The sequence below is a fragment of the Gammaproteobacteria bacterium genome (assembly GCA_013817245.1).
Classification (GTDB): Bacteria; Pseudomonadota; Gammaproteobacteria; order HTCC5015; family HTCC5015; genus JACDDA01.
In genome coordinates this window covers 230,687-284,475 of sequence record JACDDA010000003.1, presented here as the reverse complement: position 1 = coordinate 284,475, position 53,789 = coordinate 230,687, and the positions used below count along the sequence as shown (strand labels likewise).

General features: G+C 45.2%; 35 protein-coding genes and 2 tRNA genes (1 of these 37 cut by a window edge). 12 read left to right on the top strand and 25 right to left on the bottom strand.

Translation table 11 applies throughout. The features are described 5' to 3' along the window. From H0W44_05790 to H0W44_05780, 3 genes are all read left to right on the top strand, one after another. Positions 1 to 1,298, top strand: a 1,298-nt coding sequence (locus tag H0W44_05790; protein ID MBA3581950.1) for a hypothetical protein, incomplete at its 5' end; no start/stop codon positions are given. A gap of 329 nt (positions 1,299 to 1,627) precedes the next feature. Continuing rightward, positions 1,628 to 14,152 carry a DUF11 domain-containing protein gene (locus tag H0W44_05785; protein MBA3581949.1) on the top strand — a complete coding sequence of 4,175 codons (12,525 nt, stop codon included), beginning with the start codon at positions 1,628 to 1,630 and terminating at the stop codon, positions 14,150 to 14,152. After that, on the top strand, positions 14,152 to 19,374 hold the full coding sequence (locus H0W44_05780) for an OmpA family protein (protein MBA3581948.1): 5,223 nt from the start codon (positions 14,152 to 14,154) through the stop codon (positions 19,372 to 19,374). The genes H0W44_05785 and H0W44_05780 overlap by 1 nt, the downstream gene beginning before the upstream one ends. A 514-nt stretch (positions 19,375 to 19,888) precedes the next feature. Here H0W44_05780 and H0W44_05775 read toward each other — a convergent pair. The 11 genes from H0W44_05775 to gspG form a co-directional block, all read right to left on the bottom strand. Then, positions 19,889 to 20,077 carry a hypothetical protein gene (locus H0W44_05775; protein MBA3581947.1) on the bottom strand — a complete coding sequence of 63 codons (189 nt, stop codon included), beginning with the start codon at positions 20,075 to 20,077 and terminating at the stop codon, positions 19,889 to 19,891. Between the two features lie 140 nt (positions 20,078 to 20,217). Continuing rightward, entirely contained in the window at positions 20,218 to 21,309 is a 1,092-nt protein-coding gene (locus H0W44_05770; protein ID MBA3581946.1) for a 5-(carboxyamino)imidazole ribonucleotide synthase, read from the bottom strand. Between the two features lie 6 nt (positions 21,310 to 21,315). Next, the gene (purE, locus tag H0W44_05765; GenBank protein MBA3581945.1) at positions 21,316 to 21,810 is read right to left on the bottom strand and encodes a 5-(carboxyamino)imidazole ribonucleotide mutase; all 495 of its coding nucleotides are present in this window, start codon (positions 21,808 to 21,810) and stop codon (positions 21,316 to 21,318) included. 170 nt (positions 21,811 to 21,980) lie between these two features. Beyond that, positions 21,981 to 22,796, bottom strand: a complete 816-nt coding sequence (locus H0W44_05760) for a type II secretion system protein N (protein MBA3581944.1) — start codon at positions 22,794 to 22,796, stop codon at positions 21,981 to 21,983. A 12-nt stretch (positions 22,797 to 22,808) separates the two neighbouring features. Then, positions 22,809 to 23,306 carry a type II secretion system protein M gene (locus H0W44_05755; protein ID MBA3581943.1) on the bottom strand — a complete coding sequence of 166 codons (498 nt, stop codon included), beginning with the start codon at positions 23,304 to 23,306 and terminating at the stop codon, positions 22,809 to 22,811. Next, positions 23,303 to 24,595 (bottom strand): type II secretion system protein GspL, encoded by a 1,293-nt coding sequence (gene gspL / locus H0W44_05750; protein ID MBA3581942.1) that lies wholly within the window; start codon positions 24,593 to 24,595, stop codon positions 23,303 to 23,305. The genes H0W44_05755 and gspL overlap by 4 nt, the downstream gene beginning before the upstream one ends. Before the next feature lie 12 nt (positions 24,596 to 24,607). Then, positions 24,608 to 25,555 (bottom strand): type II secretion system minor pseudopilin GspK, encoded by a 948-nt coding sequence (gene gspK, locus H0W44_05745; protein ID MBA3581941.1) that lies wholly within the window; start codon positions 25,553 to 25,555, stop codon positions 24,608 to 24,610. A 2-nt stretch (positions 25,556 to 25,557) separates the two neighbouring features. Beyond that, positions 25,558 to 26,175, bottom strand: coding sequence for a type II secretion system minor pseudopilin GspJ (gene gspJ / locus H0W44_05740; protein MBA3581940.1), 618 nt, complete (start codon positions 26,173 to 26,175; stop codon positions 25,558 to 25,560). Continuing rightward, the gene (gene gspI / locus H0W44_05735; protein ID MBA3581939.1) at positions 26,172 to 26,600 is read right to left on the bottom strand and encodes a type II secretion system minor pseudopilin GspI; all 429 of its coding nucleotides are present in this window, start codon (positions 26,598 to 26,600) and stop codon (positions 26,172 to 26,174) included. Before gspI ends, gspJ begins: the two co-directional genes overlap by 4 nt. Continuing rightward, a complete protein-coding gene (gene gspH / locus H0W44_05730) occupies positions 26,597 to 27,142 on the bottom strand; it encodes a type II secretion system minor pseudopilin GspH (GenBank protein ID MBA3581938.1) in 546 nt (181 codons plus the stop codon). The genes gspI and gspH overlap by 4 nt, the downstream gene beginning before the upstream one ends. A 1-nt stretch (position 27,143) precedes the next feature. Further along, a complete protein-coding gene (gspG, locus tag H0W44_05725) occupies positions 27,144 to 27,536 on the bottom strand; it encodes a type II secretion system major pseudopilin GspG (GenBank protein ID MBA3581937.1) in 393 nt (130 codons plus the stop codon). Positions 27,537 to 27,710: 174 nt separating this feature from the next. On the opposite strand from gspG, the gene rrtA reads away from it, so the two are divergent. After that, positions 27,711 to 28,295, top strand: a complete 585-nt coding sequence (rrtA, locus tag H0W44_05720) for a rhombosortase (protein MBA3581936.1) — start codon at positions 27,711 to 27,713, stop codon at positions 28,293 to 28,295. A 17-nt stretch (positions 28,296 to 28,312) separates the two neighbouring features. Here the strand turns inward: rrtA and gspF are convergent, their stop codons facing one another. The 11 genes from gspF to H0W44_05665 form a co-directional block, all read right to left on the bottom strand. Further along, entirely contained in the window at positions 28,313 to 29,539 is a 1,227-nt protein-coding gene (gspF, locus tag H0W44_05715) for a type II secretion system inner membrane protein GspF (protein MBA3581935.1), read from the bottom strand. 2 nt (positions 29,540 to 29,541) lie between these two features. After that, on the bottom strand, positions 29,542 to 31,092 hold the full coding sequence (gene gspE, locus H0W44_05710) for a type II secretion system ATPase GspE (GenBank protein ID MBA3581934.1): 1,551 nt from the start codon (positions 31,090 to 31,092) through the stop codon (positions 29,542 to 29,544). A 5-nt stretch (positions 31,093 to 31,097) separates the two neighbouring features. Next, positions 31,098 to 33,683 (bottom strand): type II secretion system secretin GspD, encoded by a 2,586-nt coding sequence (gene gspD, locus H0W44_05705; GenBank protein MBA3581933.1) that lies wholly within the window; start codon positions 33,681 to 33,683, stop codon positions 31,098 to 31,100. 92 nt (positions 33,684 to 33,775) lie between these two features. Then, positions 33,776 to 34,675 carry a type II secretion system protein GspC gene (gspC, locus tag H0W44_05700; protein ID MBA3581932.1) on the bottom strand — a complete coding sequence of 300 codons (900 nt, stop codon included), beginning with the start codon at positions 34,673 to 34,675 and terminating at the stop codon, positions 33,776 to 33,778. A gap of 199 nt (positions 34,676 to 34,874) precedes the next feature. Continuing rightward, positions 34,875 to 35,531 (bottom strand): TIGR04282 family arsenosugar biosynthesis glycosyltransferase, encoded by a 657-nt coding sequence (locus H0W44_05695; protein MBA3581931.1) that lies wholly within the window; start codon positions 35,529 to 35,531, stop codon positions 34,875 to 34,877. A gap of 5 nt (positions 35,532 to 35,536) precedes the next feature. Next, the gene (locus H0W44_05690) at positions 35,537 to 36,214 is read right to left on the bottom strand and encodes a TIGR04283 family arsenosugar biosynthesis glycosyltransferase (GenBank protein ID MBA3581930.1); all 678 of its coding nucleotides are present in this window, start codon (positions 36,212 to 36,214) and stop codon (positions 35,537 to 35,539) included. Between the two features lie 4 nt (positions 36,215 to 36,218). Then, positions 36,219 to 37,178, bottom strand: coding sequence for an arsenosugar biosynthesis radical SAM protein ArsS (gene arsS / locus H0W44_05685; GenBank protein ID MBA3581929.1), 960 nt, complete (start codon positions 37,176 to 37,178; stop codon positions 36,219 to 36,221). Positions 37,179 to 37,233: 55 nt separating this feature from the next. Further along, on the bottom strand, positions 37,234 to 38,055 hold the full coding sequence (locus H0W44_05680; GenBank protein ID MBA3581928.1) for a sterol desaturase family protein: 822 nt from the start codon (positions 38,053 to 38,055) through the stop codon (positions 37,234 to 37,236). A gap of 235 nt (positions 38,056 to 38,290) precedes the next feature. Further along, a complete protein-coding gene (locus H0W44_05675) occupies positions 38,291 to 38,902 on the bottom strand; it encodes a hypothetical protein (protein ID MBA3581927.1) in 612 nt (203 codons plus the stop codon). Between the two features lie 12 nt (positions 38,903 to 38,914). Next, positions 38,915 to 43,090: a protein kinase gene (locus tag H0W44_05670; GenBank protein ID MBA3581926.1), complete on the bottom strand. Its 4,176-nt coding sequence runs from the start codon at positions 43,088 to 43,090 to the stop codon at positions 38,915 to 38,917. A 14-nt stretch (positions 43,091 to 43,104) separates the two neighbouring features. Continuing rightward, on the bottom strand, positions 43,105 to 43,857 hold the full coding sequence (locus H0W44_05665) for a serine/threonine-protein phosphatase (GenBank protein MBA3581925.1): 753 nt from the start codon (positions 43,855 to 43,857) through the stop codon (positions 43,105 to 43,107). A gap of 160 nt (positions 43,858 to 44,017) precedes the next feature. Between H0W44_05665 and gltX the strand changes: the two genes are divergently transcribed. From gltX to H0W44_05635, 6 genes are all read left to right on the top strand, one after another. After that, complete coding sequence (gene gltX, locus H0W44_05660) at positions 44,018 to 45,427, top strand: glutamate--tRNA ligase (GenBank protein MBA3581924.1); 1,410 nt, start codon at positions 44,018 to 44,020, stop codon at positions 45,425 to 45,427. Between the two features lie 75 nt (positions 45,428 to 45,502). Next, a tRNA-Ala gene (locus H0W44_05655) sits at positions 45,503 to 45,578 on the top strand. Positions 45,579 to 45,670: 92 nt separating this feature from the next. Beyond that, a tRNA-Glu gene (locus tag H0W44_05650) sits at positions 45,671 to 45,746 on the top strand. 137 nt (positions 45,747 to 45,883) lie between these two features. After that, complete coding sequence (gene crcB, locus H0W44_05645) at positions 45,884 to 46,270, top strand: fluoride efflux transporter CrcB (GenBank protein ID MBA3581923.1); 387 nt, start codon at positions 45,884 to 45,886, stop codon at positions 46,268 to 46,270. A gap of 48 nt (positions 46,271 to 46,318) precedes the next feature. Continuing rightward, positions 46,319 to 47,161, top strand: coding sequence for a M23 family metallopeptidase (locus tag H0W44_05640; protein MBA3581922.1), 843 nt, complete (start codon positions 46,319 to 46,321; stop codon positions 47,159 to 47,161). A gap of 174 nt (positions 47,162 to 47,335) precedes the next feature. After that, positions 47,336 to 47,725: a GFA family protein gene (locus H0W44_05635; protein ID MBA3581921.1), complete on the top strand. Its 390-nt coding sequence runs from the start codon at positions 47,336 to 47,338 to the stop codon at positions 47,723 to 47,725. A 266-nt stretch (positions 47,726 to 47,991) separates the two neighbouring features. Here H0W44_05635 and H0W44_05630 read toward each other — a convergent pair whose 3' ends face one another. After that, positions 47,992 to 49,539 carry a 2-isopropylmalate synthase gene (locus H0W44_05630; GenBank protein MBA3581920.1) on the bottom strand — a complete coding sequence of 516 codons (1,548 nt, stop codon included), beginning with the start codon at positions 49,537 to 49,539 and terminating at the stop codon, positions 47,992 to 47,994. 327 nt (positions 49,540 to 49,866) lie between these two features. Between H0W44_05630 and can the strand changes: the two genes are divergently transcribed. Both can and H0W44_05620 read left to right on the top strand, forming a co-directional pair. Further along, the gene (can, locus tag H0W44_05625) at positions 49,867 to 50,526 is read left to right on the top strand and encodes a carbonate dehydratase (protein ID MBA3581919.1); all 660 of its coding nucleotides are present in this window, start codon (positions 49,867 to 49,869) and stop codon (positions 50,524 to 50,526) included. Positions 50,527 to 50,625: 99 nt separating this feature from the next. Further along, positions 50,626 to 51,015: a hypothetical protein gene (locus H0W44_05620; GenBank protein ID MBA3581918.1), complete on the top strand. Its 390-nt coding sequence runs from the start codon at positions 50,626 to 50,628 to the stop codon at positions 51,013 to 51,015. Between the two features lie 92 nt (positions 51,016 to 51,107). Here the strand turns inward: H0W44_05620 and H0W44_05615 are convergent, their stop codons facing one another. Together H0W44_05615 and H0W44_05610 are read right to left on the bottom strand one after the other, a co-directional pair. Next, complete coding sequence (locus tag H0W44_05615; protein MBA3581917.1) at positions 51,108 to 52,439, bottom strand: amidohydrolase family protein; 1,332 nt, start codon at positions 52,437 to 52,439, stop codon at positions 51,108 to 51,110. A gap of 75 nt (positions 52,440 to 52,514) precedes the next feature. Then, positions 52,515 to 53,789 carry the 3' portion of a GMC family oxidoreductase gene (locus H0W44_05610; GenBank protein ID MBA3581916.1) on the bottom strand. It continues 321 nt past the right edge of the window, so only the last 1,275 of its 1,596 coding nucleotides appear in the window; its start codon lies beyond the right edge, outside the window — the gene reads right to left on this strand; the stop codon is at positions 52,515 to 52,517.

Below are 53,789 nucleotides of genomic sequence, written 5' to 3'. Positions count from 1 at the left end.
ACAGTGGGGCGCATGCATTAGCGATGACCAAAGCGGACAAAGTAGGCCATCCGATCACCAGTGCCGAATGCGATACCTGCCATACACCCGTTAAATACACCGACTGGACCGGTGCAGGTTTTAATCATGCTGGTGTGACCAGTGGTTGTAGTGATAGCGGTTGCCACAATGATGCTGACTCGCATAGTCGTAAGCGTCCGACCGATCATGTAGGGGGTAGCAGTCAAAGCGATATGACGACGGCTAATTGTCAGAACTGTCATGGTTATATGTCAGGCAATTGGATGGGTAATTGCACCGACACTGATAACTACGATTGTATGGATCATACGGATACCACGGTTGCGTCTAAAACGTGTGTGACGTGTCATACCTCAAGCAAGTCACCGACGTATGTACAACGTTATAAAAATCCAACCACAACAATACATCCTAATACCTCAAATAATTGTCAGTATTGCCATAACAAAAACTCCAGTTCAACTGGCGCAGCGGGTTGGAAAAATAACTGTCCGAGTGATTCTGATGGGAATGCTGACTGCATGGATCATGCTCAAGCTAGTACTAATAGTAGTACTCCAGCACTTCCTTTGAATGATGCTTGTGTGGATTGTCACTACAGCGGTCAAACGTGGAGCGCAGATATTATTACAGGTACTTTGTGTAGCGGTGGTTTAGGTGATTGCAGTGATACAGGGACGCATCCAAGAGTTAGCATTGTAAGTGGCAGTGATGCTTGTGGCGATTGTCATACCAGTCGCACGAACTGGGGAAGTTATTACACACCGTTTAAACATGCCAAAGTGATAGGCAGTGGTACAGTCGCGCTATGTCATAACTGTCATTACAACAATAGCCATAGTAATGGTTGGAGTAACCGAAACTGGGATACTCCAGAAGGTCATATTACTGTTAATGACGGCACGCATTGTCATAGTTGTCATAATTCAAGTGATGCAGGTACAGGCGTGGCAACTTGGCGCCAGAATTGCGTAGATGGTGGAACAGTAAATGGTTATGACGCGAAAGATACAGATCGTACTTGCGCCGATCATGCGCAGGTTAATACTGCTGCCAGTGCTTGTCAGAACTGCCATTTGTCACCTACTGACCATCGTTGGGAAACAGTGTTTACGGATTTTGGTACGGATTACCGTTTAACGTCGACTAATTTTACGAATTACAGAGCGAGCCCAGGCCACCCGGGAAGTAAGAGTGGTGGGTGTCCCAATAAATGCGGTACTTGTCATAATATTTCGCAAAATTATTGGAATTTTGCTTCTGGGGATTGTCCGTAATTTCTAGCAATTTATTTGTGAATCAATAGCTTGTTGTACAAATCTTTAAGGTCAGAATGTTTTTAGAGGTTTTTAATCATGGTTAAAGCTTGCCATATCGGCTTAAAGCAACGCAAATATGACAGTTTATCTTTTCGCTGTTTTGTTATCTAAAACAAATAGTTATGGCCTAAATGTAGTTAACTAGTTTAAGATTCACGACCCTCGCTGTGTTTTAGTGCGGAGTAGTACATAGCTCGTCAGTGGGATGATGGGTTCTTTCCTTGGAGATATCGGAGCTAGCTTATTGAATGCTTTCGTTCACGTTAACGAAAGACAGGGATGTTCGATTGAGTAAAGGTTTCACACGTGTTGTTGCGCTGATGGCGCTGACGTGTTGGCCTTTTATTGTCTCGGCTTTACCCGTTATCAATGTGACGACGCAGTTCACATCAGCCGATGCTGCGCGTGCGAATGCTTATATGGATTCGGGTGGTGTGTGGAATGGTAGTGCCGAAGTTAGTAATACAACAGGTGATCGTTTTACGGTTCAAATTCAAAACACTGGCGCTGATGTTAATAACGATCGCGCGTTTGATTTTGGTTTAACGGCAACATTGCCCACCGGTTTTCGTTTATCGTCTAACACGGTTACCGCCACCGATAATAATTTACCGTCTGCTATTGCTTGTGTTGTACCTACGGGCTTCACTGCAACTCAAGTGGGCACTACCGTTACCTTTAATATTCCTGCGAATACAAATTTACCCGCGCAAGGTTGTCGCTTTACGTTTGTGGTGGGTTTAACTACTGCAACGACGGGGCCTTTTGTAAGTTCGGGTAGCTATAATATTGCGTTCAATCATCGTTACAACGAAGTTGATAACGATAACAGCACACAACAAACTGGATCAACGAATCAACCGGTAGAAGTACGCGCCGGTGATATTGTTATTTTAAAAACCGGCATTGCAAATCCACCGGATGGTTATGAGCAAGGCGATATCACGCAATGGGATATTGATATTGCGAACACCGGTACCGGCGGTGCGTTTCAAATTCAAGTAGTTGATTCGCCCAATGCAAATTTAACGAATCCACAAATCGGTCCTATTGGTTTGCAAGTACCGGGTAATAATTACACGATTACTTATTTAACACCGGGCAGTACACAAACTTTGCGTTATAGCGCGCAAGTCAATGTGCCGTTGAATGCAACGCAATGCCCTGAGTTGCGTAACGATGTGAATGCAACGGATCGTTTAGGTAATACGGGCAGCAGTTTTGATCTTTTACAATTCGATTTAGATGATCCTTTTTTAAGTTATACACCACCGAACGTTGCGTTTAATTTTGGTGGTTCTGCGGTGGTTAGTTTTGTAGTTACGAATACGGGTACTGGTCGCGCAAAAGATATTTCATTTACTGCCGCAGGTCTTGCCGGTATTCCTGTCAGCGCAGTATCGGCACAATGGTTATTTAACGGCACTGATACTTTTACTTATCGTGGTGTTGATGGTGTTGCAGGAACTGGTGATGAATTTATTAATGCAGGTAGCACGTCAACATTAACATTCACGATTACGCCCGATAGCATTTGCGGCGCAGCTACGAACGGCACTTTCAATTGGACACCGAGTTACGAAAACACCTGCGGCACGCCGACGTTTGCTACGCCCACACGTTCGTCCACATGGACGGTGAATGCGGCAAGTGTTCCGACATTAGCGATTAACAAAGGTGTTGCGCCCGGTGTTACTAACGTAGGTCAGCCCGGTGTGTATACGATCAACATTACCGGCACTAACATTACAAATTTACCAACCGATGGTAATACCGCTAACAATAATGAATGGACTGTTACTGATACCTTGCCCGCCGGTGTTGTGGGTGGAACGATTCCTACTATTCCTGCTGGCACACAAATTCGTATTAATGGCGGCGCAGTTATTACTGTCGGTCCAATTAATGGATTAGATGCGGGCGATGTTATTGAATGGCGCGGTGACCGCGAAGATTTAACACCTGTTCCAAGCATTACGATTAATTTTGGTACGCAGTGCACTGGTTTAATTCCACCGCAAACAGCACCTGCAACCATTAATAACAATGCGACATTAGTTTACAACAGCGGTACGTGTCCGATTAACGATACGGCAGGCGCGGCTTTAGTGTTAAACGAAAGCCCGGTGAATACTGCGGTGCAAAATTTTGCAATATCAGCAGGGCCATTTGAAACCGGTCGACCTGATACCGATGGCGTTAGCGGCAATGAAACGAACGAAGGCGAACATATAACTTACACAGCAACCTATGATTTTGCTGCACCGTTTGGTGGTGGTTGGAGTGGTACATCATTTGATGCGGAAATGGGTACGGGTGCGGGTGGTTTACCGGGTGCACCGTTAGAGTTAGTAGATCCTGCTGGCGCAACAGTGGGTGTGCGTTTACAAGTGATCAATATCAACACGAATGCTGTGTTAATCAATCGCAATTTAAATGCGGGCGAAGTAGTTGGTGGTAACGGCGCCGGTGCGATGAGTATTGATTTAAGTTTTATCGCTGGCGAAATCGGCGATGCAAATATGCAAGATTATCGTTTAATCATTGCTTACACTGTGACGGCACCTGAAGGTAATTTGACAGCAGCAAGCACGGGTAATCCTACCAATGAAGTTAACATTGGTAATCGCACGGAACGCGTAACTTTAAATGTTGCTGGTGGTCCTGCGAGCTGTAGTGGCGGCAGTGATTTCACGCAAGGTTTAAATTTTGATTTAGAGCGTGCGGACATCACCATTGCTGCCAATATTGTTGATAACGGCGGCGGTTTAGTGGACGTCTGCGGTCCTGCAACTGCAACGGTCGCGTTAACGGGGCCAGCAGCAGGATTAAGTGCTGATAATTTGCGTGTGTTTATTGATAACAATGCAAACTATACATTGCCAAATAGTGCAGCAAGTTTTACTTATGGTGGCACTGGTAATTTAAGCGGCTTAGCTAAAACCTATAATTTTGCTGGTGGTGATGTCGCGATTAATACCACTACCATTACACAAAATATTAATGGCAATAACACCATTAGTTTCCCCGTCACCTTATTAAATTCTGCGTCACGTACATTAACGGGTTATGTGCAGTTCGATAGTAAACACACATCACCGGATATTGGCGCTGCTGAAAATGATCGTGACTATAATGCGGCGACGAACGATGCGCGTTACACATTTACCGTTACACCCGCATCATCAGGTGCAGTATTAGATATCGAATTTTTCCCGCCGAATATGTTGTTAGCCGACACCAGCAATTACACGTGGCGCGTTAAAGTGACTAACACGGGCGCTGGCGCATTAACGAATGCAGTATTTACGAATGATGTTCCCGCACCGTTCTCACCGGTGGGTGCAACCAGTAATCCTGCGATTCCGGGGCCTAGCATTGCAGGCCAAACCTTAACGTGGAATAACCTCAGTATTGCATCAGGTGCATCACAAGAATTCGATATCACTATGTCATTGCCGCAAGGCGGTGGTTGCAATATTGGTAATCCAAACATTGCAACCGTGCGCAACGCTTGTGCAACCGGTGGCGTGTTGGTTGCTCGTAATGGTCCTAACGTAGTATTTCCGCCGGTTAGTTTAGAGTTGTTGCATCGGTCAACGAGTTATTGCGAATTATGCCGCGAAGGTACAGTTGAATTAGTGGTACGCAATGCCGGAGCTATTAATTTATATAACTTAATTATTTCCGAAAGTTTGACGGGTTCCGGTTTGGAATATGTGCCAGGTAGTTCAACTGTGCAAGTAGAAGGCGCGGGTGCGCCAGTTGCAATTAATAATCCGTCAATTGCAGGCTCAGTGTTAACGTGGACATCCGCGCAAGCGGCCGCCGCATTTGGTGCAGCGAATCCATTTACCCGTTTGTTTTCTGATATTACGGGTATCCCTTCTGAATTTGTTTTACGTTTTCGTGTGCGTTCATCAGCAGCCGATCCAATTAATTTATTAACCGCGACGCGTAATATTCAAGCGACTGGCGATTACGAATTATTTTGCGGTGATCCGGATGATCCGAGTACACCCGCGTTAGATGAATCGGAAACCATTAGCAGTATTTTCCAAGTACCGTTGCGTCAACCGTTGCCGACACTCACTAAACAAGGTCGCAACATTTCAGCATTACAAGATGCCACGCAATACACTTCGCCGGTTTACGGCGGTACTGATGACATCGTGGTGTGGCGCGTGAATGTTGCGAATAGCAACAGCATCAGTTCGGCTGATTTAGAAGACATGTTAATTAACGACACCATCACCACCAACGCTACTAATTTTACTTTGCAATGGATGTGTCCAACGGAAGCAGCAGCAACCGCAACGGCGAATTTCTTAGATGGTTTAGGCGGTGCAGTGCATGCAAGTTGTATCGCTTATACCAGTAGTTACAACGTCCAAGATCCGTTTGGTAATCCTGGTAATAGCGATCCGATTGATATTAGTCGCGGTGTAACGGCGAGTATTTTTTATGTAGGTACCATTCAAAATTTATGTACCAATCCAGTCAATAGCAGCGATGTTGAGTGGGGTTGTCAAGGCGGTGCTGCAACACGTGTGTCAGCAGGCAGTGCAGGTGTGCCAGGCACGGTTGATGATAATGATAATGCCACTTTGAGTACCGCAGTTGATCCGACCCAAGTACTAATTACACAAACGACAACCGGTACAAATACCGCTCAGCCGATTGGTACTAAAGGTATTATCACCCTTACTATCGTGAATAACAGTGGCGGCACGATTCGGGATTTAGTGCTGAATGATTTGCTGCCGACTAATTATCAAGTAGATCCTACTTATTTCAGTACGTATCCGAATTGCACTAATCGTATGACGGTAACTGCCGCCTATGGCAATCCAAACTATCGCGGCAAAGTAAATACCTGTGCGATTACGGGTACGGCAACACTACCTATTTTTACATTCACCAGTAGCACTAGCGGAACTGTTAACCAAGTTAATTTATTGCGCCATGGTGATCGTATTGTTTTAACGTTAGGCATTATTCGTGTTGCACCGTTTGATAATGTGGCGAATCCTGAAGTTCGCACAGAAACCCCCGGGACTGCTACCGATCCTAATTACGCCGGTGTTTATACCAGCGATTTATTTTTAGCGTTTGATGATACTTGCCCAATTGCAACGCCAGCGTTTACTAATAATCCTGCTGCACAAGTTGTGACGGTTAATCCGGAAGATATGGATGTGAACATTAATCCGGCTGATCCGAATTTATTTTATATTTTGAGTGATCCTGCTGCGACCTTAACGATGGATGTGCGCATTCAAAATAATGGCGGACACGATGCGGCGAATTTTGATTTGTACATTACCGCGGGTGAAGCTATTACCGTCAATAGTGCAAATACAACAGGTGGTTTTGGTGGAACCTGTACTGCCATTGTAGGTGCCGCGAAAGCAGCGGTGTTTGCAACATTGCCACCGCCGGTTGTGAATGCGAATGCACAACTATGGCGTTGTATAGATCAAAATCCAATGCCGCCTGGTGGCAGTGATACTTTTCGGTATGTTATTCAACGGAATTTAGCAGCTACAACCGGTGATCTAACATTCCGTGCAGATGTGTTAGCAAACACTCAACAATTTAATGGTTTAACCACTACGTTGGGTGCAGCGCAAGCCGGCTTCCCGCGTTATTCCTACGATAATATTCTCGCGCGTATTATCGGTTTTAATTTATGGAAAAGTTTACGCGGCTGTAGTGAAGCCGATTCAGCCGATGGTGCACCGACAGTACCACCCGCATTACCAGGCCCACACAATACCGATGTTTGGATAGGTGAAGATTGTACGCATCGTGTACAAGCGCAGTGGTTTGGTTTTGCCACACCTGGTTTCGGCAATATCGAAATTCGTAATGCGCAAATTTATGAAGGTACATCGGCTGACGTGAGCGTGCCGTTTGATCAAGCGATTGATGGACAAGGTTATATCAGCGCGGATTATTCTAATAGCACTGCTGCGGCTACTATTAATACGCAAGTCCCCGCCGCACCGACGGCGTTGCAAGAAACGGGTTTACGTTGGACGCTGAATAATATTAGTCCCGCTAGTTCTGATAGTGTAGAAAACTTTGTTGCGGATATTCGTTATCGTAATTTAAACGATCCGCTAAATAATTCTGCTGCACCGAATCAACATGCAGCAATAATTACTGATGAAGCCAATGCGCGTTTTGATGTGTTCTTCACGGTAAGCGGGCAAACTATTTCGTTTACTGAAACTTCGGCAGGTTATCCGCCGGATGCATTGCGCCAAAACAATTTAAGGATTCGCGAGCCTAGCGTTACGATTTTGAAAGAAGTGTGTAACGAATCTATTTCGATTGGGAATAACCCCGCGAATTCAGGTGCGAACTGCACACCGTTTGCGTTGACCGCAGAAGGCGATTCGGATGATCGCTTTATATATCGCATTCGTGTGACTAATGCTGCCACTACCGGCGGTGTAGCGAATGCGCCGGCGTACGATGTGACTATTGAAGATGTCTTAGATGCTTTAGATCAAATTGCGCCAGCTAATCCTGTAACCGATGGCTTAGATAATGATGGCGACAGCGTCGTCGATGAAGCTAATGAAATTGTTGTTAATGATTTGATATTAGAAAACGGCACACCTGCCGAAATTGATTTCTTGCCTACTACTAGCACCGCATTGCAGCGAATTAATCCTGGCGTCACGGTGAATTTATATTACCGCGCACAATTAGCAACGTCCGTATTACCGACGCAACAAATGACTAACGTTGCGAGTGGTACTTACGACAGCTTAATAGGCGCCAGTGGTGCGCAGTCTGCACCTCAAGGTGCAAATGGTACGGCAGGTGGCGCTCGTACTTACAATACAAATACCAGTCAAGCCGATATCACGGTTTACAACATTACGGTTAATCCGGGCTCAAAAGAATTTACTGATACTGCGCGTCGTGATGCAGGTTTAGTCGTGGGTGTTTGTGCTTCGCCTTGTGTTGATGACAATGCGGTGATTGGTGAAGAAGTCGAAGTGAAATTAGAGTTTACCGTGCCGTTGTCAACGCTGCGTAATTTTACTGTCGTCGATAATTTACCCGCAGGCATGCAATGTATAGAAGCGCAGCCTATTACGTTGCCAACCTTTCCCGGCACGGATCCTGGTTTTACACCGGGTGGTGTGTTCGCAGCTGTCACGTGTAATGCGACCAGTGTGAGTTGGAATTTTGGTAATCAGGTATTGCAAGGCACTGGCGGCGGACCGCAGGATTATGCTTTCGAAGCACGCTTTATTGCGCGTGTATTAAATACGGTGGGTAATCAGAATGCGGCGATTATTGCGAACGGCGGTGCAGCCACGAATGTATTTGTTACTTACGATGATTTAAGCGGCACGACGGTTAACATTCCGATTGGTGAAGCACGTTTAACTATTCAAGAGCCGCAAGTGAGTGCAACGAAAGTAATGACCTTAGTTGCACCCGCACTCAGCGTAGATGCAACTGATCGCATGAATGTTACGGTGACGGTACAAAACACCGGCACTGCACCTGCTTATGCCTTACGTGTGCAAGATGATTTAACCGCGCTGGGTACGAATTTAAGTTATGTAATAGGCAGCACAGTAGGACCGAATGCACCGAGCAGTGTGGATTTAACCACTGCGAATGCGCCGATTTTTGTATTCAACGCACCGTTGCCCCCCGCAACGACGTTTACGTTTGGCTTCCAAGTAACTGCTGATGCAGTAGTGCAACCATTAGAAGTGTTAGATAACACCGTTGAAGTTGCTTATGCATCATTGCCAAATACCATTCCCACCCTAAATTCAAGCAACACGATTGGTTCAGATGGCGCGAATAATGGTCGTCGTATTGGTGCGATTCCGAATGCGGCAAGCGCATTAAATGATTACGAAGCGCAGGCCAGTGCTTCCCAAACATTGCCATCGTTAACGATTAGCAAAACAGATTTAACACCAGGCCCTACGGTAACGTTGGGTTCGCGTAAACACTTCCAAGTACAAGTTAATTTGCCGGAAGGCGTGACTAACAATTTAGTGGTTAACGATAATTTAAATGCCGGCACTAGCAGTTTTGTTTTAGAAAACAATGCCACCTTTGATGTGGTTTATACCTTCCAAGGTATTACGAGTATTAATGGTGCTGCTGTTGCAGGCTTTGCAACGCCTGCCGATGTTGAAGCTGCGCTTGCCGGTTTTTCTGCAACCGATGGCGCCATTAACATTGTCAGTTGGAATTTTGCACAAGTCGTAACGCAAAGCGAACGTGATCCTACGTTTGGTGCGATTAATCCGCGCATTATTATTGATTACTACGCACGTGTGGATACCGCGCAAGCAGGGCCTGGCGATACATTACAAAACGCGGCTGAAGCACGTTTCCGCAATGGTGAAGATGGCACGACAGTAACCGTTACCGCACCGTTAGTAGGTCCGTTCACTGTTTTAGCGCCTGATATACAAGGTACTAAAATTGGTCCGGTAACCATGAGTCCTGCTACGCCAGAAACCTTTACGATTTATTTAGAAAATATCGGCACTGCACCCGCGTGGGATGTCACGGTGTTAGATATTTTGCCGCAAATTGTTGGCGGTGGTATGTGCGACACCAACCCCATCACCATTTCTGCGCCGATTTTAGATGTTGTTACTGCTAGCACTATCACGCCTGGTCCACCCACCGTGTTACGCACATTAACTCTCGGCGTTGATTACACCCGTAATTGGGATGGCGTTACTTGCCAATTAACGTTTGTATTAATTCCTGATGATGCCGGTAGCACGAATGCGTTGATTGATGTGGGCGAAGCATTGCGCGTGCGTTACGAAGCGATGCTCGATTTAAATACCGGTAACAATATTAATTTAACCAACGTCGCGGGTGCCTCTGCGTGGTTTAGTTTAGATACGGATGGTGGTGTAGTACCGCCGGGTGTTGCGCAATATCCTACTGCGGGTGTTGTCGATGATGGCGGCGATGTGTTTGAAGATGAGCACACGGTTAATACTTTAGCGCCGGTGTTATCGGTTATTGCTTTAGTACAAAACATTACGCAAAACCCGGCGGCGATTCCAGCGGTGAATGTAAATGGTGCGCCAGGTGATCAAATTCGTTACACCATCACGATTGAAAATACCGGTGCAGCAGCTGCAAACGCGGCGCAAGTTATTGATAACTTAGAATTGTTAAACGTACCGCCGGGTTATTTTGTTGCGAATGGTTTGAATAATGTAACAACCACCAGCGGCACTGATAATTCAATTGCGAATGGCGGCGCGAATGCGGCGGGCTTAGTTGATATTAGTGCGATTAATATTCCGGCGGGCGTTACACAAACGATTACGTTTGATACGACGATTCAGCCCGCAATCTTGAATGCTGCGACGGTGCGTACTCAAGCACAACTCGATGCTCCAGGTTTCACCACAATTAATACTAACATTCCGACCATTAACTTAAGTCAGAATGCGGGTTTTGTTGTAATCAAAGTATCCAATGATTTAAGCGGTGATCCGGCGGTATTGGTGTCGGGTGATGTGCTGGAATACGTGATTGTCGCGAATAATATTTCGAATGAAGACGCGGTGAACGTTACGTTCAGCGATCAAATTCCTGCGAATACTACTTACGTTGCGAATAGCACAACATTAAATGGTGTAGCGGTTGCAGATGTTGCTGGCAGCAGTGCGGTCAGCAATGGCATATTGATTCGTCCCGCCAGTGTCGGTGTTGCGGGTTCAATGCCAGCAGATCCTTTAGCGAATCCGATAAATTCAGCGGTGATTCGTTTCCGTGTAACTGTGAATGCAAATTTGGTTAACGGTGCCGTGATTTCGAATCAAGGTGTTGTCACTGGTTTAGGTGCGATTCATGGTTTAGCCATGACACCGGTATTAACAGATGATCCAGCAACACCGGCTAGTTATGATCCTACGCAAGATGTGTTAGGTAGTGCGCCGATTGTTGATGCAGTAAAAACGGTACAGTTGCTAATCGACACTGATAGCGATGGTGAAATTGATCCGAGTGAACGCTTGCGTTACAGCATCGTTGTTTATAACCACGGTAATTTACCGGCTACTGGCGTCGTTGTGTTTGATGCTATTAGCGCAATTGCAAATGTCACGTATGTTGTGAATAGCACCACATTAAATGCTGCGCCCGTTGCAGATGCTGCAGGTTCGCAATTAGAACTGGTGAATGGTGGTGTCGCGGTTGGTGCATTAGCGGCGGGTGCGTCTGCAACTATTACCTTTGATGTCGATGTTAACGGCGCGGCAGCAGTCGGTGCGATTATTAGTAACCAAGGCAGTGTTGCTTCAAATCAATTACCGGATATTGCTACTGATGCGGATGGTAATAGCAGCAATGGTCGTCAAGCGACTGTTGTTGAAGTGGGTGGTAATGCGCGTTTAGCAATTAGCAAAGGCGTGAATATTGTTAATGGCGGCACGGCTACCGCAGGTGGCGAATTGGAATATGTGATTCGCGTAGAAAATACCAGCAGTGTCGATGCGAATAATGTCGTTGTGACGGATACCTTACCAATCAATACCAGTTACGTTGCGGGTTCTGCGCGTTTGAACGGCGCAACCGCCGGTGTCAGTGTAGTTGGCAGCACGGTAACGGCGAATTATTCCAGTGCGTATGGTCGCCTGCCAGCAGGTGAATATTTCTTAGTTAGTTTCCGTGCACAAATTAATGCGACGGCGATTATTGGTGATGCGGTTTCGAATACCGGTACGGTAACGTGGACGGGTACGGGTTCTCCGCAATCGGATAGCGCAGTCGTTGATGTTGGCGGTGCGCCGGGTGTGAGTAATTTATCTGGCCGTGTTTGGCATGACATCGATCATGACAATCGTTTGAATTTGCAAACTGAAAGTGATCGTCGTTTAAGCGGTTGGGAAGTGGCGGTGTACTTTAATGATCCCGCACCCAATCCTACCGGTGGTTCAACACCCATCGCGACGGCGATGACGAATACCTTGGGCGAATACGCATTTAACGGCTTACCACCCGGCGGACCTTACAGCATTACGTTCCGCTATCCGCAAAATCCGGTGGTGTTGGGCGTGGCCGATATTCAGCCGCCTATTCCTTATATAGGCAATCCAACCGAAGTAGCGGGTACGGGTACTTTAGGTCGTATGTTGATTACGAATATTGCACCCACTGCGGGTGGCAATGTGGTGAATGAAAACTTGCCTGTTGATCCTATGGGAGTGGTTTATAACTCTGTCACGCGTGAAGCGGTAGCTGGCGCAACAATCCGTTTAAATCGCGATAACGGCGCGCCATTAACCGGTTGTTTTGATACGCCGGCGCACTTGAGTTCACAACAAGGCCAAGCTACTGGCCCGAATGGTTTTTATAGCATTGAAGTTAATTACGCGAATCCGAACTGTCCTGCAGGCGGCGCGAATTATGTTTTACAAGTAAATCCGCCGTTAGGCCCGGATTGGATTCAACGTACACCATCAGGCGTGATTCCTCCTGAACCCACGACTTTACAAGTGAGTAGCTGTACTGCCGGTGCCAGCAATGTTGATACGCTGCCAGTGCCAGCGGGTTATTGCGATCCACAAGTACAAGCGGATGCGCCAAGTTCGGCGATTCAGCCTGGCATAGGCACACGTTATTTTGATGATATTAATCTGGCTGCTGCTGGTGACGTGTTAACTCATCATCATGTGCCATTAGATCCAGCACGATTGGGCGCAGTGCAAATTACTAAAACCAGTCCGTTAACGAATGTTGTTCGTGGCCAGTTAGTGCCTTACACCATTACAGTTTATAACCCTGCGACTTATGATTTAAGTGGCATGCAAATTCGTGACTATCTGCCGTTAGGCTTTAAGTATGTGGCGGGTTCAGCGCAAGTAGATGGTTTGCCAGTTGAGCCTGTTACTAACAGTGCGGCTGCGTTTGCGAACTTTGATGCAGATAAACGTCGTGATCCAAATCAACGTTTAGAACATTGGGCGCGGCCATTATTAAGTTGGAGCGGCATTACCTTACGCGGCCGTCAAACCATAGAAATTCGTTTCTTATTAGTAGTGGGTGCGGGCGTTAGTGAAGGCGAATACACCAACCGTGCACAAGCTTATATTAATAATTTGATCAATCTTGATACGTATGGTGATGTTGACGTTGCAGTCTCACTCGTTGCTACTGCGACGGTGCGTGTGATTCCTGATCCATTGTTTGATTGCACCGACATCATCGGCAAAGTGTTTGATGATAAAAACTTCAATGGCATTCAAGATGAAGGTGAAGTTGGCTTAGCCGGTGTGCGGGTTACCACGGCACGTGGTTTAGTTATCACTACCGATAAATACGGTCGTTATCATTTAGTGTGCGCCGAAGTGCCTAATCCAGATCGCGGTTCTAACTTTATTTTAAAAGTAGATGAACATAGCTTGCCTGCCGGTTATCGCATGACCACGGATAATCCTTTAGTGGAACGCGTAACACGCGGTAAAGCAGTGAAATTTAATTTCGGTGCCACCGTGCATCGTGTGGTGCGTTTAGATATTAGTGATGCCGCATTTGAAAAAGGCAAAACGGTAATTGACGCGCACTGGCGTTATGTCATGGATGATTTGCTCAAACAATTAAAAACCTCGCCAGCGATTTTACGTTTAAGTTATTTAGGTGATATTGAAAGCGAACGTTTAGCCATGCAACGTTTGCAAGTGATTAAAGAGTTAATCGCGCAACGTTGGAAAGATTTGAATTGCTGTTATCAATTGCAAATCGAAGAAGAAGTGTTCTGGCGACGCGGTAAGGCGGTAAATCCTTAATGCGTGCCTTTAATCACATTCGCACTAGTTTGCTCAGCAGCGTCAGTGTTGTGATGCTGGGTTTTGCCTGTAATGTATTTGCGGATGCATCGTCCGATGTGCCCGGTACGGTACGCGCTCACCCACTAGAGTTAGGCGAAGATTATTCAGCGAATACCGAACAATTATTTCCTATTAATAAACCCACTGCGTGGGAAGTTGATAAAGAACAATTTAAACAAGCGGAAGACGAAAAAGTTAAGTTCGAGAAAAAAACGGTAGAAGAATTTGAAACCGTTAAAACCAAAAATCTTATACAGCCGATTCGTTTTGCTTTAGGTAAAACGGATATTCCGCCCGAGTATCTAGAAGCCATACGGAATGCGCTCGCTAAAATGAGTGAGAAGCGCAATGTGCGTTTGAATTTCGTCGGCCATACCGATAATCAAAAGTTAGCCGGTAAACTTAAAACGGAATATGGCGATAACGCAGGACTATCGCGTGCACGTGCAGCGATGGTAGCGGAATATTTTCAGCGTGAGTTAGGTTTGCCGCCCGAAGCAGTTGCTTACGATGGCCGCGGCGATCTCGAACCGTTGAGTTCTAATGTGACGTCCGCAGGACGTGCGCTTAATCGTCGTGTGGAAGTTGAGTTTTGGCACGACGAAGTTCGTGAACGTGAAGTTGAACAAAAAGTGATTGATACTAAATTGCGCCAAGTGCGCGTCTGCCAAGTGGTGGAGCGTTGTATTTATAAACGCCAAGTCGGCAAATTCGATCGCGTTCAAGTTGAAAATACAGTGCCGCCGATTCGATATACCGGCATTCAACCAGAATTGCCAGAAGGTTTTATAAAACGGTTGCGTGATGTTTTAAAAGAATTAAGCAATATGCCGAACATCTCGATTCGCGTTGTTGGTCATACGGATAATCAACCATTAGATGGTGCGGCCGAGCGTATTTACAATGATAAAACGGGTTTATCAAAAGCGATCGCGCAACATGTAGCGCAACAACTTCGCGATGCTTTAGGTATGGGTTATAACGATGTGCAGTTTGTTGGCAAAGGTGATATTGAACCTGTGTCTGATAACAGCACTAGCGCAGGCCGTGCGTTAAATCGACGTGTTGAAATTGAAATCTGGCATGATGATTTAGATGCTAAAGATATAAGTGAGCCACAAGCATGTCCGGGTGATAGCCAAGCGGAAAATGTCAGTGTGCGGGATGACAACAACAAAATCATCGTGCCATTTGTTAATGGTCAGCCTGCGTATCCCGTGAATTTCACGCGTCAAATTCAGCGCGTGTTAAAAGATTTATCGAAAAAAGCAAATGTGCGCATTCATTTAGTGGGACACACGAGTAATGAGCGCATGTCCCGTCGCGAAGCCATGGTGTATGGCGATCACGTAAAATTATCAGAAACGCGCGCGGTCCGAGTGCGCGAATTTGTACAAAAAGAATTGTCGTTAACGGAAGAACAAGTTTCTACTGAAGGCAAAGGTTTTGTGCAACCGTTAAACGAAGTTGATACCTCACCGTTTGCCCAAAAGAATTTTAGTTTGCTCACCGCTGCAAGTGGTGAGGGTAGTGAAGAAACCGTGGTGCGTCCAGAAGATGCGCGAGTTGAATTAGAGTTTTATTACGACGAAGAAGCCAAAGCAAAAATTGACTCAAGTATTGAAATCATTCGTGTGCAACATGAAGAACCTGCCGTTACACCTTATGCGCTGCATCCCATTCGCGTCACTATCGACGGCAAACCTATCGACGGCAATGGTCGGCATACGGCCGATGTGCAACGTTGTACAGATTTGGCATTAGATCGCGCTCAATTACATTTCCAATATGACGGCATCAAACGTGATCCAAAATTAAATGTACATGCAGAACCTTCGGTAGTGACTTATTGGGATGACCCGGGTACCGAAGCCATGGAAAACAGCGTTAACTTTAATGGCTACACCAATTATTCTGCGTTCATTGATAAATCTGAAGTACGTGTGTTTGGCCCGCAGCAATCTTTATTGGATACGCCGTTAGTAATTGTACCTTTAGATAAAGAAGGTAACGGTCAATGGCTACAAATACCAAAACTTGAACCGCATCAAGGTCCAAAATTAGAATTACGCTATGTGTTACGTGTTTACGATGCACGTGGCCGGTTTGATGAAACACAAGCTAAACCTTTGTGGGTATTACATCGCAAGCACAGCGATATTGATCAAGTTGATACTGAAAAAGAATCATTAGTGGGTTACGGTGAAACCCGCATTGCCGTGCGGCACATCCCGTTAGAAGGCGGCACCGTGATTGTTTACGGTGAAAATATTCCAGCCGCGCACGATGTGTGGGTCATGAATCAAAAAGTCCCAGTGAATGAACAAGGCCAATTTGTTACAGAACGAATTATACCGCCGGGCATGCACACTGCAGAAGTTGCCATCTTTAATGAAAAAGGCGCAGGTAATATTTATTTGCGCGATTTAGAATTTAAAGAAACTGAATATTATTATGTTGGTATCGCAGATGTAACCGTTAGCAAAACCAAAGTAAATGGTCCTGCTGAATTATTGGCGACTGATAGCACATCTTATGATGATGGCACGAACGTTAGTTCCCCAAATGATTTTGATGCGCTGGCAGCAGAAAGTATCGAAGACCGCGACGATATTTATGTTGATGGCCGTTTAGCGTTTTACACCAAAATAAAAACCGCGAGTGATTATATTTACACCGCTAGTTTGGATACCCGCGAAGGTGAGTTTGATACTTTAACTAAGGGTGTGCTCGACAAACAGCCCGATGCTTTATGGCGTCGTATGGATGCAGATAGTTATTATCCAACCTACGGTGATGACAGTACGGTAATTGATGACGCGCCTACTAGCGGCAAGCTTTATATGAAAGTGGCGAAAAATGAATCCTTCGCGATGTTTGGTAATTTTGAAGCAGAAATTAATGACACAGATTTAGCGCGCATTGATCGGTCTTTGTATGGTTTTTATGGTCATTATGAAAGTCCAAAAACTACAAAGTTTGGTGATAATAAAACTGACGTCGATATGTTTTATGCGCAACCTGGCACCGTCGCCGGCCATGAAGAATTCCGTGGCACGGGCGGTTCTTTATATTTCTTACGTTATCAAGATATTAATCCTGGTTCAGAACGATTGCGCGTAGAAGTACGTGACAAAGATTCTGGCATTGTGCGTTCGGTGCGTTATTTAGTTCCGGAACAAGATTACAGCGTTAACTATATTCAAGGCCGCATCATGTTAACGCGGCCATTATCTACATCGGCTGCCGATGACACCTTGGTACAAACCGATTCAAATGGCGGCAATCCTGTATACATGGTAGTGCGTTATGAATATACCCCAGGCTTTGACGATTTAAAGGACACCGATCGTGGTGGTCGTATCGCGCATTGGATAAACGATAATGTGCAAGTAGGTGTATCAACTAATAAACAACAAATGATTGATGATCGTTATGAACTCAGCGGTTATGATTTTACGGTGCGTAAAGCGATAGGCACTTATTTAAAATATGAAAATGCTGATTCGATTGGTGAATCTGCGGGTCGTTATGGTTCTATCGACGGCGGTTTTGGTTTTAATGAATTAGATAATGGCGGCATCGGTGAAATAGGCGCGAACGCTTATCGTCTTGAAGGCGCGGCCAATTTAACTGACTTACGTAAAAAGTGGCGTGGTCGCAGCACGTTTTATATTCAAGAACGTGAAGCAGGTTTCTCATCATTAGGTTTAGGAACTTCAACCGATGTAAGTCAACAAGGCTTTACCGTGTACATGCCATTAACAGCACGTTGGAATATGTACACTAAATACGATAATTTGGAACGTGAAACGGGTTTAAGTTTACAGGCCACTGAAGTTAATCTCGATTATAAATTAACTGACAATTGGAAATTATCAGGCGGCTTACGCTCAGATGAACGCGAAGATACTTCCATCGTTGTTTCTAGTGATCAAGTAGAAGGCAAGCGCACCGATTTACAATTACGCGCTACTTATGATTCCTTGCAAGACTGGACCTTGTATGGCTTTACACAATTCACGATTGAAACCACGGGCAGTCGCCCTGATAACAACCGCAATGGCGTAGGTGGTTCGTATCAAATCACCGATCGTTTAGGTTTAGATGGAGAAGTTTCCGCAGGTGATGGCGGTACCGGTGCACGTGTAGGCTTAGACTATTTAATGACCGATCGCACTAATTTATATCTTGCCTATGGTTTGCAAAATGAACGCAGTGATACAGGCCAGCGTGCAAAAAATGGTAATACCACCGCAGGTTTTAGAACGCGCTACACCGATAACGTTAGCGTATATGGTGAAGAACGTTATGCGTTTGGCGATGTTCCTACCGGCCTAACTCATGCTTACGGTGTTACCTTGGCGCCCGCAGATGATTGGACTATAGGCGGCTCCATTGAATGGGGCTCATTAGAAGATCCTGTTACTTATGAAGTGATTGATCGTAGCGCATATGGCTTTAATGTAGGTTTAGGACGTGAAGAGATTAATTACGCAGGTGCGATTGAATATCGCGAAGATGTCTCTAATTCACAAACGCGTGAAACCATTTTGTATAAAAATAATTTTAACTTGCAGCTAGATCCAAGCTGGCGTTTGTTAATGAAATACAATCGCGCAGATAGTAAAAGTTCTAACGGCACTTTCTACGACGGCAACTTCCAAGAATTTGTTACCGGCTTTGCGCATCGTCCAGTCACCAATGATCGCTGGAATACCTTATTTAAATTTACCTTCTTTGAAAATACACCTTCAATCGAACAAGTGAATCCACAAGGCACGAATATCGATTTTCTACAACGCAGCAACGTGTTATCAGTGGACAGTACCTATGACTTAACCACACGTTGGTCTGTTGGTGGTAAATACGCTTATCGAAATGGTGAAGTAGCGTTGGATCGTGAAAATCCAGTTTTCTTTGAAAGCAACGCATCGCTATATGTTGCGCGAGTTGATTGGCATGTACTGCGCAGCTGGGATTGGTTAATAGAAGCACGCTCATTAGAAGTGGAAGCAGCACAAGACGTACGCAGCGGTTATTTAACCGCCTTATATTGGCACGCCACCGCTAATATGAAACTGGGCGCGGGTTATAACTTTACTGATTTTTCTGATGACCTGACTGACTTGGACTATGACAGTAAAGGGTTCTTTATTAATGCGATTGGTAAGTTCTAGTTTTTATTAATTCTTCAGCTCCGCGTATACGTATTCTTGTTTATTAAAAATCTGCTTATCGTCATAAAATGTATTTTCTATAAAAGCATTTTATTAGCCGGTTGCGCACCGGCGGGCGGTTACTTTCTTGTCGCGACAAGAAAGTAACCAAAGAAACGCTCCCCGATGTCACGTACTTGAATGGGATGTTATTCCATTCAAGTATTTCCTCGTCATCTTTAAAGGCTGACGCGTCGCCAAGACGCGATGTCCTATCGCGGCTCGGCTCACCTGAACATCCCTGTTCAGGTGTCGCTAGCCTTTAAATATTACTCGGCGTGCCATAACGGGTTTTATTCCTTCGATTAAGCGCAAAAAGATTTTTAATTTTTGAAGGTGTTTATTCATTTCGTAAGTTAAAACGAAGAAATATTCCCCTCATGGCTCGCCGAGTATTGTAAGACGTGTCGGGTAAAACAAACAGGAAGTTTGTTTTAGTCCCGCCGCGACAAGGACGTCGCGTCGGGACGACCCGTTACACGGTGAGCAATACGAGGGAACTGCGCGTGGTGTTGACGCGCAGCGAGACATTGGGGAGAGTATTTTTTGGTGACTTTTTGTTACGACAGCAGATTTTTGCTCCTGCAAAATCTGCATTCATGCCATTCATGCCATTCATGCCATTCATGCCATTCATGCCATTCATGCCATCCATGGCAATCAAAAGTTACTCGCTGTAGTCGCGCAGCGACGAGCGAAACGTTTTTGCATTTAAAAAAAGATGCTCTGCTTAAAACGTTTTGTTTTTAAAAAAGGAGCGTAGCCATGAAAACATGCTTACTTTACAACCAATGATAAAAAAACTTAATCCCCTAACTGCACGATTTCTTTAATCGCCGCAATTTTTTCTTGGAGTTTCGCTGGCGTCGATGCACGTAACGTTGCATGCCCTAGTTTGCGACCAGGGCGTGGTGCTTTGCCGTAGTCATGGAAGTGACAGCCGGAAATACGTAATACGTCTTCGGCGTTGGGAAGTGTAGATATAAAATTAATCATCGCGGCGTAGCTGTGTGCTTCGGTATCGCCGAGTGGTAAGCCGGTGATGGCGCGCAGGTGGTTTTCAAATTGGCTGACGCTGGCACCTTCGATGGTCCAATGGCCGGTGTTGTGAACACGCGGCGCCATTTCATTGGCGATGAGTTGTTTGTTGTGTACGAAAAATTCGACGGCGATGACGCCGACGTAATCGAGTTCTTTGACTAAGCGTGCCGCGAAGTTTTCAGCTTGTGTCTGCAATTCAGAATTTTCATAGGGTGCGGTGCTGATGTTGAGAATGCCGTTTTTATGAACGTTTTGTACGAGCGGATAACACGCGTGTTCGCCGTTGCGGCCGCGCACGGCAATCAGAGAAACCTCATTATCGAATGCAACAAAGCCTTCGAGTATGGCGGGTTGTTCGCCAATGTTGTGCCAGGCTTCGCTTGCGTGTTGTGCGTTGCGAATGATTTGTTGGCCTTTGCCGTCGTAACCCATGCGCCGCGTTTTTAAAATTGCAGGCAAACCGAGTTCGTGGATGGCGCGTTCTAAATCGCTTAATGAATCAACGATGCGATAGGGCGCAGTGGCCATGCCTAGCTGAGCAAATAATTGTTTTTCGCTGTTACGATCTTGCGCAATTTCTAGCGCGTGTGCGTTAGGAAAAACCGGTACCCATTTGGCGAGTTCGCGGACGGCATCAGCCGGGACGTTTTCAAAATCGAAAGTAATAACGTCGACGGCATCTGCGAGTTCACGTAGTTTTACCGGGTCGTCATAAGCGCCGATGATTTGTTTCGCGACGCGGCCGGCGGCGGCATCGGGCGATGGATCGAGGATGATGAATTCTTGGCCCATCGGATAACCCGCCAATACCATCATCTTGGCCAGCTGGCCACCACCAATAATCCCAATGATCATGCGAGGTTATTCTGCGGCTTGCGGATCGGGCTGGGCGAGCACGCGATCAGTTTGTGTTTGGCGGAAGGTTTGCCAAGCGTCATGAATTTTTGGATATTTATTGGCCAAAATTGCTGCGGCAAATAAGGCAGCGTTTTTGGCACCGGCTTCGCCAATAGCAAAGGTTGCAACCGGTACACCGGCTGGCATTTGCACGATAGAGAGTAGTGAGTCTAAGCCGTTTAAGCTGCGTGATTTTACGGGTACGCCTAAGACGGGCAATGCGGTTTTAGCGGCGGCCATACCGGGTAAATGCGCTGCGCCGCCCGCGCCAGCAATAATCACTTCTAGGCCGCGACTCGCCGCTTGTTCGGCATAACTAAAGAGTAAATCCGGCGTGCGATGCGCAGACACGACGCGCGTTTCATAGCTAATGCCTAATTCTTCGAGTAACTCAGCGCTGTGTTGCATGGTGTCCCAGTCCGACTGTGAACCCATGATGATGCCTACCAATACTGTCATATAAAACCATGCCCTAGGCTGTGGTGCTAAACGTCATTGTGGCGGGAAGGCGAGGCCTGAGCCTTGGCAAACCTGCCGGGAAAGCCGTCGATAATAGAAGAATGCGCGGTGTTGTTCTAGCGGTATAAGACTTTTTTAATGCTTGATTAGCGAGAGGTTTAGCGGTGGCTTTAGCCACCATTTATTAAATACTGTAAGTCCGCTAAACGACCTTGCCGATGCCACTGACGTTTGCCCTGCGCATTCGCCGGGCCTAGCCAATTTAGCCAGCGCTGCAATGAAACGGGCGTATTGGCGCCCGTTTGAATCGACAGCTGCGCATTGTATTGACCATCGGCGTTCAGTTGTAATTTACCAGCAGCGGGTACGGCGCTGTCTTCTAAGCTATTTAATGCAAACGTGCAGTTATTGGGTTGGGCACTGCTGAAATCAATTTGATAATGCCCAAACATTTGCGGCTCAGGATGGGATAAACCGGCGTGTTGCCAAAAAATTTGGCCTTGGCAATCAAGTTGTGACTCACCTTTGCGAGCGTGTGGCTGCCAATAAATATTTTCAACATGCGCTTCGATATTGCCCGCCAGCGCTAATGGAATTTGCAACGCTAAACTCAGCCAATCGCCATTCGTTTGCAAATGCAAATCCTGAAATTGAATCGCGCCATTCCATAATGAATATTGTAATTGGGTTTTCACATGGAGCGTTTGCGAACTTTTTTCGCCCAACTCAAGGTTCGTCTTAATTTTTCCGCGTAATAAAGACCATGCGGAAGTGCGCCAGCTTAAATAATTAAAATGACCGGCGGGCGTTAAAACAGACGTCGCATAACCTGACCACACGCTCCCCGTCACTTGCTGAATTTTTATATTACTATTTTTGTTCAGTTGGTCGACGACTAATTGTGCGGGAAAGAAAATTAGCAAAGCAGCTAGATAAACTAATAATCCTAAGCCGATAAAAATAATAACGAGATGAATTTTTCGCATCGCGGGTTTTCCTTAGCGAGCAAGATTGATGCGTGCTTCGACGCGGCCTGGTTCAGGCAAGGGTTTGATAAAAGCGCTTTTTACTACAATATGGTCTTGTTGTTTTAAAACACCCAAGGCTCGGACCATTTGATCAAACGGAACATTGTTTAACCAGATGCGCGCGCCATTTTCACCATCTGCTTCAATTTTTTGCAATGCAGGTTTTAGTTGTTGTTGCGTCAGCTGTTGATCCACTGAGCTCATTAAAGAACGATTGCGATATTGCGCTTCGCTGTTTAATTGTTGCACTTGACTGGCGGCGCGTTGCATCCATGCGATGTCTTGTTTTAGTTTAGTGGTTTGCGCACGCAAATCGCTAATGCCCGTGATTAAAGGATCAATGATAATTAAATAAATAAAAATCACCAAGGCAATCGGCACGCCGATAGTGAGCATACGTTGTTCGCGTGCTTCTAGACCATTAAACCAATCTAGAACGTTTTGTTTTAGTTGCGAAAAAATAATCATGAGTGGTGAATCCGTAAAGTGACGGAAATTTTATTGGCGTTGTTACTGACGGTGCCCATGTCCGTTTTTAATGAGTAGCGTTCATTGAGTGTTTGACGTAACTCTTCAACGGCTTGTAAGTCATTAGCGGATACCGATAAATCAAGTTGTTCACCGCTAAATTCAATCGTGTCGATGACTATTTTTTGCCGAATCTGCGGGTTGCTTTGTAAGGCTACACTTAGCGGTTTTAATAAACTTAAAAATACACTGCTCGCTGAACCGCCTAACTCTTTAAGTTTTTGTTCCATTCGAAAGCGGGGATTGATCGGATTGCTGCCGGGGAAAGTAGTAATAAAAATATCGGAGATCTCGGCTTCTAGTTTATCGCGTTCGTGATTTAACAAAGTATATTCAATTACTAAACTGACAAACATCAACGCAATCCAGCTTGCCGCAAGTATCAATGGGAGTTTCCAAGCGCGCGGATTTTTCGAATGATTTTTTTGCGCTGCAAAGTCACCTTGCAATAAATTGAATGCAGTAGGTGTATAGGTGCTCGCCCATAATATCCATGGATCCGTCGGTGTTGCATGTAATTCTAGTGCGGGCAGACCTTCAATGGCTGGCCACGCACTGTTGCTGTTGCCCCAACAGTGAATTGAGGCGGGCGTGCCGTATTGAGTTTGTAATGCGCTAAGGGTTAATGCGAGATTGTCGGGTGTGGTGGCTAAGCCTTCATGTAAACCTGTGCGAATTAATATGCGTTGCTCTTCTTGCCAAACGCTCCATTGATTTTCAGTCCAAGGTAGACATAACACGTCGGGTAGCAATGCTTGTAAATTAATTTTCTGGGTTTGCCAGCTGCTTATTATGTGTTGCAAAGTATCGCGGCGCATAATCGCAACCGGAACAAAAGTGTTAAAGCCGGGGCCGTTTGCTTCGATACGTTCGCGACCTAACGCAAAATGTAATTCCTCGACATCTTCTGCTACTTGATCTTCTAGCGCATACGGAATAGCGAGTCTTAGTTTGCGTTGTTGACGACCAGGCAGCATCGCTGTTTGTAGCAGTAATTGTTCGCAAGGCACAATACCAATCATGCGATGTTGTTTGGCTAGATTCGCTAATGTATCTATGGACGCTGCTTGATGAGGTAGTGGTGTTGCACTAACCATGATCCATTTATACGTACTCTGCGCAGGCTCGGTTAACAGCACATCCGTCGGTGCCGATGCCGGTGCCGATGCCGGTGTCGATGCCGGTGTCGATGCGGGTACCGGTGTTACTTGGAATAAAATATTTTCCATTATTTTTCGCCGTTAGTCAGGGCTCAGATTGCGTGAAATCACGCGCAACTGGCCATTATTGTTGCGGTGTAATACCGATTTTAACAGGGCTTTGCCACCGGCAAAACGCGTTTGCGCCGTTAATAAAAAATATTCTGAATTAACCGATAAACCTTGCTCGCTACTGATGGTGCGCGCTTCGGTCAAGAATTCACTGACGCTTTTAAAATGTTCACGTGATTCGGCGCTGATTTGTTCAGGATTTTTTGGTAACTGACGGGTGAGTGATTGGCTATCCGCCGCGCTGGCACCTAACGCTTCTATGACACTGGCAGAGGCGGTATTGATATTAATGCTAGTAGCGGTGGGTAAGGCGCTTAAGTGTTCGGCTAATAATTTAAAATTAGCAACATTAAAACCTTTGACTAAACGTAATTCGCTGACGTCACTGAAAAAACGATTAGCGCTTAAGTAACTCGTTTCTAAGCCTAAGTAGAAATCATCTTCTGCGCCGTAAGGACCGTTTTGAATCCCATCAGTATCCAGCCAATCAACCACAGCAAAAACATTATTAGGGTCCATATCGAACTGTTCGAGCAATGCTTGGAAACGCAATAAAGCAATGGGATCTGCTTGGTTGCTAACGAGCAGTGTATTGAGATTAAAGCGACCTTGTAGATCTTCTAACTTACCAGTGACTTCACCATTTTCAATCGGCATGACGGGTGACAACGTCGCCCAATCTTCTTCCAAATGATCTACTTCATTATTTTTGCGATCATCATTTAATACGCTAATAGCAAATGCTTCGACCGCTAATGCGTATTGATAAGCTTGCTCGTTATGAATCAAGGTGGCGGTACGACGAACTTCTAGTTGTTGTTGGTAGGCGAGTGTCATCGCAACAATAACGAGCAATGCCATAATTAATAATGCGGTGAGTAAAGCAATGCCGCGTTGAGAGTGTTGGTGTGATTTCATGATTACTGCACCAAACTAATTAAACGAGTGACCGCAATATTATTTTTAAATGTTAATGTTATTTCAATGGCTAATGGCAAAGGTTCACTGTCTCCCGTTGGATTCGCCGAGTATATAGTAGGTGGCCAAGCATCTTGCCATTCTTGTTGAGCATTCAAATAACTTACTTGGAAATTTTCGACATCATCAAGCAGCGGGGTTTTGCGCGCATTGGCATTAACGCCGATATCGGTATGTGTCCACGTTTCGCGTAATAAGGTATTACCATCTAATCGGTATTGCACTCGTTGTAGATCACTGCGTAATTGTTCAGCGGGATTACTCCAGCCGGTATGTGTTAACACCACGCCTTTTTCACTAATCAGCGAAGCGACGGCGGCTTTAATGCCACTATAATCGCTGCGCACCGGTCGATGAATTGTTTGGCGTGCATCTTTTTCAAATAGGCTGATAGCAAATTGTAATTTATGAAATTGTTCGCCTTTCAATAATATGTGCTGTGCGGCTTTTTGACTATTGCTAACACCGGTATAAGCGAGGTACGCCAAAATCGCAAAAATAGTAATCGCGACTAATAGTTCCATTAAAGTAAACCCACGTTGCGCGCGCGGATAGTTCATGGCAGGTTGTTAGTCGGGTTAGCGGTTTGCAACAATTGCGGATTAATTAAATAACCAATCAATTGCACCGACGAGTCTGCTTCTTTTCCGGCATATACTTTAATAGTGACTTGCCGCATGTTGGGATTAGGCGTGGTAATAACAGTTTCTTCTTGACGCCATTCTCTGCCGCTAAACGTCAGTGTGGTCGGCGCTGAATCTTCGGCGGTATCCCAATAGTGCTGCGCATGTAATTCATTCATACGATTGCTGGCAATCCAACTCGCGCTGCTTTTTTGCACTAAACGTCTGCTCGTAGCAGCGGCTTGCGTAATGCAATGAATCACCGTGCCTAATGCAATGCCCACGATGAGTAATGCAACTAATACTTCCATCAAAGTGAAGCCGCTGTGCTTAGAAAAAATGTTGATGCGTGATGCGTTCATGGTGTCTGTTCTGGCCAACTAATTTCGCCAATAGTGTTAACTTGCATAACCCGATATTCGGGTCGATCTAATAAACGAAAAGTAAGATCAAAGGGAGAGATTTCGCCGCTGGCGAGAAAAAATATTTGCGGTGTCGCAGGAGCGTCGTTATCCATGATCACGTTTATGTCATCCAGTTTTAATTGTAGATATAAAATGCCTGGTAATTGACGCGGTCGATAAATATCTTTAGCGGTAATCGCATGCCACTGACCCGCCTCAAATTCAAAAAAACGATAATCGCGTTTGCCTATACTCATGCCCATATTGCGACCGTATAAGACACTGTCTTCATGTGCGGTGCGAATTAAAGCCGCAAGCCGCCGACTTTGTTCTTTTAAGTCATGTGCGCCGCGATCAAGCATAGTCAGCGAAATAAAAGTGGCGACAATGCCGATCAGTGTAATGACCACCAATATTTCAATTAGCGTAAAGCCGCGCGAAATATTGCCTATACGAAAACCGTGATCAACATTGGAATCAAAACGGCGCGTTGCCGTCATATCATTTATCCAAATCCCAGCTACCAATATCAGCATCCATACCTTCGCCGCCGGGACGAACATCCGCACCATAGGTGAAGATGTCGACATCGCCGTGTTCACCGGGTTGTAGATAAAGATATTCATTTTTCCATGGATCTTTAGGCACTTTTTCTAAATAACCACCTTCATTCCAATTAGCCGCTTCGGGGCCCGTGGTCGGTTTAGTGACTAGAGCTTGAATACCTTGATCGGTGTTGGGGTAGCGATAATTATCTAAACGATATTGTTCTAATGCTTGTTTAATCGTTTGCATATCTACTTTGGCTTTGGTGAGACGCGCTTGATCAGGCCGATTCATTAATTTGGGCACAACCACTGCAGCCATTAAACCAATGATCATTACTACCACCATGATTTCAATTAAGGTAAAGCCCGCATCAAGGCGGCGAGGGGTCTGGTATTTAAAAAATGACACCGAATAATCTCCATTGTGGTTGAATACGCGAACTGAACAGTTTAATCAGCATCGCAGCGTTTATTTAAGTTGCTATCTTAACCTATCTACGTCAAACGAGTGATCTGCCGCATGTCAAAAGCACATTTACAAATAAGCGCATTGTGTCTTCTGACGTTGCTATTGGGTATTGGTTTCCAATGGCACGATCTTGAGTTTTGGTGCTGGTCTAGACCGGCCATTATAGACGGTGAATATTGGCGTTTGTTGACAGGCCACTTTGTACATTTGGGTTGGCGGCATGCTCTATTAAATAGTATCGCCTTGGTCTTGATCACCTGCTTATGGATTCAGGACGTGCCCAATCCTAAAGCATCCATTTGGTTCGCGAGTTTAGTGTTTTGTATGTTGATAGTTTCACTGGGTATGTGGTGGTGGCTGCCGCATTTGCAGTGGTATGTGGGTTTATCCGGCGCCTTGCATGGTTTATTAATCAGCGGAGTTTTACTCAGCATTCGCCAGCGGCCTTATGCGAATAGCTTTTTGTTAGTCGGCGTGCTGGCTAAATTAGTTTATGAGCATCAACAAGGCGCGATGTCAGCAACCAGTGCATGGATTGGCGGAGCGATAATTACTGAAGCGCATTTGTACGGTGCTATCGGCGGGTTGCTATTTTTTGTGCTGTTATGGTTATATCGTTTAGTGCTGCGTTATTGAACCGTTTATTGTAGCTTTTATTGGACTAGCGAATTCATATCCAGAATCGGTAACAACACGGCTAATACAATAAACAGTACGACTAAACCCATGCTGAGTATCATCAGCGGTTCAAACAATCCGACAAAAATATTAACCATCGATTTGGTTTCGCGTTCTTGATAATCCGCCGCCTTAGCGAGTAACTGTTCTAATTGACCGCTGGCTTCGCCACTGGCGATCATGTGCATCGTCATCGGTGGAAATAAATTAGTTTTGTCTAAAGCGCGCGCAATGCTGCCACCTTCACGTACTTTCACTGCGGTTTGTTCAATCGCTTCACGCATCGGCAAATTACGAATAGTCGACGCGGCAATTTGTAAACTTTGTAAAATCGGCACACCACTGGATGACAACATACTTAAGGTGCGCGCAAAACGCGCAGCATTTAAACCGCGAATCAATTTTCCTATAAAAGGTAAACGCAACAATAGGTGATGCCATTTGCGGCGATTAGCTTCGACTTTAAGTAGCGAATAAATAGTCATGCTGCCGACAAATAATAAGATAACGCCTAACCACCAATAATTGCGCAACACGCTGCTGCTGAATAATAAGATTTGCGTCATGATGGGTAAGTCCATGTCTTGTTGTTCAAACACTTCAACAATTTGTGGCACAACCCCAGCGACTAGAAAAATAATCACACCGATAGCGACTAAACAAATTAATACCGGATACATTAATTTAACGCCAATATCTTGTACTAAGGCCAAACGTGCTTCGGTGTATTCGGCTAAGCGTTCTAATACCGTATCCAAATGACCGGATTGTTCACCCGCCATGATGCTGGAACGATACAAGTCAGGAAAAATGCCGGGATAATCATTTAAAGCATTCGCAAAACTATGGCCTTCCAGAATGCGGGCACGAACACTGAGCAATACACTTTTGCTACGATTTTTTTCTGTTTGCCGCGCAATCACGCCCAGCGCTTCTTCTAATGGTGTACCTGAACGACACAACGTTGCGAGTTGACGCGTGATCAGTGCTAATTCCGCCGTGCTCATGCTTTGACGATTAAATAAACCACTGCCGCTGCGCGCGGTATCAGCTTTATTGTTTTTGCGGGTTTCGTTAACCGAGATCGGTGTTAAATTACGTTCGCGCAATAAAAAGCGCACTGTGCGTGCGCTATCGCCTTCGAGCACGCCGTGTTGTTGGCGACCTTCAGCATTTAATGCAATATATTCAAACGCGGGCATGATTACTCGTTGTTATCGTCTTTGGTGACGCGCAACACTTCTTCTATAGAAGTGAGCCCCGCCATTACTTTAGCAATCCCATCTTGTCGAATGCTGGGCGTGCGAGTGCGCGCATGTTTTTCTAATTTGTGTTCACCAGCGCCTTCATGAATCATATGTTGCAAGGTGTTGTCGATTAAAACTAATTCATGAATACCCATGCGTCCGCTATAGCCGCTATTGCTGCAATGCTGACAACCTTGGGCACTAAAAATAGTTAAAGCATGGTCTGAGTTTATACCGAGCAAAATACGTTCTGCTTCTGTCGGTGTATGCGCTTGTTTGCAATGCACGCATAAAGTACGGACTAAACGTTGAGCGAGTACGCCAATGAGCGTTGATGATAATAAAAAAGGTTCTACGCCCATATCACGTAAACGCGTCACTGCACCCACTGCGGTGTTAGTGTGCAAGGTCGAAAATACCATGTGTCCAGTTAAGCTGGCTTGCACAGAAATTTCGGCGGTTTCCAAATCGCGAATTTCGCCCACCATCACTACATCAGGATCTTGGCGCAAAATCGCACGCAAGCCACGCGCAAAGGTAAGATCCACTTTAGTATTCACTTGCGTTTGACCAATACCATCTAAGTAATATTCGATAGGATCTTCAACCGTTAAAATATTACGAGTTAAATCATTTAATTGAGTTAATGCTGAATAAAGCGTTGTCGTTTTTCCTGAACCCGTAGGGCCGGTGACTAAGAAAATGCCGTGGGGTTTATGAATGATTTGTTGAATGCGTTCTAAGGTTTCTGCGGCCATGCCGAGATCAATCAGATTTAAACGTCCCGCTTGTTTGTCCAGTAAACGCATCACCACACGTTCACCATAACCAGATGGCAGTGTTGAGACACGCACATCAACTGCGCGCCCACCGACTTTTAAAGATATGCGACCATCTTGCGGCAAACGTTTTTCAGCGATATCGAGTTTAGCCATAATTTTAACGCGTGAAATAATCAACGGCGCTAAGCTGCGGGGTGGTTCTAAAATTTCACGCAACACGCCGTCAATGCGCATGCGTACCAATAAACGAGTTTCAAAGGTTTCGATATGAATATCAGACGCATTTTCTTTAATAGCCTGTGATAACAAGGCATTTAATAAACGAATGATGGGCGCATCATCTTGCGATTCTAATAAATCTTCGGGTTCTGATAAGGTCTCGGCGATTTGTGCGAGATCCATTTCATCGCCCATATCATCAAGACTGGCTTGCGCACCTTCTTTGCCGCGATCGTAACGTTGTGCTAAGAGTTGATCAAAATTGTTTGCTGCGGCTTCGAAAATCAAAGGTTCGCCGATAAAGCGATTTAATTCCGCCATTAGCGCCGGCGTAGGAATTTTTTTGTATAACACGCGTACGCCATTAGGAAGTCGTTCATCAATCAGTATGCCGTGGCGTTTTGCGAAACTATAAGCGGGGCGTTTAATCGCGATGATGGCTGGAACATCGACGGCCGCGTTCACATCTAGATTTTTTTTACTGTCGCCATCGATCAATGGATTCATCGCGCTCATGGTGTTGTAGCAGTATTACTGTTGCTGGAGGTGGAAATAGCAGGCGTCTTACTGTTAGTTAGTGTATTTGTTTCTACACTCGCTTCGGAGGGAGTAAATTCAAACGCTTGCTCGGCAGCGGCAATGGCTTCGGCTTCTGTCATTGTCTTTTTTGTATCGGTGCTATCAGTCGTCGGCGAAATATTTTCACTGTTTGCCGGTGTTGATGCCGGTGCTGGAGCAGGCGCGACAAGTGTTGTTGTCGAAGCTGGAACAGCTTCACCTGTTACAACCACCTGAGTTGATGTAGATGTTGAAACTGCTTCGCCTGTTACAGCAGGAGGTGTTGTGTTGTTGGTTCCGCTGGTTTCATTGGCGGGAACCACAGTGGATGTGGGTGTAACTGGTGTAATAGCAGGAGTTGCCTGTGGCATTACCACTGGCGCTGCAATCGGTGTTGTTGCTGGCGGCATTGGTGTAAATAACGTATCAATCGGCGGTAATTTTGCAGCGCTATCACGTAATAAACCACGCTTACCAATTTTGGCTTGATCTTGACGTTCTTTAAAAGCACTATATTTTTTCTGGGTGAAATAATTAGCACGGACGCTATCGCTTAAAATGACTGGCCGAATAAATACCATTAGGTTGCGTTTTACTTTTTGTGTTTTGGTGTAACGAAATAAATGACCAATGATGGGAATGCTGCCGAGCAAAGGAACTTTTTGTACACTGTCGGTGAACTGATCTTCAATTAAGCCGCCCAGTACTAACATTTGACCATCATCGACGAGTACTTCGGTTTTAATAGAGCGTTTATTCGTAACGATATCGCTGGCGCCGCTGCTAGAGCTCGCAATGTTTGATACTTCTTGTGAAATATTTAATTTAACACTGGTGCCTTCATTAATTTGCGGTTTTACTTTTAAGGTTAAGCCGACATCTTGACGTTGAATAGTTTGGAAAGGATTGGTAGAACCGTTGTTTGCGCCAGTGTTGGAGTAACTACCGGTTACAAACGGCACGTTCTGGCCAAAAACAATTTCTGCTTCCACATTATCTAAAGTAACTAAGGTAGGCGTTGATAAAATATTAGTGGCGGCATCACCTTGTAAAGCGCGCAACACCAAGGCAAATTGATTTGCGACATCGGTGCGACCAATAGCGAGATTCAAACCGTCTTTTACAATCGGTGTGTCGGTGACCCAACTGCTAATGTCATTTGATTCTCTAAATAACACACCGCCGACTGGCCCGCGACCATCTTCTGAACCATTCACTAATAACTGCGAACCTAATTCAGTGGCTAAATCGGTTGACACTTCAGCGATGATGGCTTCGATTAATACTTGCGCACGCGGGATGTCGAGTTGTTTGATGACTGAATCAAATTGGCGAATTAATGAAGCAGGCGCAGTGATAATTAAAGCGTTGTTGGTGATATCGGCTTGAATGTCGACATCGCTTTTGTTGCCGGCGGCAGGCGCGGTTTTGCCATCACTGGTTTTGGCTGATACACCTTGTAAAATAGTTGTAAGCTCTTTGGCATCTGCGTATTTCAAAAAGAATACGCGGGTATTGCCGGTTGACGTTAATGGCGCATCTAATTCCGAAATTAATTTAGAAATACGTTTACGTGAACCGGAGTCGCCGGTTAATAAAATGCTATTGGTGCGTTCGTCTGCAATAAAACTGGTTTGCACTGATTCGGGCGCTGCTTTTTGATCTTTTTGCGCTAATGAATTTAATATGCGTACAATTTCACCCGCTGCTGCATTTTCAACGCGAATGATTTCAACATCAGCATTGCTCACTTGATCGATCTGGCGAATGATATGCAAAATGCGATTAATGTTAGATGCTTGATCTGAAATGACTAATACATTGGTAGGCGCGTACGCTGCGAGATGACCTTGATTGGGAATCAGCGGACGTAAAATCGGAATTAATTGATTGGCCGAAATATTTTGTACCTGTAATACACGAGTGACTAATTGATCGGAGTCACGATATTGATTGCCATCGACCGTGGGAATAGCGCCTTGCTTAGCAATGGCATCTGGAACAATTTTGATTAAGCCTTTTTTGCTGGGAATGGCAGCGAAGCCATGAACTTGCAGAATAGATAAAAACACTTCGTATAACTCATCTTTTTGCATGGGCTTGGATGAGACGACGGTGATTTTGGCTTTAACACGCGGATCGATAATAAAATTCTTGCCGGTAATTTCAGAAACCGTGTTGATCAACACACGAATATCCGCATCGCTTAAATTTAAAGTGGCACCGCCGCCGCTACTAGCATCGTTCGAGGTTTTGTTGCCGAGATTATTCCGATTGTTGATTTGGCTGGGTACGAAACGACTGTTGTTATTGCCGTTTGAATTGGCGCTGGAATTGGTGCTCATGCTATCAGGCATACCGTTCATGGCAGGTGTAGGCATATACGGTTGTTGCATATCCGGCGGCGTTTCCGTTGACGGCGGATTGCTGCCATAAGGTACTTCTTCTGTGTTGGGTTGTGCAATCGCCGTGAAGCCTGTTGCAAAAATGGTCAGCCCACAAAGGGTGCTAAGCAGAAGTTTTTTTGTGACTATGCGCATGAGTACCAAATCGTTTTATAGTAAAAGAAAAATGAGCCGAAGTTTAATTACATCGCCATGCAGTTTTATGACGAAGTGATTTTTCTCGGCAATTAATTATCAGCAGGAATCTCTTTTTTTAGCTCTTGTGTTTGACCGTCGCGTTCTACCGTTAGGCTAATATTCGGGTCTTTCATCATCGCACGTAAAGCGCGATAGCGATTTTGTTCGTTATCTAATTGAATTCCATTAACCGCCGTGACCACATCACCCGCTTGTACGCCCATTTCTTTTAACACCGGATCATCTTTTTTAGGATTCACTTGATAACCACGGACGCGTTCATTTTCTTTGAAAGCGGTAATGTCAACGTATTCACCGATCGCAGCCGGGTTGGCCATAAATTCGCGGCGATAGTTTTTCACTGAGGCTTCAAAACGGCCTATTCCGCGCGGCAAAGCAGTGGGATCAGGTTTGTAAACTTGATTGGCATTCGCCGTATCGTTGGAGTTTTCTGCAAAACTCAGCAAAGGACTTTCTTTGGGCATGAGCAACGTTTCCAGACCGCGGCCACTTTCCAGGACGACGCGATCGGGGAACACGGCTTTTAAAGTAGCGTTGCCGGGAACCACTTGACCCATTCCATATACTTGTTCGATTCCGCCGCCGCTCGCGATTAACGCCCAACCACTGTCTTCGCCAAATGCAAACACGCCGCGCAGTTCTAAATTCATTTGGGTTTCGGGAGCGCCACTTAAATCACCTGCAAGCCACGCACTTTCACCAAACAAATGTTGTTCGGCAATGTTGTTGGCATCCTGCATAGCGGTTTCTTTATTTTGTACCGGGAAATTTTGGTCGGTGATAACGGGTTCAGCAGCAGCGTTGCCAAACCAGTGCCAAGTGAGTAGGGCGGTATGGCTGGCAATGCCCATAATCAATAGTCCACTCACTATCCAAGGGGCTATGCGTTGGCAGCGTTCCGATCGTATCCATGTGAGCAGTTTATTCATGCCGCGCAGCTTATCAAAAAATCCATCTGAGGGCTGTTAGAGAGTATCAATTGATAGAGGTTCCGGCCAAGGTTTGTTTATTGTGGTCGGTGCCTTGCCACCGTCCCAAAAGCGATGCGTGAATGTGCCGCTGCGTCGGGAAAGTATCGATCTGGATTATTGTGGTAAAGATCTTTCAGCAAAATAAAATTTTATAAAATCACTGACTTAATAATAGCGAGTGTTGCCTTGTTAACCAGGCAAGGTCGTCCAGGGTATCAACGTCTCGTTTTGTTGTCAGGCACTGGCAGCCAATATTGGCTGTATGCAGTTGGTTAATGGTTAAGCGCAGCAAGTTCGGTTGACTCCATGGCATCTCGTTAAACAGTGCAGTAAAAGTTTTTTGCAGTTTCGCGGGGTCGGTGCGTTGGAGGCCTATCAATACATATCCGCCGTCTTCAGCAGGACCTAATACTACGGGCGTTTTATGGTTCAGGCTTTGTTGTGCTTCGACTAGATATTGGTGATCAATCGCGGGGCAATCGCTGCCAATGATGATGACTTGTTCTGCTTGTTTAAAGGCGGTGGCAAATGCATGTTGCATGCGCGCACCCAAATCTTCACCTATTTGTTGATGTAAGGATACGTTGAATTGTTGTTGATAAGTCGCAAATAGTGGGTGTTGTGTATCGGGCGCGCACCAAAGTTGTTTGCGCCATGTGAGAGTTTTAACTTGTTCTAAGGTGTGGGCAAGTAATTTTATATGCAGTTCAGCCGCTGCTGCCGCGCTTAATGCAGGGATTAAACGCGTTTTTACCTGGCCGGGTATAGGGGCTTTAGTAAAGATCAATAATTGTGTGGAATTATTTTCTGGCATTCGATTTAAGTATTACGATAATACTGACGAACTAATTTTTCGGAAGATACGCCGCAAAAATAAGCTAGCCGTAAATACCACATGCGGCATACGGTTCTGATGATGCCATGGGTTTCCCAATAGCGGCTATCGCTAATGACAGTGTCGCGTAAACATAAGGGTTTATTGTGTTGCCGCAATGTGCGACTTAAAGCAATATCCTCCATGAGCGGAAGTGCAGGGTAAGCACCGCTACGAAAAAATAATTCACGTGTTACAAAAATAGCTTGATCGCCGGTGGCAATGCCTGTCAGTCGAGAGCGCGAATTGATCATTCGCTCGATAATGCGAAATAAAAAATGTTGTCCGCTTAAGCGGATGTCAAAACGCCCCCAGCTTAGAGATTGTTCGTGCTGCTGAAGTATAGCGAGTGCGTTCGTAGGCAATTGTGTATCGGCATGTAAAAATAATAAAACATCACCCGTAGCAATGGCAGCGCCGGCGTTCATTTGTTGTGCGCGTCCGCGTGCGCTGCTGATTGTATAATCGCATAAGGACTGCGCAAGCATGAGCGTGTTGTCGTTGCTGCCGCCATCAACCAGAATAATTTCAGCATATGTGCCACGTAATGTTTGCAGTGATTGAAGCGTGTGTTGAATGCGCGCGGCTTCATTGAGTGTGGGAATGATGATCGATAATTTCATAGCATTAAAGTGCGCCGCCGCAACTGCTACCTTGACCCGCAGTACAGCCATAACAATGATCGGCAATTGCAATCGGTGTGTCGTTTAGATTGTGATCGAGTAATTCTCGAATGTGGGTTCGAAGTTTATTGCTTGCTCCTAAGCCTATGCCGAGCATTTGGTTAAAATCGCAATCGTAAACATAACCTTGGTAGTCAATGCTGATTAACGAACGACACATTAGATTATCTAAGTTGCTGGCTTGATAAGCATTTTTTAGCAGTGTCATGTATTCTTCAAATTTACCTTGTGTTACTAAAGTACTGCCAAATCGTGCAATGGGCATATTGGTTAAGGCAAATAGATGATTAAAATGAATGTTGTAACGAGCTTGAAGTTCGCGTTTGTAATCTATTTCTAGATTTTCTTGTGCGGATGGTAGGTAAGCGCCGATAGGATTGTAAACTAAATTTAAAGTTAGACTGCTATTGAGCATGCCGTAACCTAATTTGTTGAGCAAATGTAAAGCCTCTACACTTTTTTGAAATACGCCATCGCCACGCTGTTCATCGACATTGCTTTCTAGATAACAAGGTAATGAAGCAACAATTTCAACTTTCTGCTGCGCAAGAAAAGCAGCGGTATCGCTTTGATCCGGTTCTAATAGAACAGTGAGATTGCAACGATCAATGACATGCACATTGCGTGTGCGTGCAGCGCTGACTAGTTCACGAAATTGTGGATGTAATTCGGGTGCGCCGCCAGTGATGTCTAAGGTGGTAATGTTGTGTTGTTCGATAAACCTTAGCACGGTATTAATGGTGTCGCTGTCCATGGCTTCGGTGCGTGTGGGGCCAGCATTTACATGACAATGAAAACACGCTTGATTGCAACGATAACCAAGATTGACTTGTAAGGTCTGTAACGATTGCCGACGGATCTTAGGAAAATCAGTTGCTTGTAATAAAGGCAGCATGGCGCGCATGATGTTCTCTTTTAGGTAATGTGAGTATTGATAAAATAATTTCGCGTATTAGTATTTACGTTGAGTGTTTGGAATTGGATCTGGCATGCGTCCGCCAAGGTAATAACAATAATGCTAGCAGGCTTAAGTTGTGTGGATATTGGGTCAGGCCAATGTCAATATCGGCAGGCGCTTGTTGCGCAGTAGCACGGTAACTCTTAAACAACCGATCCCAGCCGCTGAGTATCGTGCCGTAATTGCTGTTAGTTTCATGCACAATTTGTGAATGATGGATGCGATGTAAATCAGGCGTAATCACTATTCGTCGTAAGCCGGCATCCAGTTTAGAATTTAAACGGAGATTGGCGTGCACGAAGAGGGCAAATGCATTGAGCAAGATTCCATAGGCTAAAACGCCGACAACATTAAGTCCTAATAAAACGATGACGACCGATTGCAGCAAAATCGACAATCCTATTTCAAGTGGATGAAAGCGGCCGCCGGTAGTGAGATCGAGATCAATGTCGCTGTGATGAATTTGGTGGAGTTGCCACAACAGTGGCCAGCTGTGCATGAGTCGGTGCTGAGCATAAATAAGCAGATCCAATATTATCAAGGTGATCAAGGTTTTGACCAACACGGGCAAGCTGATCAGATTGAATAGTCCCCATTGATGTTGAGTAGCCCATAAAGCACTGCTTAATGTTGCCACGACGGTCAACGCGCGCAGCAGGATGCTATTTAATAACAATAAACCGAGATTGTTGAACCAGCGTGCTCCGTATCTGAAGGATGCGGCCACCGTTTTGCGACGCTGCGGCCAGTACCGTTCTAAAATCAACAGTAGACTGAAAACACCGCTGAAACATATTAAGCGTATCCATGCATCGGCTGACATAAGTAAGCTCTTCTATATATAAGGTATAGGCCGACTCTAACACCGACCAAGCGGGCGAGCCAAGGCACAATCTCGCCGATCTGGGGAGATACAGGTTTAGATTTTATTGTGATGGGCTTTAAGCTTAGGGTAACGGTCTTGCGGACACAGGTTAATCGAAGAAAAAGAACATTTGATTTATTTCGTGTGTACTTAAAAGCAGCTGTTCTCAACGATTGAGAACAGCTTAGGTAATTTATTCCGTCGCGAGCTGTGCGTAGAACAAACGCAAATCAGTTAATTGTTTTTGTACCGCTTCACTATCTTCGGCGGTTTGCATTAATTGTTTATTTTCATTAATGCGCCGTACGATATCTCTTTCTAAGTCTGCAAACCAGCGGCTTTCTCGAGCAGTGGTTAATTCTTGTGCTTCTTGGCTATCCCAAAGACGTTTAAAATATCCCATGTCACTATTAGTCCATTCGGGCTTTTGAATTAATTTTTGGGCTTCTACGGCTAAATCAATTTTCTGCGTATTTTGTGTTTGTTCATTTGATTTTTTATTGTCGCCCGTAAAATATATTCCGACGATGCCTACTAATACAATCGCCGCTATTGCCATGACAATTGTTTTTAGAGAACGCCCTTTAAGAAGATTGCCGCCAGCATTTTTCGGTGCATCTACTTTTACAGAGGGCACACCAATCGCGGCAATTTCATCTGGTAAATCGGGCAACGCTTTATCAAAATCTAAAGCGCTTAATTGTCTTGTGCGAAGTTTACGATAATTTTCGCGATCAACTTTACCGCTGGCGTAAGCGATAGCGAGTTTGCGTAAGTTAGATTCAGGAAGACCTGCTCTGCTCATGAAATTATTCCTTTAGTTAAGTTCGCGGATTAAGCGAAAGCCAGTTAATGCATTTGGGCCACTATAATTGCGACTCAACTGTGTATTGCAATTAGACATGGTGTCTTGGTAATGCCCGCCTAAAGTTTGCCAGCTGTTACCACTACCCGCTAATTCTTGCGCATTGCCAACATAATTAACAACACCCCAACGATTAGCTTTGCCGAAGCTGGTATTGAGTAAGGCTGGGCGTTTGATAAGTTGCTTGCCTGCGCGCAGTTTGCAATTATAGTCGCTATTGGCTTCGCGCCCGCCCGCATTAGCAGCGTGTTGCCATTCGCTCACTGTCGGCAGACGATAAGTAAATCCAGTTTCTTCCGATAACCAGTTTGCGTAAGCCTGAGCGATTTGGGGCGTGACTTGCGTTGCAGGTTGCGTGGCATTATCGCCGACTTTACATTGTCCGGACGCTTCGCAAAACAAATCGAGTTCCGCGTTGGAGATTTCATATTTACTCATGGCATAGGCGGGTTGGCCTATAGCAAAGGGAGGGATTACCACGAGTTGTAATGCACGTGTGTTGTTCGATAATAGATCATAACAACCGGCGCGATCATCTTGACCATAACTCATCATTCTATCGCTGCATAAACGTGCGCCAGCGGCAATTTTTTGCATGAAGGTATCAATGCGTTTTTTCAAATCTTTAAATTCTGTGTGATCTTTCCACATATCAACCGCATTATTAATTGCAACACTGGCTCTTGCATAATCAAAATTTTGTAAAGCACGGCGCGCTTCTTGTGCGCTTGCTTGCGCTTGAGTAGTTTTTTGTTGCAATAAAGTTTTGAGTTGCATGATATCAGGATGTCTAGGTTCTTTGACTTCTGCTTGTCGTAACAAACTTTTGGCTTCTGTAATGAATCCATTTTCAGCTTTATTAATACCGTCGGCGGCAAAAATAGAAGGTTTAGGTAATGGTGGCAGAACCACTTTTTGGAGCGCCTTGTTTTCGGGCCATAACTGTAAGCCTTGTTGACGTAATGCATGCGCTGCACGCAGGTTCGTGGCTTCGAGTGTTTTTATGCGGCGCGCTAAGCGTTCACTAAACTCTTGATTCAATGCGTCGATGCGCTCGGGTGTAGTACGCGTTAAAAAGGCAATCTTTTCACGAATAGTATCTAAGGTAAGGATGCTGGCCGTGTCAAACAAATCAGTTAAGTCGGCGATAATCAGTTGAGCTTTTAAATTAGCTTTGGCGGTCTTTAATGCAGCATTGTCAGGAAACGTAGCTAAACCACGCGTCAGTATAGATTCCGCTTCATTAATTCTTTTCTCGTTAATCGCGCGATTTGCTGTGATGAGGAAGACGTTAATTAACGCTTGAGGCGCAGCCTCGGTTAAAAATTTGTCGTTCTGCGGTAGTTCTTTTTTTAATTGTTGATAAGTCGTTAATGCTTTATCAATTTTTTCGGCCTCTGCTTGGATTAATAAGCTTTGTTTGGCAGCGGCTATTTTGGCTAAGCGTTCGCGATTAGCGAGTTCGGCTTGGTAGGCTATTTGGATTTGGCGAATATCTTCATCGGCTTTTTGCAAACTGTTTTGTGCCGTTAAAAATAATGTGCCAGAACGTAAAATTTCATGAGCTAAGAAATGGCGATGTTGATTGGTTATTTTTTTAGCGATTGTTATATAAGTAGCAGCGATATCCGCATTGATTTTTTGAATGGCGGCTGATTGAAAGGGCAGTGTGGCAGTGAGTTGGTGATGCGCAACCACGATTTTTTGATGCCAGCTATAATCTTTAATGTCTGCAAATGCTAACTGTTTATATAGCTGTGTTTGTAAACTGTTGGCAAGCGGATTGTCGCTGCTGCCGGCTTGTGTGAGCTGTTGTCTGTGTGCATTTAAAAATAGGGGAGATAATAATAAAGCGTTATCGTTGAATAATTTTTCGGCAGATGACCAGTTTTTCTGTTTAATAAATTCATTAAGTGTGGTTTTAAATACAGGTTCTATTTGCGCGTCAATGCGCGCTAATAAATCGTGTTGTGGCGCAAGCTGGCGTAATGCGAACACGGCGTCGGCGAGGGCTTGCGCAGTTTTTAAAGTAGAAAAAGTGGCGAGTTGCGGCTGTAAAGTTTTTTCTAAATCAACAATGTTGTTGGCGACAGTATTTTTGCGAGTTTCGATATTGGTTTGGTCGGCAAGATTTTGTAAGCGACCGTTATTAGGAAAATACTTTAAGCCCATTTGTAATAAGTTATTAGCGCGCTCCGGTAAGTTGGCGGCCAGTGTTTGTTCAGTGGCTTTTGCATACGCTAAGCTTATGCGCTCGTCATTACGCAATGGATGCTGCGGTGCAATCTGTTGCAGCATGTCCAGAATCTTGGGAATATTGTCGGCATTGGTATCGGGCAAGAGTTGTATTTGATTTAAGGCACGATCTAGACGTTCACTTAATTCGTGGAGCAGTAGATTTTTACTCGTGGTTAAAGAACTTTGCTGCGAAGCAATCACGGAAGAATCAGCATATAACCGATTCGCTTGCGCCAGCAATTTTTCAGCGGTGGGATAATCATACTTGTTATTAAGCGGATCAACGGCATTATCAATGCGTGTTTCAAAATAACGCATGATGCTATCGCGACTGGTTTGAGCAATCGCTAATTGGGATTTGCCGCTGGGCATAGCTAACAATTCATTTAACGCTTTTTGGACGGTAAGATCGTCTTCTGCTTGTAAAGCCATAAGGAGCTGATTGTCGAGATAGTTGTTAACAGTCAGTGAACCGACCCAACCCAGCAAGATAATAATTAATGCAGCAGCAGCGGCAATAGGCATGATGAACGAGGGGTGCGGACGTATACCTTCAATAAATTCATCAATACTTTGAATGCGGTCTTGACGATTAATCGCTACCGCGCGCAGCAAGGTTTTCTTTTGGCGAGAGGTCAGTTTTTTGTTTTCAATCCGGAATGGTTTGAGATTTTTTTCTTTAGCTTTAGGCGCCGATAATTTTCCGTAGGGATGTTTACCGGTTAATAATTCATAACTCGTACAGCCTAGTGCATAAACATCATCGCTAGGATGTGGGTTTTGACCTTCAAACATTTCTTGAGTGGCATACGCAGGCGTTAATGCGCCCAGTTGACCTGGGTCAAAAACGGTTTGTTCGCCTTCAGCATTGCGCGTAGTCGAGGCGCGTGCGATACCGAAGTCGATAACTTTGATGTGATCGTCTTTCGTTAAAAATACATTGCCGGGTTTGAAGTCCGAGTGAATTAAACTATTTTGATGCGCATAAGCGAGTGCATTTGACATGCCTTCAATTAACGGAAAGGCTTCTGTAAAACTTAAGCCATCCACGGGTAACTGTTTAATATAGTCTTTAAGTTCGGTGCCTTCTAATAACTCCATGGTCATATAAATCGTATCGTCTTCGCGATCGAAATCGTAAACCGTACCGATATTGGGATGCGCTAAACGTTGCGCTTTACTCGCTTCGCGCTGCAAAGAAATAAAAGCATTTTGATGCGAACGAAAAGCTCGTGATAAAACTTTAATCGCAACATACGGATTGCGATCGTGAGCTTCTACTTTAAGTAAATCTTTGGCTTTGTAAACGACACCCATGCCGCCTTCACCGATCGATCGAATTAATACAAAACGATCTTTAAGTGTCGAACCGGGTCCTACCATGCCGCGTTCAAGATTAACGCTATGGCGTCTTAAATTGGTATCGGAAATCAACGTCGTTGGATCGCCTGCTTTAACGCTGCCACTGTCGGTAAGCTGGGAGTTGGGTTGTGTTTGTGTATGGGTGGCGCGTTCGCGGGTAATCGTATTTAAATCAAAATGCGTCGAGTCGCCGCCAAATAAAGTTTTTAATTGGTCAGGGTTATTGTTAAGTAGCAGTGCTTTGAGATTTTCCGGCTGTTCTAATAAGCGTGTAATGTCGTCATCATTAGCTACTTCTCGGCGCTGAATGGTGTTTTCTAATGCGCGTGTGAAACATTCAAACGCAGCATCCGGCAAGGGATGTTGTTGATGATAAGACTGAACATACGCAAGATAAGCTTCTGCTTGTTCGGGATGACGGTTTAACCAACCAGTGACAGTGATCTCGGCTTCTTCAAGGGCTAGTTCACCATCTAGAACGGCATCAAGTAATTGGTTTAATTCTTTGATGTTTACAGACGCCGCCATGCTGTATTAAATCCTTAAGACTTGCTAGACGTGGTTAGTGGAAAAGCTTCCACCACAATAATAGTTACGTTGTCGTTGGCGCTTTTTGATAAGGCCATTTCGATTAAACCTTCCGCTGCTTTAAACGGAATTTTATCCAGCTGTTCTGCAATCTCAGCCATCGTGACATCTTTAAATAAGCCATCGGAACAAAGCAAAAATTTATCACCCGCTTGGTATTCTAAATATTCTACATCGAGATATAAATGATCATGCACGCCGATGGCGCGGGTGATGATGTTAGCGTTAGGATGATTTTGTGCTTGACTCGGTGTCATCGCACCTTTATCAACACTTTCTTGAACAAAACTATGATCGTGTGACACTTGCAAGAGATTGCCTTTGCGATATAAATAGATACGACTATCGCCAGCCCACAAGAGAAACACGTATTGTTGTCGCGCGTGCATCAAGACAATGGTGCTGCCCATGACTTTGCTGGGATTACCGTCTAAATGTTCGCGTAATTTGGTGTTAACTTTTAAAGCACGATCTTCAAGATCGTCCATGGTTTGCGCCAAGGTGCGTAGCGGTTCGAAATCGCTATACGCATGCACCACTGCTTGGCTGGCTAGGTCACCGCGCGCATGTCCGCCCATGCCATCCGCTACGACCCAGAGATTTTTTTCGGGCATTGCAAGATAAGAATCTTCATTGTGTTTACGCACTGCGCCCACGGTAGTAAGACCGCAAGAACGCCATTCAACTAACGGCTGTGTAGCCCCCATAATGCCTTCCAATTGCTTGTTCTGAAAGATTAAATATTGCCACAGACCCACATGAATTGTCTGACAAATTTGCCGGCTTTCCGCTAAGCGTTCGGATTAGGCGCTGTTCGGTCGCTCTGCTAGAATTCGCGGCTCCTTGACCTGCCTGCATTGAAGAATCATGACTGTTATTAAAACTCGCTTTGCCCCTAGTCCTACTGGCTTCTTACATATTGGCGGCGCACGCACAGCATTGTTTTCGTGGTTATATGCGCGCAAATCTGCGGGACAGTTTGTGTTGCGTATTGAAGATACCGACCAAGAACGTTCTACTCAAGCATCGGTTGACGCTATTTTAGAAGGCATGCAGTGGTTGAATTTAGCGGCTGATGAAGGTCCGTATTATCAAACTCAGCGCTTTGATCGTTATCACGAAATTAACGCGCAGCTGCTCCACCAAAACCACGCTTATCATTGTTATTGTTCCAAAGAACGCCTAGAAACATTGCGCACCGAACAAATGGCGAATAAACAAAAACCGCGTTATGACGGTTTATGTCGTGATCGCACCGACGTGCCGGCGGGTATTGCACCGGTGATTCGATTTCGAAATCCGCAAAGCGGCGAGGTCGTCGTTAATGACTTGATTCGCGGTGAAGTTATTTTCGGCAATGATGAGTTAGATGATTTGATTATTGCGCGCAGTGATGGCACGCCCACATATAACCTCACCGTGGTGGTCGACGATATGGACATGGGCATCACCCATGTGATTCGGGGTGACGATCATTTGAACAACACACCGCGCCAAATGAATATTCTGCGCGCGTTGGGCGCAACGCTGCCGGCTTATGCACATTTACCGATGATTCTAGGCGCCGATGGTAGTCGCTTATCGAAACGTCACGGCGCCGTCAGTGTGATGCAATATGAGCAAGACGGTTATTTGCCCGAAGCCTTGTTGAATTATTTAGTGCGCTTAGGTTGGTCACACGGCGATCAAGAAGTGTTTTCGATTGATGAAATGATCGCTTTATTTGATGTCACGCATGTCAATAAAGCCGCGGCCGCGTTTAATCCAGAAAAATTATTGTGGTTGAATCAGCATTATTTAAAAACCTTGCCGGCGGAAGATATTGCGCAACGTTTAGCGCTGTATCTGCAACGCATAGACGTTAATACCGCGAGCGGCCCGGCCGTAGTTGATGTGGTCTTAGCTTTGCGTGAACGCAGTAAAACTTTGGTTGAGATGGCCGCTAGCGCCCGTTATTTTTATCAAGACTTTAGCGATTATGAAGAGGCGGCTGCCAAGCATTTAAACGCAGCAGCGCTTGAACCATTGCGCGCTATTCGGAACGCCTTGGCTGAATTATCCACGGGCGATGCATGGCAAAAAGAATCTATTCATGTCGCCATTCAGCAAACCGCCGAAAAACTCCAAGTGGGGATGGGCAAAGTCGCACAACCTTTGCGTGCGGCCGTAACCGGGCAGGGAGCGTCGCCATCCATTGATTTGACCTTATACTTAATAGGCGCGCCACACAGCTTGGCACGTCTAGATCGGACGATTGCTACGCTACAGCAGGCTTGACAGTACGCAGTAGCTTGCGTAAATTGCGCCCTCCTTGATGCCCGACCCATTTGCGAAGGCACACGGTGTTATACCGGGGCTATAGCTCAGCTGGGAGAGCGCTTGCATGGCATGCAAGAGGTCGTCGGTTCGATCCCGACTAGCTCCACCAGTTTTAAGAGATCGACAAAGTTAAGATGCAAGACGATTTAAATTAAGTGCAATTTGATTTCAGCCAGCTTGAAATCAGTTCGTGAAGTTTTTGTCCCCTTCGTCTAGAGGCCTAGGACACTGCCCTTTCACGGCGGCAACAGGGGTTCGAATCCCCTAGGGGACGCCAAACACAAAAAGCCCGTTCACAAGACGGGCTTTTTTTATGTTTGCGTGCAAACTCGCTATCCTTCATCCACTGTCTAACTTCGATATACTTCCCGCATCTTTTAAATCAATCGCAGCAATGCAAAGGTCGGCAGCGGCATGTACGCAGTGATCGCGATTTGTTTCGGTGCAAGCGTCGGCGCTTTATTGCGTTGGCAATTAGCAGAGCACTTCAATGTTTATTTTGCGGCGGTGCCGCTAGGCACATTGCTGGCTAATTTTTTAGGCGCTTACATTATTGGTATCGCGTTGGCTTTTTTTCTGCAATATCCCGCCTTGTCACCGCAATGGAAATTATTAATCATCACCGGCTTTTTAGGTGGCCTCACCACGTTTTCGACTTTTTCCGCCGAAGTCGTTAACTTGTTGCAACAAAGTCGTTGGTTGTGGGCATTAGGCTTATCGTTTACGCATGTTATAGGTTCGCTTTGTTTAACCGTGCTAGGCATGTTGACGTTTACCACTATAAAAACCATGTTGAAATAAAAAGTGAATTACATTCAAACAAGCCAAGATTTTTAGGAGTTATATACAGTGAAAAAAATATCTTACGTATTGCTGCTGTTGATAGTGAGTTACTCGCATCTGCTGCAAGCCGAAGAGTTAGCGAAAGTAACAGGCGAATTCCAACAAGGCGGTTTATTAATAGGCCAAACCACCGCAGGCACCAAAGTTAATTTTAATGGTGAACCCGTATTAGTATCAGACAGCGGTTATTTTGTAGTGGGTTTAGCGCGCAAAGCGCCTAACAAAATGCGCATCATGCTTGAATCGCAGCAAGGCAAAAAACAAATCTTAGAAGAAGCGATTAAACAACGCAGCTATAGCATTGCACGCGTCAATGGCGTGGCCGATAACAAAGTGAATTTAACCGCAGCCGATGCCGCGCGTAATACACAAGAACGTTCACTCATATTAGCGGCGCGTGCGAAAGTGCGAAACAGCACCGAGTTTTTAACTGGATTTATTTGGCCAGTCAAAGGTCGCTTAAGTGGTGAATATGGTTCGCAACGCGTCATTAACGGCGAAGCGCGCAGTCCGCATTTCGGTGTAGATGTGGCGATGCCCGAAGGCACCGCCATTGTTGCACCCGCTGATGGTGTTGTGACCTTGGTGCATCCGAATATGTTTTTTACCGGCCAAACATTAATGCTCGATCATGGTTTAGCCGTTACCAGTATCTATGCACACTTAAGTAAAATTGTAGTCGCCGAAGGTGACGTCGTAAAACAAGGCCAAAAAATTGGCGAAATAGGCATGACCGGACGCGCAACCGGCCCGCATTTACATTGGGGCGTGTATTGGGGTGATACGGGTTTAGATCCGATGTTACTAACAGGGCCGATGAATCCGGTTAACAAACCCGTTGCGCATTAATGGCGCATGCCGATTCCGTAATCCCTTAAACATTCATAGCTTGGCATTTTTTACCATTTTGGGTCTTGGGTAAAACGTGCCACTAGTTATTATCGGTTTACAACTTTTTGGAGAAACCGCGAAGCGGTTTCTCCTTAACTCAGCGTTATGTGCTAAATCTGCATCGAGGCTTCAATGATTACTGGTAGTTGCCTTTGCGGCAAAGTGAAATATGAAATCACTGGCAAGGTTGGTGATATTGTTCATTGTCACTGCCAAACATGCAGAAAGGCACATGGGGCAGCTTTCTCAAGTGTGGCAGCGATAAGTGATGATGATTTTAAGTTGTCAGGCGAGCACGAGCTAAGCTACTTCGAGTCATCTAAGGGCAAAAAGCGGTATTTTTGCTCGAATTGCGGTACTCAGATATACGCCAAGAAAGAAAACACTCAGCACGTAATTCTGCGTCTAGGGTCACTTAATGACGATCCGTTGTCACATGAAAAGTCGCATATATGGATTTCACAAAAAGCTAGTTGGTACGCAATTAATCTAGATTTGCCACAATATTCCGAATTTGAATGACAAGGAATTTAAGGGGTCGGAATTAAAATTTAAGAAATGTAGGGCGGAATAAGCGCAGCGTGAAATACCCGTAGGGTACATTGCGCCGTATGTTTTGATTGCATTCAAAAGCGAAACGCTGGTGATTTTTTATAAAAACACCATGGATTATTATTTTAATGTACTAGCCTATAAAAATTATACAATGCAATGCGCGACTATTTCTTTCTAAATAAAACAGGAGCTTTAAGCCCCTGTTTTATTTTGCGGATATGAAATTAAAAAAACTAAACAGCGCTGAGCTGTGGATGTGCACGATCAGTGTGACTGATTAATTTATTAAGCGCGTTGATGTAGGCAAGTGCGGATGCGACGACGATGTCGGTGTCGGCGCCTTGACCGTTAACGACACGACCTTCTTGTTTAAGCCGCACGCTAACTTCGCCTTGTGCGTCGGTGCCGCCGGTGATGCTGTTCACTGAATATAATTCTAATGTTGCATCGACTTGTGCAATATTTTGAATTGCTTTAAATGTTGCATCGACTTGACCATCACCTTGTGCTTGGCTTTTGTGTTCTACACCGCGCACTTTAAGTGTAATTTCCGCTTGCGGCGTTTCGCCGGTTTCGGAACGTACTTTTAAGGTAATCAATTGAATCACGTCATTGTCGGCGATGTTGGCGCTTTCAGATATTAATGCGATTAAATCTTCGTCATAGATTTCATGTTTTTTATCCGCTAATTCTTTGAAGCGCCGAAACGCATCATTGCTTGCTTCATCTGATTCGAAATCAATACCAAGTTCTTTTAAGCGCGTGCGAAAGGCATTGCGACCTGAGTGTTTGCCCATGACTAAACGATTGCTGCTCCAGCCGACGTCTTCTGCTCGCATGATTTCGTAAGTCTCGCGATTTTTGATGACGCCGTCTTGATGAATGCCGGATTCATGTGCGAATGCATTGGCGCCGACAATGGCTTTATTAGGTTGCACGGCAAATCCTGTGATCGATGCAACAAGTCGTGAGCAAGTCATGATTTGAGTTGCATCTACGACGCTATCACAACCAAAAAGATCGGGACGTGTGCGTACAGCCATGACAATTTCTTCAAGTGCGGCGTTGCCAGCGCGCTCACCTAAACCATTGATAGTGCATTCAACTTGGCGTGCGCCGGCATTGACTGCGGCTAATGAATTGGCAACGGCTAAACCTAAATCATTATGACAATGCGTGGAAAAAATCGCTTTGTCAGAATTAGGCACGCGTTCAATTAAGCTGCGAATTAAAAAACCATATTGTTCCGGCATCGCGTAACCGACGGTATCGGGAATGTTGATGGTGGTTGCGCCGGCGCTGATGGCGGCTTCGACGATACGACACAAAAAATCAATTTCCGAGCGACCGGCATCTTCGGTAGAAAATTCTACGTTGTCGGTATATTGACGAGCACGTTTAATTGCACGTACGGCTGCCGCAAGAACTTCATCGGGTTGCATCTGAAGTTTTTTCATCATGTGAATCGGTGAGGTTGCGATGAAGGTATGAATACGCGCAGAGTTTGCGGGTTTCAACGCTTCACCGGCGCGATCAATGTCTTTATCGGTGGCGCGCGCTAAGCCGCAGACGGTGCTGTCTTTGATAATGCTCGCGATGGCATGCACCGCTTCAAAGTCACCATCGCTTGCAATCGGAAAGCCGGCTTCAATAACATCAACATGCATTTTTTCAAGTGCGCGTGCGATGCGAAGTTTTTCATCTTTAGTCATGGACGCGCCCGGGCTTTGTTCACCGTCGCGCAAAGTGGTATCGAAAATAAATAAGCGTTGCTTGCTCATGGTCTAGCTCCAAATGAGGTGCTGCGCGAAGTCTGTCTATTAATGCAATCGGCGCGGCATTTTAACGAAAATGTCTAATAAAAAAATACGGAGTGCGTAAAGCCTCGCCAGGCGTGATTAATGTGCCCAGCAGGGCAGCAGGCGCAGTGCGCTGAGCAGCGTACGGCCTAAAAGAGTGGTGCAGATGTTGGAAAGTGTGTTCATGTCACGCGACTATAGCCGAATTTTGCTTCAAGTCAATTGGCGGCCAGTGGTTTATCTGTATAGGGGTACAAGAAGCTTCAATCCGCGTTATTATCCGTCCAATCTAATCTAGGAATAGACGTAATGAGTTCTCTTACTAATCTGTTAAACCTGAACCGTGAATGGTCGGAAAGCGTGCACGCCGCTGAGCCGGATTTTTTTGAAAAATTGCGTCAGCAGCAACGGCCTAAATATTTATGGGTGGGTTGTTCGGACAGTCGAGTGCCGGCTAATCAAATTGTGGGGTTGTTACCCGGTGAATTATTTGTGCATCGCAATGTTGCTAATTTAGTTATTCACACCGATTTAAATTGTTTGTCGGTGTTGCAATACGCGGTGGATGTATTGCAAGTCGAACACGTGATCGTGTGTGGTCATTATGGTTGTGGCGGTGTTGAAGCAGCATTAACGCGCAAACCTTTTGGTTTGATTGATAATTGGCTGCGTCATATTCAGGATTTATTAATTGCGTATAAACCACAAATGGATGCGGTGTCTGCTGAAGATCAGTTAGATAGATTGTGTGAATTAAATGTAGTTTCTCAAGCGGCCAATATTTGTCGTACGACTATTGTGCAAAGTGCGTGGCAACGTGGCCAACAAATTTCCGTGCATGCGTGGGTGTATCGTTTAACTGATGGTTTGTTGCATGACTTGGATTTTTGTGTCGATGCAGAAAACGATACTGAAAAAAGTTATGAAGCGGCCGCTGCTAAATTATTTGCTGCACCTTCTTCGAGATAGGCGCAAATATAAATCAGTAATTGTTATTGCTACGATTGATAAACTTGGATTTTGTGGGATAGTATTTTTCTAGAAGACACGTAATGAAGGGAATCGTAAATGGGCATTAAATATCGTTTGGAATATCCAATTTTGCATTGGATCGTGGAAGGCGACGTGGATTATCAGGCTGGTGCTGAAATCGTGCAGCAATCATTTATTGATGCGCAGCGCACCGGTTTACTGGGTTGGCATATTCTGGCTGATTTGAATGAATCCAAAGAAAACAAAAGTGAGCAAGAGTTACGTGATATTGCTTATTTGGTTAGCACGCACAAAGGTTTGTTAAGTGGCAAATTAGCGATTGTGGTAAAAACGTCATTGGTGTTTGGTACGTCACGCATGTTTGGTGTGTTTATGGAAGACTTTGGCGTAGAGGTAAACATTTTCCGGTGTTCCGTATTAGAAGCAGAACGTTGGTTAAGCGGTGCTGAGAATAAATCGGCGTAATTTCCAAATAGAAATCTAAAAATCTGAATTGCAAAATATTAAAACTCTATTCTGCAATTCATTATGTTGAAAGCACTAGCAGTCACAAATCCTTAATCTGTCCATCTCGGTAATCCAATCCGCTGCGCCAAACGTGTGCCGGCGGCTTCAGCATCTGCAATAATTTTTTCTTCGCCTTCAAACTTACCGTTTACTAATACCGCCTGACCATCAATAAACACATGTTCTGCACGTGCACTGCCGTGCACTAACGCATTGGCTACATTGTAAATGGGCCAGCCGGCATCGAAGATTGCAAAATCTGCGGCTTTGCCAATTTCTAAGCTGCCAATTTCTTTACTTAATTGCAACGCACGTGCGCCTTCAATCGTTAACCAATCCAATGCCTTAGGCGCCGTTAAGCTGGCGCGTTCGCCGCGAATTTCGCCGTATAAATCACAGGCGGTTGCAGCAGAACGCAAAAGGTCTAAATGGTTAGACGCATTTTGTGTATCAGTGCCAATCGCAACATGTGGCAAGTCGGGATGTTTGCCCACTTTAGTAATGCCGGTGCATAAACGTAAAGAACACACCGGACAATACGCAACCGTTGCGTTAGTTTTTTTCAACACATCGACTTCTGCATGACTTAGATGAATGCCGTGCGCAATAATGGCGCGCTCATCTAATATACCCAGTTTGTCGAAATGCACTAATGGGTCATGTCCACTTTGCGCGCGATAGTGATCACCATCATCACTCATCGCTGACATATGAAACGTCCAATGCACATCATGTTGTTGTGCAAGCGCATGCGCTTTTTTATATAACTCATCGGAACAGCCGTTGTGGCCAATGATGTTAGGCCATACACGAATGCGGCCATTTTTTGATTTGAGTTTAAGCGCTTCTTCTAGTGCAGCAATCGCAGCAGGCGTATCACTTGGGCCAAATGGAATCGGCCACATATCAGATACCCATGCGCCGATGGCGCCTTTTAATGGTAAATCATCCAATGCGTTTAACACCGCCGCAGGAAAACGACAAATGCCCGGTTCAATAAAAGCGGTGGTACCGTGTTTAAGCATTTGTAAAACGACAAAACGTGCGGCCGCTTGTTCGTCTTCCGGTTCGGAAACTGCGTGCGGCGGCATTACCCATTTTGGAAAATGATCAGCGATTGGACTGCTGCCCGGTTCAATGCCGGGAAATAATGCAGGGCCGGTCATATGAATATGCGCATTAATCAAACCGGGTGTGATCACGCGGCGTTTTGCTGACAAAATATTATTAGCAGTCCACTCACGCGTGATGTGTTGCGTTTCACCAATGGCGGCGATGCGGCCTTGCACAATCGCGATTGCACCATCATGCAAAATTGTGCGCTGTGAATTTTGGGTAAGAATGATTGCATCGCGAATTAAATAATCAGCTTGTTGCGCCATGGAATAAAAATCTCCGGTAAAAATTTTGTTATAAATCTAGTTACAAATTTAGTGATGAAATATTAATTTACTCGCTTAGCCACGCGCGTAATCTTGCCAATGCGTAAGTAAATGTTCGCTAGAGCGCAACGCTAAAGCATGCAAAGTAAAAGTAGGGCTAAAACCACTACCCGCTGGTAATAAACCAGCGCCGGATATTATCAGGTTGGGAATATCGTGTGCGCGACCATAACTATCGCATACCGAGTCACGCGGATTTTTACCCATGATAGTGCCGCCGCAAATATGGCCACTGACCGGTCGACCATTCCATATTTCTTTAGCGCCAGCGGCACGCATCACGCTAGTGCCTTCTTTGACAAGATGTTCGTACATTTGCAAAGCGCGTGGCGAAAAAGTATGTTCAAGGCGCGCTAATGGCAAACCATTCGCATCAGTTTTTTCGCTTAAGCTAATGCGATTAGTTTTTGTTGCTGGTGAGCCACCAAAACCTGCCATCGTTGCAATATGACTACTGGCGTGTTGCATAAATTCATGCAAGCGACGACCGAATAAATCTACGCGTGTATTAGCTACACCTAATAAATCATTGGGCTTCATAGAAGGCGCGATCTGCCATTGATAATTACCGAGCAGATGGGCGCGATCTTTTTCTTTATACATGCTGCGATGCATCAGTTGCCCCGCATTCACGCCCATATGCGCTTCGGTATTTTCGGCAAATAAACCATATATAGGTGCAAGCACATCGATTTCTAGTTCTTGACCGACGAGACCGCTGCGATTTGCTAAACCATTCGGAAATTGTGCAGTGCGTGAATTTAATAATAAACGGGGCGTTTGAATAAATGAGCTGGCGAGAATTACGACATCGGCAAGTTGTATTTTGCGTTCGCCGTTTTCAATATATTCCACGCCACTCGCTATTTTTTTATTCATTAAAATGCGCGTGACGGTGCAATTGCTGCGGAAAATGGCGCCGTGTTTTTGTGCTAAGGGTAAATAACTTACTAAAGGATTATTTAATGCACCAATCGGACAACCAGCTTCGCACCAGCCGTCATACATACAAGGAGGACGACCTTTATAAACGGTGGAATTAATAATGACCGGCAGGGGTGCCACTGATTTACCAATAGATTCAAAACCTTTTTGTAATAATTGCGCTTGGCGAAATAATTTATGGCCGGGCATGGGATAAGGTTTGCTGCTTGGCCGCCACGGTTCCGCGGTGTGATCACCGGCAATACCAACATCATCTTGAATGCGATCATAAAAAGGCCGCAAGGTGTCGTAACTAAAAGGCCAATTACGACTTTCGCCATAACGTGATTTCAATTCAAAAGTTTC

What these genes read in the sequence shown, in the direction of transcription:
- arsS (MBA3581929.1), bottom strand. Translation starts at nt 37,178, where the DNA reads ATGCGCGCCATGCTGCCTTTATTACAAGCAACTGATTTTCCTAAGATC.
- H0W44_05780 (MBA3581948.1), top strand. Translation starts at nt 14,152, where the DNA reads ATGCGTGCCTTTAATCACATTCGCACTAGTTTGCTCAGCAGCGTCAGT.
- gspG (MBA3581937.1), bottom strand. Translation starts at nt 27,536, where the DNA reads ATGGTGGTAGTAATGATCATTGGTTTAATGGCTGCAGTGGTTGTGCCC.
- H0W44_05680 (MBA3581928.1), bottom strand. Translation starts at nt 38,055, where the DNA reads ATGTCAGCCGATGCATGGATACGCTTAATATGTTTCAGCGGTGTTTTC.
- gspK (MBA3581941.1), bottom strand. Translation starts at nt 25,555, where the DNA reads ATGAAATCACACCAACACTCTCAACGCGGCATTGCTTTACTCACCGCA.
- H0W44_05755 (MBA3581943.1), bottom strand. Translation starts at nt 23,306, where the DNA reads ATGATTATTTTTTCGCAACTAAAACAAAACGTTCTAGATTGGTTTAAT.
- H0W44_05615 (MBA3581917.1), bottom strand. Translation starts at nt 52,439, where the DNA reads ATGGCGCAACAAGCTGATTATTTAATTCGCGATGCAATCATTCTTACC.
- H0W44_05665 (MBA3581925.1), bottom strand. Translation starts at nt 43,857, where the DNA reads ATGGGGGCTACACAGCCGTTAGTTGAATGGCGTTCTTGCGGTCTTACT.
- H0W44_05695 (MBA3581931.1), bottom strand. Translation starts at nt 35,531, where the DNA reads ATGCCAGAAAATAATTCCACACAATTATTGATCTTTACTAAAGCCCCT.
- gspD (MBA3581933.1), bottom strand. Translation starts at nt 33,683, where the DNA reads ATGCGCATAGTCACAAAAAAACTTCTGCTTAGCACCCTTTGTGGGCTG.
- H0W44_05770 (MBA3581946.1), bottom strand. Translation starts at nt 21,309, where the DNA reads ATGATCATTGGGATTATTGGTGGTGGCCAGCTGGCCAAGATGATGGTA.
- crcB (MBA3581923.1), top strand. Translation starts at nt 45,884, where the DNA reads ATGTACGCAGTGATCGCGATTTGTTTCGGTGCAAGCGTCGGCGCTTTA.
- H0W44_05690 (MBA3581930.1), bottom strand. Translation starts at nt 36,214, where the DNA reads ATGAAATTATCGATCATCATTCCCACACTCAATGAAGCCGCGCGCATT.
- gspI (MBA3581939.1), bottom strand. Translation starts at nt 26,600, where the DNA reads ATGAACGCATCACGCATCAACATTTTTTCTAAGCACAGCGGCTTCACT.
- H0W44_05670 (MBA3581926.1), bottom strand. Translation starts at nt 43,090, where the DNA reads ATGGCGGCGTCTGTAAACATCAAAGAATTAAACCAATTACTTGATGCC.
- can (MBA3581919.1), top strand. Translation starts at nt 49,867, where the DNA reads ATGAGTTCTCTTACTAATCTGTTAAACCTGAACCGTGAATGGTCGGAA.
- gspF (MBA3581935.1), bottom strand. Translation starts at nt 29,539, where the DNA reads ATGCCCGCGTTTGAATATATTGCATTAAATGCTGAAGGTCGCCAACAA.
- gspE (MBA3581934.1), bottom strand. Translation starts at nt 31,092, where the DNA reads ATGAATCCATTGATCGATGGCGACAGTAAAAAAAATCTAGATGTGAAC.
- H0W44_05675 (MBA3581927.1), bottom strand. Translation starts at nt 38,902, where the DNA reads ATGAGCAGAGCAGGTCTTCCTGAATCTAACTTACGCAAACTCGCTATC.
- gspL (MBA3581942.1), bottom strand. Translation starts at nt 24,595, where the DNA reads ATGGAAAATATTTTATTCCAAGTAACACCGGTACCCGCATCGACACCG.
- H0W44_05760 (MBA3581944.1), bottom strand. Translation starts at nt 22,796, where the DNA reads ATGCGAAAAATTCATCTCGTTATTATTTTTATCGGCTTAGGATTATTA.
- H0W44_05620 (MBA3581918.1), top strand. Translation starts at nt 50,626, where the DNA reads ATGGGCATTAAATATCGTTTGGAATATCCAATTTTGCATTGGATCGTG.
- rrtA (MBA3581936.1), top strand. Translation starts at nt 27,711, where the DNA reads ATGTCAAAAGCACATTTACAAATAAGCGCATTGTGTCTTCTGACGTTG.
- gspH (MBA3581938.1), bottom strand. Translation starts at nt 27,142, where the DNA reads ATGACGGCAACGCGCCGTTTTGATTCCAATGTTGATCACGGTTTTCGT.
- purE (MBA3581945.1), bottom strand. Translation starts at nt 21,810, where the DNA reads ATGACAGTATTGGTAGGCATCATCATGGGTTCACAGTCGGACTGGGAC.
- H0W44_05635 (MBA3581921.1), top strand. Translation starts at nt 47,336, where the DNA reads ATGATTACTGGTAGTTGCCTTTGCGGCAAAGTGAAATATGAAATCACT.
- gspC (MBA3581932.1), bottom strand. Translation starts at nt 34,675, where the DNA reads ATGAATAAACTGCTCACATGGATACGATCGGAACGCTGCCAACGCATA.
- H0W44_05630 (MBA3581920.1), bottom strand. Translation starts at nt 49,539, where the DNA reads ATGAGCAAGCAACGCTTATTTATTTTCGATACCACTTTGCGCGACGGT.
- gltX (MBA3581924.1), top strand. Translation starts at nt 44,018, where the DNA reads ATGACTGTTATTAAAACTCGCTTTGCCCCTAGTCCTACTGGCTTCTTA.
- gspJ (MBA3581940.1), bottom strand. Translation starts at nt 26,175, where the DNA reads ATGAACTATCCGCGCGCGCAACGTGGGTTTACTTTAATGGAACTATTA.